The organism is Pseudomonas sp. DCB_AW, assembly GCF_026240895.1.
Taxonomy (GTDB): domain Bacteria; phylum Pseudomonadota; class Gammaproteobacteria; order Pseudomonadales; family Pseudomonadaceae; genus Aquipseudomonas; species Aquipseudomonas kermanshahensis.
Map to the genome: position 1 here is coordinate 1 of NZ_JAPFCE010000018.1, position 56,706 is coordinate 56,706.

At 62.1% G+C, this 56,706-nt stretch carries 52 protein-coding genes and 4 tRNA genes (1 of these 56 only partly in view); 18 read left to right on the forward strand and 38 right to left on the reverse strand.

The genetic code is table 11. The features are described from left to right. Positions 1-79 precede the first annotated feature (79 nt). Positions 80-559, reverse strand: coding sequence for a DUF1289 domain-containing protein (locus OO306_RS12705; protein WP_177323889.1), 480 nt, complete (start codon positions 557-559; stop codon positions 80-82). A 404-nt stretch (positions 560-963) separates the two neighbouring features. Here OO306_RS12705 and acnB point away from each other — a divergent pair, with 404 nt between their 5' ends. Continuing rightward, positions 964-3,573: a bifunctional aconitate hydratase 2/2-methylisocitrate dehydratase gene (gene acnB, locus OO306_RS12710; RefSeq protein WP_099429920.1), complete on the forward strand. Its 2,610-nt coding sequence runs from the start codon at positions 964-966 to the stop codon at positions 3,571-3,573. A gap of 208 nt (positions 3,574-3,781) precedes the next feature. On the opposite strand, the gene prpD is transcribed toward acnB, so the two are convergent. From prpD to OO306_RS12740, 6 genes are all read right to left on the reverse strand, one after another. Then, positions 3,782-5,266, reverse strand: coding sequence for a 2-methylcitrate dehydratase (gene prpD, locus OO306_RS12715; RefSeq protein ID WP_265968912.1), 1,485 nt, complete (start codon positions 5,264-5,266; stop codon positions 3,782-3,784). 140 nt (positions 5,267-5,406) lie between these two features. After that, a complete protein-coding gene (gene prpF, locus OO306_RS12720) occupies positions 5,407-6,597 on the reverse strand; it encodes a 2-methylaconitate cis-trans isomerase PrpF (protein ID WP_252827308.1) in 1,191 nt (396 codons plus the stop codon). 163 nt (positions 6,598-6,760) lie between these two features. After that, the gene (acnD, locus tag OO306_RS12725; RefSeq protein ID WP_265968937.1) at positions 6,761-9,349 is read right to left on the reverse strand and encodes a Fe/S-dependent 2-methylisocitrate dehydratase AcnD; all 2,589 of its coding nucleotides are present in this window, start codon (positions 9,347-9,349) and stop codon (positions 6,761-6,763) included. A gap of 161 nt (positions 9,350-9,510) precedes the next feature. After that, on the reverse strand, positions 9,511-10,638 hold the full coding sequence (gene prpC, locus OO306_RS12730; protein ID WP_265968913.1) for a 2-methylcitrate synthase: 1,128 nt from the start codon (positions 10,636-10,638) through the stop codon (positions 9,511-9,513). A gap of 173 nt (positions 10,639-10,811) precedes the next feature. After that, positions 10,812-11,702 carry a methylisocitrate lyase gene (gene prpB / locus OO306_RS12735; protein WP_027593921.1) on the reverse strand — a complete coding sequence of 297 codons (891 nt, stop codon included), beginning with the start codon at positions 11,700-11,702 and terminating at the stop codon, positions 10,812-10,814. Beyond that, positions 11,699-12,415 carry a GntR family transcriptional regulator gene (locus tag OO306_RS12740; protein ID WP_027593922.1) on the reverse strand — a complete coding sequence of 239 codons (717 nt, stop codon included), beginning with the start codon at positions 12,413-12,415 and terminating at the stop codon, positions 11,699-11,701. The genes prpB and OO306_RS12740 overlap by 4 nt, the downstream gene beginning before the upstream one ends. Before the next feature lie 293 nt (positions 12,416-12,708). Between OO306_RS12740 and OO306_RS12745 the strand changes: the two genes are divergently transcribed. The 5 genes from OO306_RS12745 (at position 12,709) to OO306_RS12765 (ending at position 18,142) form a co-directional block, all read left to right on the forward strand. Beyond that, positions 12,709-13,245: an ATP-dependent zinc protease gene (locus OO306_RS12745; RefSeq protein WP_027593923.1), complete on the forward strand. Its 537-nt coding sequence runs from the start codon at positions 12,709-12,711 to the stop codon at positions 13,243-13,245. Between the two features lie 5 nt (positions 13,246-13,250). Then, positions 13,251-14,786 (forward strand): inactive transglutaminase family protein, encoded by a 1,536-nt coding sequence (locus OO306_RS12750; protein WP_027593924.1) that lies wholly within the window; start codon positions 13,251-13,253, stop codon positions 14,784-14,786. Then, on the forward strand, positions 14,786-15,766 hold the full coding sequence (locus OO306_RS12755) for an alpha-L-glutamate ligase-like protein (protein WP_027593925.1): 981 nt from the start codon (positions 14,786-14,788) through the stop codon (positions 15,764-15,766). The genes OO306_RS12750 and OO306_RS12755 overlap by 1 nt, the downstream gene beginning before the upstream one ends. A gap of 193 nt (positions 15,767-15,959) precedes the next feature. Beyond that, positions 15,960-17,303: an aminodeoxychorismate synthase component I gene (gene pabB, locus OO306_RS12760; protein ID WP_265968914.1), complete on the forward strand. Its 1,344-nt coding sequence runs from the start codon at positions 15,960-15,962 to the stop codon at positions 17,301-17,303. Positions 17,304-17,407: 104 nt separating this feature from the next. Next, positions 17,408-18,142, forward strand: coding sequence for a phosphoadenylyl-sulfate reductase (locus tag OO306_RS12765; protein WP_238210614.1), 735 nt, complete (start codon positions 17,408-17,410; stop codon positions 18,140-18,142). 55 nt (positions 18,143-18,197) lie between these two features. Here OO306_RS12765 and cysB read toward each other — a convergent pair whose 3' ends face one another. The 3 genes from cysB to OO306_RS12780 form a co-directional block, all read right to left on the reverse strand. After that, positions 18,198-19,172, reverse strand: coding sequence for an HTH-type transcriptional regulator CysB (gene cysB / locus OO306_RS12770; RefSeq protein ID WP_027593928.1), 975 nt, complete (start codon positions 19,170-19,172; stop codon positions 18,198-18,200). 129 nt (positions 19,173-19,301) lie between these two features. Beyond that, positions 19,302-19,799 carry a universal stress protein gene (locus OO306_RS12775; protein ID WP_265968915.1) on the reverse strand — a complete coding sequence of 166 codons (498 nt, stop codon included), beginning with the start codon at positions 19,797-19,799 and terminating at the stop codon, positions 19,302-19,304. Positions 19,800-19,904: 105 nt separating this feature from the next. Next, on the reverse strand, positions 19,905-20,852 hold the full coding sequence (locus OO306_RS12780; protein WP_265968916.1) for a putative 2-dehydropantoate 2-reductase: 948 nt from the start codon (positions 20,850-20,852) through the stop codon (positions 19,905-19,907). Between the two features lie 233 nt (positions 20,853-21,085). Here OO306_RS12780 and OO306_RS12785 point away from each other — a divergent pair, with 233 nt between their 5' ends. After that, positions 21,086-22,162: a 3-deoxy-7-phosphoheptulonate synthase gene (locus OO306_RS12785; RefSeq protein ID WP_099429929.1), complete on the forward strand. Its 1,077-nt coding sequence runs from the start codon at positions 21,086-21,088 to the stop codon at positions 22,160-22,162. Positions 22,163-22,202: 40 nt separating this feature from the next. Here the strand turns inward: OO306_RS12785 and OO306_RS12790 are convergent, their stop codons facing one another. After that, positions 22,203-22,484, reverse strand: a complete 282-nt coding sequence (locus tag OO306_RS12790) for a GNAT family N-acetyltransferase (RefSeq protein WP_025338432.1) — start codon at positions 22,482-22,484, stop codon at positions 22,203-22,205. Positions 22,485-22,990: 506 nt separating this feature from the next. Between OO306_RS12790 and oprI the strand changes: the two genes are divergently transcribed. Continuing rightward, entirely contained in the window at positions 22,991-23,242 is a 252-nt protein-coding gene (gene oprI, locus OO306_RS12795; RefSeq protein WP_003259780.1) for an outer membrane lipoprotei OprI, read from the forward strand. Positions 23,243-23,365: 123 nt separating this feature from the next. On the opposite strand, the gene OO306_RS12800 is transcribed toward oprI, so the two are convergent. The 3 genes from OO306_RS12800 to OO306_RS12810 form a co-directional block, all read right to left on the reverse strand. After that, entirely contained in the window at positions 23,366-24,343 is a 978-nt protein-coding gene (locus OO306_RS12800) for a L,D-transpeptidase family protein (RefSeq protein ID WP_085273233.1), read from the reverse strand. A 119-nt stretch (positions 24,344-24,462) separates the two neighbouring features. Beyond that, the gene (locus tag OO306_RS12805; RefSeq protein WP_099453482.1) at positions 24,463-24,744 is read right to left on the reverse strand and encodes a hypothetical protein; all 282 of its coding nucleotides are present in this window, start codon (positions 24,742-24,744) and stop codon (positions 24,463-24,465) included. 58 nt (positions 24,745-24,802) lie between these two features. Next, positions 24,803-25,408, reverse strand: a complete 606-nt coding sequence (locus OO306_RS12810) for an arylesterase (RefSeq protein WP_027593934.1) — start codon at positions 25,406-25,408, stop codon at positions 24,803-24,805. Positions 25,409-25,418: 10 nt separating this feature from the next. On the opposite strand from OO306_RS12810, the gene OO306_RS12815 reads away from it, so the two are divergent. Further along, positions 25,419-26,102: an ABC transporter ATP-binding protein gene (locus tag OO306_RS12815; protein ID WP_027593935.1), complete on the forward strand. Its 684-nt coding sequence runs from the start codon at positions 25,419-25,421 to the stop codon at positions 26,100-26,102. A gap of 4 nt (positions 26,103-26,106) precedes the next feature. Continuing rightward, positions 26,107-28,614 carry an ABC transporter permease gene (locus OO306_RS12820; RefSeq protein ID WP_099429930.1) on the forward strand — a complete coding sequence of 836 codons (2,508 nt, stop codon included), beginning with the start codon at positions 26,107-26,109 and terminating at the stop codon, positions 28,612-28,614. Positions 28,615-28,729: 115 nt separating this feature from the next. Here OO306_RS12820 and greB read toward each other — a convergent pair whose 3' ends face one another. The 4 genes from greB to OO306_RS12840 all read right to left on the reverse strand — a co-directional run bounded on the left by greB (position 28,730) and on the right by OO306_RS12840 (position 31,694). After that, a complete protein-coding gene (gene greB, locus OO306_RS12825; protein WP_099429931.1) occupies positions 28,730-29,200 on the reverse strand; it encodes a transcription elongation factor GreB in 471 nt (156 codons plus the stop codon). A gap of 11 nt (positions 29,201-29,211) precedes the next feature. Then, positions 29,212-29,529, reverse strand: coding sequence for a hypothetical protein (locus OO306_RS12830; protein WP_027593938.1), 318 nt, complete (start codon positions 29,527-29,529; stop codon positions 29,212-29,214). A 208-nt stretch (positions 29,530-29,737) separates the two neighbouring features. Further along, positions 29,738-30,175, reverse strand: a complete 438-nt coding sequence (locus OO306_RS12835; RefSeq protein WP_085273231.1) for a DoxX family protein — start codon at positions 30,173-30,175, stop codon at positions 29,738-29,740. A gap of 112 nt (positions 30,176-30,287) precedes the next feature. Further along, the gene (locus OO306_RS12840) at positions 30,288-31,694 is read right to left on the reverse strand and encodes a transglycosylase SLT domain-containing protein (RefSeq protein ID WP_265968917.1); all 1,407 of its coding nucleotides are present in this window, start codon (positions 31,692-31,694) and stop codon (positions 30,288-30,290) included. 158 nt (positions 31,695-31,852) lie between these two features. Between OO306_RS12840 and OO306_RS12845 the strand changes: the two genes are divergently transcribed. From OO306_RS12845 to OO306_RS12855, 3 genes are all read left to right on the forward strand, one after another. After that, positions 31,853-32,650 (forward strand): TatD family hydrolase, encoded by a 798-nt coding sequence (locus tag OO306_RS12845; protein WP_265968918.1) that lies wholly within the window; start codon positions 31,853-31,855, stop codon positions 32,648-32,650. A gap of 115 nt (positions 32,651-32,765) precedes the next feature. Then, positions 32,766-34,244: a methyl-accepting chemotaxis protein gene (locus OO306_RS12850; RefSeq protein ID WP_265968919.1), complete on the forward strand. Its 1,479-nt coding sequence runs from the start codon at positions 32,766-32,768 to the stop codon at positions 34,242-34,244. Between the two features lie 88 nt (positions 34,245-34,332). Beyond that, complete coding sequence (locus OO306_RS12855; protein WP_099453475.1) at positions 34,333-34,701, forward strand: Mpo1-like protein; 369 nt, start codon at positions 34,333-34,335, stop codon at positions 34,699-34,701. Between the two features lie 16 nt (positions 34,702-34,717). On the opposite strand, the gene OO306_RS12860 is transcribed toward OO306_RS12855, so the two are convergent. From OO306_RS12860 to OO306_RS12870, 3 genes are all read right to left on the reverse strand, one after another. After that, positions 34,718-35,515, reverse strand: coding sequence for an acyl-CoA thioesterase II (locus OO306_RS12860; RefSeq protein WP_238210589.1), 798 nt, complete (start codon positions 35,513-35,515; stop codon positions 34,718-34,720). Between the two features lie 117 nt (positions 35,516-35,632). Continuing rightward, positions 35,633-36,400, reverse strand: coding sequence for a CHAD domain-containing protein (locus tag OO306_RS12865; RefSeq protein WP_265968920.1), 768 nt, complete (start codon positions 36,398-36,400; stop codon positions 35,633-35,635). Positions 36,401-36,414: 14 nt separating this feature from the next. After that, complete coding sequence (locus OO306_RS12870; RefSeq protein WP_027593946.1) at positions 36,415-36,693, reverse strand: hypothetical protein; 279 nt, start codon at positions 36,691-36,693, stop codon at positions 36,415-36,417. A 162-nt stretch (positions 36,694-36,855) separates the two neighbouring features. Between OO306_RS12870 and OO306_RS12875 the strand changes: the two genes are divergently transcribed. Continuing rightward, positions 36,856-37,896, forward strand: a complete 1,041-nt coding sequence (locus OO306_RS12875; protein ID WP_027593947.1) for a patatin-like phospholipase family protein — start codon at positions 36,856-36,858, stop codon at positions 37,894-37,896. A 73-nt stretch (positions 37,897-37,969) separates the two neighbouring features. Here OO306_RS12875 and OO306_RS12880 read toward each other — a convergent pair whose 3' ends face one another. From OO306_RS12880 to OO306_RS12910, 7 genes are all read right to left on the reverse strand, one after another. Then, a complete protein-coding gene (locus tag OO306_RS12880; RefSeq protein ID WP_186679025.1) occupies positions 37,970-39,841 on the reverse strand; it encodes a SurA N-terminal domain-containing protein in 1,872 nt (623 codons plus the stop codon). Positions 39,842-40,023: 182 nt separating this feature from the next. After that, complete coding sequence (locus tag OO306_RS12885; protein ID WP_027593949.1) at positions 40,024-40,296, reverse strand: HU family DNA-binding protein; 273 nt, start codon at positions 40,294-40,296, stop codon at positions 40,024-40,026. 152 nt (positions 40,297-40,448) lie between these two features. Then, positions 40,449-42,845 carry an endopeptidase La gene (lon, locus tag OO306_RS12890; RefSeq protein ID WP_027593950.1) on the reverse strand — a complete coding sequence of 799 codons (2,397 nt, stop codon included), beginning with the start codon at positions 42,843-42,845 and terminating at the stop codon, positions 40,449-40,451. Positions 42,846-43,011: 166 nt separating this feature from the next. Beyond that, entirely contained in the window at positions 43,012-44,295 is a 1,284-nt protein-coding gene (clpX, locus tag OO306_RS12895; RefSeq protein WP_033699106.1) for an ATP-dependent Clp protease ATP-binding subunit ClpX, read from the reverse strand. A 108-nt stretch (positions 44,296-44,403) separates the two neighbouring features. Further along, complete coding sequence (gene clpP / locus OO306_RS12900; protein WP_027593952.1) at positions 44,404-45,045, reverse strand: ATP-dependent Clp endopeptidase proteolytic subunit ClpP; 642 nt, start codon at positions 45,043-45,045, stop codon at positions 44,404-44,406. 91 nt (positions 45,046-45,136) lie between these two features. After that, the gene (gene tig / locus OO306_RS12905; protein ID WP_085273229.1) at positions 45,137-46,450 is read right to left on the reverse strand and encodes a trigger factor; all 1,314 of its coding nucleotides are present in this window, start codon (positions 46,448-46,450) and stop codon (positions 45,137-45,139) included. Positions 46,451-46,697: 247 nt separating this feature from the next. Next, positions 46,698-46,997 (reverse strand): DUF6388 family protein, encoded by a 300-nt coding sequence (locus OO306_RS12910; RefSeq protein ID WP_099453469.1) that lies wholly within the window; start codon positions 46,995-46,997, stop codon positions 46,698-46,700. Between the two features lie 215 nt (positions 46,998-47,212). On the opposite strand from OO306_RS12910, the gene OO306_RS12915 reads away from it, so the two are divergent. Both OO306_RS12915 and OO306_RS12920 read left to right on the forward strand, forming a co-directional pair. After that, positions 47,213-47,569, forward strand: coding sequence for a type II toxin-antitoxin system RelE/ParE family toxin (locus OO306_RS12915; RefSeq protein ID WP_265968923.1), 357 nt, complete (start codon positions 47,213-47,215; stop codon positions 47,567-47,569). Next, on the forward strand, positions 47,566-47,868 hold the full coding sequence (locus OO306_RS12920; protein ID WP_027593956.1) for an XRE family transcriptional regulator: 303 nt from the start codon (positions 47,566-47,568) through the stop codon (positions 47,866-47,868). Before OO306_RS12915 ends, OO306_RS12920 begins: the two co-directional genes overlap by 4 nt. Before the next feature lie 148 nt (positions 47,869-48,016). On the opposite strand, the gene OO306_RS12925 is transcribed toward OO306_RS12920, so the two are convergent. The 4 genes from OO306_RS12925 to OO306_RS12940 all read right to left on the reverse strand — a co-directional run bounded on the left by OO306_RS12925 (position 48,017) and on the right by OO306_RS12940 (position 48,458). Continuing rightward, a tRNA-His gene (locus OO306_RS12925) sits at positions 48,017-48,092 on the reverse strand. Positions 48,093-48,128: 36 nt separating this feature from the next. Next, positions 48,129-48,213 (reverse strand) — tRNA-Leu (locus OO306_RS12930). A gap of 52 nt (positions 48,214-48,265) precedes the next feature. Continuing rightward, positions 48,266-48,341, reverse strand: a tRNA-His gene (locus OO306_RS12935). A 40-nt stretch (positions 48,342-48,381) separates the two neighbouring features. Beyond that, positions 48,382-48,458, reverse strand: a tRNA-Arg gene (locus tag OO306_RS12940). Between the two features lie 270 nt (positions 48,459-48,728). On the opposite strand from OO306_RS12940, the gene folD reads away from it, so the two are divergent. Next, on the forward strand, positions 48,729-49,583 hold the full coding sequence (gene folD / locus OO306_RS12945) for a bifunctional methylenetetrahydrofolate dehydrogenase/methenyltetrahydrofolate cyclohydrolase FolD (protein ID WP_027593957.1): 855 nt from the start codon (positions 48,729-48,731) through the stop codon (positions 49,581-49,583). 180 nt (positions 49,584-49,763) lie between these two features. On the opposite strand, the gene OO306_RS12950 is transcribed toward folD, so the two are convergent. Genes OO306_RS12950 through OO306_RS12975 form a run of 6 tightly spaced genes read right to left on the reverse strand, consistent with a single transcriptional unit; the run spans position 49,764 to position 55,681 of the window. Then, positions 49,764-51,503, reverse strand: a complete 1,740-nt coding sequence (locus OO306_RS12950; protein WP_027593958.1) for an ABC transporter substrate-binding protein — start codon at positions 51,501-51,503, stop codon at positions 49,764-49,766. 37 nt (positions 51,504-51,540) lie between these two features. Continuing rightward, positions 51,541-51,813, reverse strand: coding sequence for a DUF2160 domain-containing protein (locus tag OO306_RS12955; RefSeq protein ID WP_027593959.1), 273 nt, complete (start codon positions 51,811-51,813; stop codon positions 51,541-51,543). 12 nt (positions 51,814-51,825) lie between these two features. Beyond that, a complete protein-coding gene (locus OO306_RS12960) occupies positions 51,826-52,626 on the reverse strand; it encodes a carbohydrate ABC transporter permease (RefSeq protein ID WP_027593960.1) in 801 nt (266 codons plus the stop codon). Between the two features lie 3 nt (positions 52,627-52,629). Next, positions 52,630-53,493, reverse strand: a complete 864-nt coding sequence (locus OO306_RS12965; protein WP_027593961.1) for a carbohydrate ABC transporter permease — start codon at positions 53,491-53,493, stop codon at positions 52,630-52,632. Next, a complete protein-coding gene (locus tag OO306_RS12970; RefSeq protein ID WP_265968924.1) occupies positions 53,490-54,587 on the reverse strand; it encodes an ABC transporter ATP-binding protein in 1,098 nt (365 codons plus the stop codon). Before OO306_RS12970 ends, OO306_RS12965 begins: the two co-directional genes overlap by 4 nt. Further along, positions 54,587-55,681, reverse strand: a complete 1,095-nt coding sequence (locus tag OO306_RS12975) for an ABC transporter ATP-binding protein (protein ID WP_027593963.1) — start codon at positions 55,679-55,681, stop codon at positions 54,587-54,589. The genes OO306_RS12970 and OO306_RS12975 overlap by 1 nt, the downstream gene beginning before the upstream one ends. Before the next feature lie 223 nt (positions 55,682-55,904). On the opposite strand from OO306_RS12975, the gene OO306_RS12980 reads away from it, so the two are divergent. Then, positions 55,905-56,706 carry the 5' end (the start) of a sigma-54-dependent Fis family transcriptional regulator gene (locus OO306_RS12980; protein ID WP_265968925.1) on the forward strand. Its footprint extends 986 nt past the window's final position, so only the first 802 of its 1,788 coding nucleotides appear in the window; it begins with the start codon at positions 55,905-55,907; its stop codon lies beyond the right edge, outside the window.

Genomic DNA, 56,706 nt, shown 5'->3' on the forward strand with positions numbered 1-56,706 from the left:
CCACACGTGCCCCGCAAATTCTGAATAGTGTGGGGCACTTGTGGGAGCGGGCTTGCCCCGCGAAGAGGCCAGTGAAATTTCAGCCCTGCCCATTCTCCAGGGCATCGCGCAAGAAGCTCGGGGCGATATAGCGCTGGTAATGCGCCTCGGACAGCAGAAAGAACTCGCGGTCGATGGCGTCGCGCAACTGCGGCAGTTCCCAGCCTCGAAACTCCGGCAGCAATACCATGCCGTAAGCCTCCAGATCACGGATCATCCGGGCCCCACGGGCGATCAACTGGTAGGCCCAGCAATATTCCGACTGTTGGTCCACAAAGCGGATGGAGCGCTGCTCCAACTGCAGGCGCAGCAGGCTTTTGTCGAAGACTTCCAGCTTGGCCATCATCACCTGCACCAGCAACTGCTCCAGACGCAGCCACACGGCGCGCTTCTGCGCGTCGTCGTAGCCGTTCCAGTTGATCACTTCATGGTGAAAACGCTTGCAGCCACGGCATACCGTGTCTCCGTACACCGTGGAGCACAGGCCGACGCAAGGGGTCTTGATGGACTTGTTGGACATGAAAAACAACGGCTTGGCGGTGGAACACGGGCCCATGTTAGCCCTTTGTCTAACCGGGGTCACTCGTTAAAGTCATCTTCGCCGCCTTACCTTCAGGCTTTTTTTGCCGTAGAATCATCCGGCCTTTTCAAGGCAACAATGTCCGTTGGAAGCTGTTTTCAAAGCGTCACGAGCACAGTTAATCCGGTAGAACGGCGTTGGCCCGGGCCATGCACCCTCGCATGCCCGTGCCAGCCCTCATCAGCTCCCCGTTCTGCAGGCGTAAAACTTTGAAAGCAGCTTCTGTAAGGATTCTCTGCGACCCTGGCTGGGCGGCCCAAGAAGCCGTCATTGCGCATGGGTGCAGGGAATGCTGGATGAGCGTCCCGGACTCCCTTTAGGGACCACTGATGAGGGTAATAACTGTGCTTGAAGCCTACCGCAAACACATCGAAGAGCGTGCCGCCCTGGGTATCGTGCCCCAGCCGCTGAACGCCGAACAAACTGCAGGCCTGGTCGAGCTGCTGAAAAACCCGCCGGCCGGCGAAGAAGCCTTCCTCGTAGACCTGATCACCAACCGTGTACCGCCAGGGGTCGACGAAGCTGCCTATGTCAAGGCTGCCTTCCTGTCCGCCGTGGCCAAGGGCGAAACCAAATCCCCGCTGATCGACCGCAAGCTCGCCACTGAGCTGCTGGGCACCATGCAGGGCGGCTACAACATCGAAACGCTGGTCGCGCTGCTGGATGACGCCGAATTGGGCGCCGTCGCGGCCGAAAAGCTCAAGCACACCCTGCTGATGTTCGATGCCTTCCACGACGTGGCCGAAAAAGCCAAGGCGGGCAACGTCCACGCCAAGGCCGTGCTCGAGTCTTGGGCTGCCGGCGAGTGGTTCACCTCGCGTCCGGCCATCGCCGACAAGTACACCCTGACCGTGTTCAAGGTGCCTGGCGAAACCAACACCGACGACCTGTCCCCTGCCCCGGACGCCTGGTCGCGCCCTGACATCCCACTGCACGCCCTGGCCATGCTGAAAATGGCCCGTGACGGCATCGAGCCACAGCAGCCAGGTTCGGTCGGCCCTCTGGCCCAGATCGAAGCGGTCAAGGCCAAAGGCTTCCCAGTTGCCTACGTGGGTGACGTGGTCGGTACCGGTTCGTCGCGTAAATCCGCCACCAACTCGGTGCTGTGGTTCTTCGGTGACGACATTCCGTACGTGCCGAACAAGCGCGCCGGTGGCTTCTGCTTCGGCACCAAGATCGCCCCGATCTTCTACAACACCATGGAAGACGCCGGCGCCCTGCCAATCGAGTTCGACTGCACCAACCTGGCCATGGGCGACGTCATCGACGTCTACCCGTTCAAAGGTGAAGTGCGCCGTCACGGCAGCGACGAACTGGTCACCAACTTCGAGCTGAAAACCGAAGTGCTGCTGGACGAAGTCCGCGCAGGTGGTCGTATCCCGCTGATCGTTGGCCGTGGCCTGACCGATAAAGCCCGCGCCGAGCTGGGCCTGGGCCCTGTCGACCTGTTCAAGAAACCGGAGCAGCCTGCCGCTTCGACCAAGGGCTTCACCCTGGCGCAGAAGATGGTCGGCCGTGCGTGCGGCCTGCCAGAAGGCCAGGGCGTGCGCCCAGGTGCCTACTGCGAGCCGAAGATGACCACCGTCGGTTCCCAGGACACCACTGGCCCGATGACCCGCGACGAACTGAAAGACCTGGCGTGCCTGGGCTTCTCCGCTGACCTGGTCATGCAGTCGTTCTGCCACACTGCCGCCTATCCGAAGCCGATCGACGTCACCACCCACCACACCCTGCCAGACTTCATCCGCACCCGTGGCGGCGTGTCGCTGCGCCCAGGCGACGGCATCATCCACAGCTGGCTGAACCGCATGCTGATGCCTGACACCGTCGGCACCGGTGGCGACTCGCACACCCGCTTCCCGATCGGCATCTCGTTCCCGGCCGGTTCCGGCCTGGTGGCCTTCGCTGCCGCCACCGGCGTCATGCCGCTGGACATGCCAGAGTCGATCCTGGTGCGTTTCAAGGGCAAGCTGCAACCTGGCATCACCCTGCGTGACCTGGTTCATGCCATCCCTTACTACGCCATCCAGAAGGGCCTGCTGACCGTCGAGAAGAAGGGCAAGAAAAACGCCTTCTCCGGCCGCATCCTGGAAATCGAAGGCCTGGACGAACTGACCGTCGAGCAAGCGTTCGAACTGTCCGACGCCTCGGCTGAACGTTCGGCTGCCGGTTGCACCATCAAGCTGCCAGAAAAGGCCATCGCCGAGTACCTGACTTCCAACATCACCCTGCTGCGCTGGATGATCGGCGAAGGCTACGGCGATGCCCGCACCCTGGAGCGTCGCGCCCAGGCCATGGAAGCCTGGCTGGCCAAGCCTGAGCTGCTGTCGGCCGACGCCGATGCCGAATACGCCGAAATCATCGAAATCGACCTGGCCGACGTCAAAGAGCCTGTCCTCTGCGCGCCGAACGACCCGGACGATGCCCGCCTGCTGTCTTCGGTACAGGGCGAGAAGATCGACGAAGTGTTCATCGGTTCGTGCATGACCAACATCGGTCACTTCCGCGCTGCCGGCAAGCTGCTGGAGAAGGTCAAGGGTGGCATTCCGACCCGTCTGTGGCTGGCTCCGCCAACCAAGATGGACGCTCACCAGCTGACCGAAGAAGGCTACTACGGCATCTACGGCAAGGCCGGTGCGCGCATGGAAATGCCAGGCTGCTCGCTGTGCATGGGTAACCAGGCACGTGTGCAGACCGGTTCGACCGTGGTTTCCACCTCGACCCGTAACTTCCCGAACCGTCTGGGCGACGCGACCAACGTGTACCTGGCATCGGCCGAGCTGGCTGCTGTCGCTTCGATCATCGGCAAACTGCCGACTGTCGAAGAGTACATGCAGTACGCGCAGGACATCGACAGCATGGCTGCCGACGTCTACCGCTACCTGAGCTTCGACCAGATCGCCGAATTCCGCGAGGCTGCGGCCAACGCCAAGATCCCGGTTGTTCAGGCGTAATCAGCAGTAAGCTGTAAGAAAAAACCCCGGCAGAAATGCCGGGGTTTTTTATTGCCCTCTCGGGCCTCTTCGCGGGGCAAGCCCGCTCCCACGGGTTTGGACTGTCCCCAAGAAGTTGGACACCCATCCAATTTTCTGGGGGCAGTCAAGGTTTGCTCGGCTCCTGTGGGAGCGGGCTTGCCCCGCGAAGAGGAGCGCACTGGCAACCTCACATCACGAACAGATCCACAAACCTGTGCACCGCCGTCGCCTCCAGCTTTTGCTGATCCTCGCACAGCTCGAAAATCGCCTCACACCGTTGCCGCGCAAACCGCGTCGCCAGGTTCTCCCTGAACTTCGCCTCCAGCAAGGGTATGCCCTCCCCGCGCCGACGCCTGTGCCCGACCGGGTACTCCACCACCACCTGCTCGGTGCTGCTGCCATCCTTGAAAAACACCTGCAAGCCGTTGGCGATCGAGCGCTTGTCAGCCTCCAGGTATTCACGGGTGAAGCGCGGGTCCTCGACCACCTCCATCTTGTCGCGCAAGCGGTCGATACTCGGGTGGGCAGCGTGAAAGACATCCTCGTAATGCTCGGCCACCAGATGGCCAAAAATCAGCGGCACCGCCACCATGTACTGCAGGCAGTGATCACGGTCAGCGGCATTGGCCAGTGGGCCGACCTTGGAGATGATGCGAATTGCCGACTCCTGCGTGGTAATGACAATACGGTCCACCTCATGCAGGCGATTGCGCACCTGCGGGTGCAGCAGGACGGCGGCTTCACAGGCCGTCTGGGCGTGGAACTCGGCCGGGAAACTGACTTTGAACAGTACGTTCTCCATCACATAGCTGGCCAAGGGCTGCGGCAGGCGCAACTCCTGCTGGGCAGAGGGTTTGAGCGCCAGGTCCTTGTTGGTATGACTGAATGACACATCATAGAAGCCCCATTGCGGCGCCGTGAGCACGCCAGGCACCCCCATCTCGCCACGCAGCGCGATATCGGCCAGGCGCACACCCCGGCTGGACGCATCGCCAGCAGCCCAGGACTTGCGCGAGCCTGCGTTGGGTGCATGGCGGTAGGTGCGCAGCGCCTGGCCATCGACAAAGGCATGCGACAACGCCGACAGCAGTTGCTCGCGGCTGGCCCCCATCAGCTTGGCGCACACGGCCGTGGAGGCCACCTTGACCAGGATCACGTGGTCCAGGCCCACGCGATTGAACGAATTCTCCAGCGCCAACACGCCCTGGATCTCGTGCGCCATGACCATGGCTTCGAGCACTTCGCGCATCAGCAGTGGGCGTTCACCCTTTGCTACGTGTTTTTGCGACAGGTGATCGGCCACGGCCAGAATGCCGCCGAGGTTGTCTGAAGGGTGCGCCCACTCGGCGGCCAGCCAGGTGTCGTTGTAGTCCAGCCAGCGCACGATGCAGCCAATGTCCCAGGCGGCTTTGACCGGATCGAGGCGGTAGGCGGTGCCGGGCACGCGGGCACCATTCGGCACCACCGTGCCTTCCACCAACGGGCCGAGGTGTTTGGTGCATTCGGGGAAGCGCAGGGCCAGCAGGCCGCAGCCCAGGGTGTCCATCAGGCAGTTGCGCGCGGTGTCCAGCGCCTCTGGGGATTCGACCCGGTAGGTGAGGACGTAGTCGGCGAGGGTTTGCAGCACCCGGTCGTAGTCCGGGCGCTGGTTAAGGTCCACGTTGGCGCTCATTTGCAGCTCCTGTGATTGTGGGGCTGCCTGGCAGCCCATCGCCGGCAAGCCAGCTCCCACAGGTTCGGTGTGGGAGCCGGCTTGCCGGCGATGGGCCGCGAAGCGGCCCCAGTCATCGAACGCCGAGCGCCTGTGGTGCGTCAGAAGCTATCGCCAGGCACCCTCACCCAGCCTTCCATCAGCACGCGAGCACTGCGGCTCATGATTGCCTTGGTCACCGTCCATTCGCCCTTCACCTGACGCGCTTCGGCGCCAACCCGCAGGGTACCGGAAGGGTGACCGAACCGTACGGCACTGCGCTCGCGCCCGCCGGCGGCGAGGTTGACCAGCGTGCCTGGGATGGCGGCAGCGGTACCGATGGCGACCGCGGCAGTGCCCATCATCGCGTGGTGCAGCTTGCCCATGGACAACGCACGCACCAACAGGTCGATGTCAGCCGCCGCAACCACCTTGCCACTGGACGCAGTGTAGGTGCTCGGTGGCGCGACGAAGGCCACTTTCGGCGTGTGCTGACGCCCGGCCGCCTGGTCGACATGCTCGATCAGGCCCATGCGCACGGCGCCATAGGCACGGATTGTCTCGAAGCGCAGCAGCGCTTGCGGGTCACCGTTGATCGCGTCCTGCAGCTCGGCGCCGGTGTAGCCGATATCGCTGGCATTGACGAAGATGGTCGGGATACCCGCATTGATCAGGGTTGCCTTGAACGTGCCAACCCCTGGCACTTCCAGGTCATCTACCAGGTTGCCGGTAGGGAACATCGACCCACCTGCGCCCTCTTCGTCGGCAGCTGGGTCCAGGAATTCCAGCTGAACCTCGGCCGCCGGGAAGGTCACGCCATCGAGTTCGAAATCACCGGTTTCCTGCACTTCACCTTCGGTGATCGGTACGTGGGCGATGATGGTCTTGCCGATGTTGGCCTGCCAGATGCGCACGGTGGCGATGCCGTTGCGCGGCACCCGCGCCGGGTCGACCAGGCCGCTGCTGATGGCGAAGGAACCGACCGCGGCAGACAGGTTGCCGCAGTTACCGCTCCAGTCGACGAAGGCCTTGTCGATACTGACCTGGCCAAACAGATAGTCGACGTCGTGTTCGGGCTTGATGCTGCGCGAGAGGATCACCGTTTTACTGGTGCTCGAGGTGGCGCCGCCCATGCCATCGATCTGCTTGCCGTAGGGGTCGGGGCTGCCGATCACCCGCAACAGCAGCGCATCGCGGGCTGGGCCTGGGATCTGCGCCGGCTCGGGGAGGTCGTCCAGGCGGAAGAATACGCCTTTGCTGGTACCGCCACGGATGTAGGTGGCGGGGATCTTGATTTGTGGTGCGTGTGCCATTGCTTAAGTGTCCTGTTTGAATATGCAATAACCCTAGGGCCGCTACGCGACCCATTCGCGGGGCTAGCCCGCTCCCACAGGTACAGTGCAAACCGGCAGCGCCACACCTACCCTGTGGGAGCGGGCTTGCCCCGCGAATGGGCTGCAAAGCAGCCCCAAAAACTCAAGCAGAAGCTTCGAGGAAGTCTTGGGCAAAGCGCTGCAGCACCCCGCCCGCCTCGTAGATCGACACTTCCTCGGCGGTATCCAGGCGGCACGTTACCGGCACCTCGACCCGCTCGCCATTGCGACGGGTAACCACCAGCGTCAGCGTTGCACGCGGCTTGCGCTCACCGAGCACATCATAGGTCTCACTGCCATCCAGACCCAGGGTGTTGCGGTCCGTACCCGGCTTGAACTCCAGCGGCAGCACGCCCATGCCGACCAGGTTGGTGCGGTGAATGCGTTCAAAGCCTTCGGCCACGATCGCCTCGACACCCGCCAGGCGCACCCCCTTGGCCGCCCAGTCACGGGACGAGCCCTGGCCGTAGTCGGCACCGGCGACGATGATCAGCGGCTGCTTGCGCTCCATGTAGGTCTCGATTGCCTCCCACATGCGGGTAACCTTGCCTTCCGGCTCGATGCGCGCCAACGAGCCCTGCTTCACGCTGCCGTCATCCTTGCGCACCATTTCGTTGAACAGCTTGGGGTTGGCGAAGGTGGCGCGCTGGGCGGTCAGGTGGTCGCCACGGTGGGTGGCGTAGGAGTTGAAGTCCTCCTCCGGCAGGCCCATTTTCGCCAAGTACTCACCCGCCGCGCTGTCCATCATGATGGCGTTGGACGGTGACAGGTGATCGGTGGTGATGTTGTCCGGCAGCACCGCCAGCGGGCGCATGCCACGCAGGGTGCGCTCACCGGCCAGGGCACCTTCCCAGTACGGTGGACGGCGGATATAGGTGCTCATCGGGCGCCACGCGTACAGCGGCGCCACCTTCGGCCCACGGTCTTCCTCGATGGCGAACATCGGAATGTAAACCTTGCGGAACTGCTCCGGCTTGACCGAGGCACGCACCACGGCGTCGATTTCTTCATCGCTCGGCCAGATATCCTTGAGGCGGATTTCCTTGCCGTCGACCACGCCCAGCACGTCTTTCTCGATGTCGAACCGGATGGTCCCGGCGATGGCGTAGGCCACCACCAGCGGCGGCGAGGCCAGGAACGCCTGCTTGGCGTAAGGGTGGATGCGCCCGTCGAAGTTGCGGTTACCCGACAACACCGCAGTGGCATACAGGTCACGCTCGACGATCTCTTGCTGGATCACCGGGTCCAGCGCACCGGACATGCCGTTGCAGGTGGTGCAGGCGAAAGCGACGATGCCAAAGCCCAGGTCCTCCAGCTCTTTCTCAAGCCCTGCTTCCTCCAGGTACAGCTGCACAGCTTTTGAGCCTGGCGCCAGCGAAGATTTGACCCAGGGTTTGCGCGCCAGGCCCAGTTTGTTGGCATTGCGTGCCAAAAGGCCCGCTGCGATCACGTTGCGCGGGTTGCTGGTGTTGGTGCAGCTGGTGATGGCGGCGATGATGACCGCGCCGTCCGGCATTTGCCCCGGGACATCTTCCCAGGCCCCGGCGATGCCCTTGGCCGCGAGGTCGCTGGTGGCCACGCGGGCATGCGGGTTGGACGGGCCGGCCATGTTGCGCACCACGCTCGACAGGTCGAAGCTCAGGGTACGCTCGTAGACGGCGCCGGCCAGGCTGTCGGCCCACAGGCCGGTGGCCTTGGCGAAGGTTTCCACCAGCTTGACCTGCTGCTCTTCGCGACCGGTCAGCTTGAGGTAGTCGATGGTCTGCTGGTCGATGGCGAACATCGCTGCAGTGGCGCCGTATTCAGGGGCCATGTTGGAGATGGTCGCGCGGTCGCCCAGGGTCAGGGCACGGGCACCCTCGCCGTGGAACTCGAGGTAGGCGCCGACGACTTTCTGTTTACGCAGGAACTCGGTCAGGGCCAGCACCAGGTCGGTGGCGGTGATGTTCGGTGCCAGCTTGCCGGTCAGCTCGACGCCGACGATTTCCGGCAGGCGCATCCACGAGGCGCGGCCGAGCATCACGTTCTCGGCTTCCAGCCCGCCGACACCAATGGCGATCACGCCCAGGGCGTCGACATGCGGGGTGTGGCTGTCGGTGCCAACGCAGGTGTCCGGGTAGGCCACGCCGCGGTCGCTGTGGATCACCGGTGACATCTTCTCCAGGTTGATCTGGTGCATGATGCCGTTGCCCGGCTGGATCACGTCGACGTTCTTGAACGCCTTCTTGGTCCAGTTGATGAAGTGGAAACGGTCTTCGTTACGGCGGTCTTCGATGGCACGGTTTTTCTCGAACGCCTGCGGGTCGAAACCACCGCACTCGACCGCCAGGGAGTGGTCGACGATCAACTGCACCGGCACCACCGGGTTGACCTGGGCCGGGTCGCCGCCCTTGTCGGCAATGGCGTCACGCAGGCCGGCCAGGTCGACCAGAGCGGTTTGGCCGAGGATATCGTGGCACACCACGCGCGCCGGGAACCACGGGAAGTCGAGGTCGCGCTTGCGCTCGATCAGTTGGCTGAGCGAGGCGTCGAGGGTGGCGGGGTCGCAGCGGCGCACCAGGTTTTCGGCGAGCACGCGCGAGGTGTAGGGCAACCCGTCGTAGGCGCCGGGCTTGATAGCCTCGACTGCCGCGCGGGCATCGAAGTAGTCCAGGTCGGTGCCTGGCAGGTGCTTGCGGAATGCGGTGTTCATCATGGAATCAGGCTCGGTCACAGGATTCGGAAGGTTGCTCCGTCCCTGTGGGAGCGGGCTTGCCCGCGAAGGCGTCAGCAGGTGCACATCGATTGCCCAGTCGGACGCCTTCGCGGGCAAGCCCGCTCCCACAAGGGAACGGGTTGCCTCTCTAGATCTATTCAGCGCTGCTCGATCGGCACGAACTGGCGCTGTTCGACGCCGACATACTCGGCGCTCGGGCGGATGATGCGGTTGTTGGCACGCTGTTCGAACACGTGCGCCGCCCAGCCGGTCAGGCGCGAGCAGACGAAGATCGGGGTGAACAGCTTGGTCGGAATGCCCATGAAGTGGTACGCCGACGCATGGTAGAAGTCGGCGTTAGGGAACAGGCGTTTCTGCTCCCACATGGTCTTGTCGATGGCTTCGGACACTGGGTACAGGACCTTGTCACCGACCTCGTCAGCCAGTTGCTTCGACCAGCCCTTGATCACCTCGTTGCGCGGGTCGGACTCTTTGTAGATGGCATGGCCAAAGCCCATGATCTTGTCCTTGCGCTCCAGCATCTTGAGCAGCTCGGCCGTGGCGTCCTGCGGGCTCTGGAAGCGTTCGATCAGTTCCATCGCCGCTTCGTTGGCACCGCCGTGCAGCGGGCCACGCAGCGAGCCGATGGCGGCGGTGACGCAGGAGTATAGGTCGGACAGGGTCGAAGCGCAGACGCGTGCGGTGAAGGTCGAGGCGTTGAATTCGTGCTCCGCGTAGAGGATCAGCGACACGTTCATCACCTTGACATGCAACTCGCTCGGCTTCTTGCCGTGCAGCAGGTGCAGGAAATGCCCGCCGAGGGTGTCTTCATCGCTGGTGCAGTCGATGCGCACGCCATGGTGGGTGAAGCGGTACCAGTAGCACATCACGGCCGGGAACAGCGCCAGCAGGCGATCGGTCTTGTCATGCTGGGCTTCGAAGGTGAGTTCGGGCTCTAGGGTGCCCAGCACCGAGCAGCCGGTGCGCATCACGTCCATCGGGTGGGCGTCACGTGGAATGCGCTCGAGCACTTCCTTGAGGGCTTGCGGCAGGTCACGCAGGCCTTTGAGCTTGTGCTTGTATTCGGCCAGCTGTGCTTTGCTTGGCAACTCGCCGTACAACAGCAGGTAGGCCACTTCTTCGAATTCAGCACCCGCCGCCAGGTCACGGACGTCGTAGCCACGGTAGGTCAGGCCAGCACCGGCCTGGCCAACGGTCGACAGTGCGGTCTGGCCGGCCACCTGGCCACGCAGGCCTGCGCCACTGAGTACTTTTGCTTCGGCCATGGTGTTTCTCCTTTCTTGAATTTGTTATGGATTTCTTGCTGGCTAATTCGGTTTGCCTGTACTGGCCTCTTCGCGGGCAAGCCCGCTCCTACAGGTACAGCGCCATACCTTGGACCTGGGCCACCCCTGTGGGAGCGGGCTTGTCCCGCGAAAAGGCCAGCACAGGCAGTCACTTATCCTTTCTTCTGGGCAAACAACGCATCGAGGCTCTGCTCGAAGGCGTGGTAACCAATGGCATCGTAGAGCTCCATGCGGGTCTGCATGGTGTCGACCACGTTCTTCTGGGTGCCGTCACGACGCAGCGCCGTGTAGACATTCTCGGCCGCCTTGTTCATGGCGCGGAACGCCGACAGCGGGTACAGCACCAGCGACACGTCGACCGACGCCAACTCTTCGGTGGTGTACAGCGGGGTGGCGCCGAATTCCGTGATGTTGGCCAGAATCGGCGCTTGCACGCGGTCAGCGAAGGTCTTGTACATCGAAAGCTCGGTAATGGCCTCCGGGAAGATCATGTCGGCGCCGGCCTCAACGCACGCTGCGGCACGGTCCAGCGCAGCATTCAGGCCTTCGACGGCCAGGGCATCGGTGCGCGCCATGATCACGAAGCTGTCATCGGTACGGGCATCGACGGCGGCCTTGATACGGTCGACCATTTCCTGCTGGGTGACGATTTCCTTGTTCGGGCGGTGGCCACAACGCTTGGCGCCAACCTGGTCTTCGATGTGGATCGCAGCTGCGCCGAACTTGCTCATCGAGCGCACGGTACGCGCCACGTTGAACGCCGAGGCACCGAAACCGGTGTCGACATCCACCAGCAGCGGCACGTCGCAGACGTCGGTGATGCGGCGCACATCGGTGAGCACATCGTCCAGGCCGCTGATACCCAGGTCCGGCAGGCCCAGGGAGCCTGCGGCCACGCCGCCACCGGACAGGTAGATGGCCTTGAAGCCGGCGCGCTTGGCCAGCAGGGCATGGTTGGCGTTGATGGCGCCGACTACCTGCAAGGGATGTTCGGCGGCAACCGCGTCGCGGAAACGTTGGCCGGGCGTGCTCTTCACAGTCATGAATCACCTCGTGGGCTATTGTCGTTGGCGTCCAGGTAGTGACGCTCGATGTTGCGTTTGGACGCGCCGATGTGGCGGCGCATCAGGAGTTCGGCCAGCTCACCGTCACGGTCGGCGATGGCATCGAGAATCCGGTGGTGTTCGGCAAACGCCTGGCGTGGCCGATTGGGCGTGGCGGAGAACTGGATGCGGTACATGCGCACCAGCTGGTACAGCTCGCCACACAGCATCTTGACCAGGGTCTGGTTGCCGCTGCCCTGGATGATCCGGTAGTGGAAGTCGTAGTCACCTTCCTGCTGGTAGTAGCCGACACCCGCCTGGAACGCCGCATCGCGCTCATGGGTATCGAGCACCCGGCGCAGTTCGTCGATATCGGCCTGGCTCATGCGCTCGGCGGCCAGGCGGCAGGCCATGCCTTCGAGCGATTCGCGGATTTCGTACAGCTCGATCAGCTCGGCATGGTTGAGCGACACCACCCGCGCCCCGACATGCGGCACGCGCACCAGCAGGCGCTGGCCTTCGAGGCGGTGGATGGCCTCGCGCAACGGCCCGCGGCTGATGCCGTAGGTGCGCGCCAGCTCCGGCTCGGAGATCTTGCTGCCCGGGGCGATGTCGCCCTTGACGATGGCCGCTTGGATGCGCCGAAAGACGTTTTCGGACAAGGTTTCCGTTTCGTCCGCCAACGCTGGGCTGGGAGTGGATAGGTCCAGCATATTGTCGACACCCTGATAATCACATGGCCAGAAATTAGCTAATTAAGCGCGATCAGTCAAAGACAAAATGAACATTGTCGACAATCGTCTAATAACGAACTAACCCTGCCCCGCCGCTGTCAGATCGCGACGCGCTGGCGTCAAGACGTCGGCGTGATAGAATGCCGCGCCTCCGACGGAGTATGGATAGCGTGTCTGTCATCTATTCATGTTGTTGACAGATGAACGAGGAAGCTTGCGCAGTCGTTGCCAGTCGCCTTGCCCCGAACCCTGCACAGTACCGCGCCAGGATTATGAGACTTACACCCGTTTTATTGCTGCTATGCCTCACCCTGCTGCCGGCCATCGGCCAAGCGGCGGGCAAGACCGTGTACGGTCTCAACGAATACGCAAAGCTGGGCGACCTGGACCTGGAAGTGGCCGCCAAGCTCGACACCGGTGCCAAGACCGCCTCGCTCAGCGCCCGCGACATCAAGCGCTTCAAGCGTAACGGCGAGAGCTGGGTGCGTTTCTACCTGGCCATCGATGCCGCCCATTCGCACCCGATCGAACGCCCCCTCGCGCGCGTCAGCAAGATCAAGCGACGGGCAGGCGACTACGATGCCGAATCGGGCAAGGCCTACACCGCGCGCCCGGTCATCGAACTCGAAATCTGCATGGGCCAGGCCCTGCGCACCATCGAAGTCAACCTCACCGACCGCAGCGCGTTCCAGTTCCCGCTGCTGATCGGCTCCGAGGCGCTCAAGCACTTCGACGCGCTGGTCGACCCAAGCCTTAAATACGCGGCCGGCAAACCTGCCTGTGCCACCGACGCTCCTAAAGCAGAGTAATCCCGATGCGCTCTCTTACCCTCCATCTGAAAGTCCTGATCACCGTCCTGGTGCTGCTGGGCGTGGCGGTCACCGCTTATCAGATCTTCTTCCTCGGCATCCCGGTGACCGAAGACGAAACCGACGACCTGTGGAATATCGACGCCAAGGTCGAGTTCGTGGCCAGCACCAAGGACCCGGTCAAGGTGCAGATGTTCGTGCCGCCACTGAACCGCGACTACGTCAGCCTCAACGAGAGCTTCATCTCCAACAACTATGGGGTGAGCGTCAACCGTGCCGACGGCAACCGCAAGGTGACCTGGTCGGCACGCCGCGCCAGCGGCAACCAGACGCTTTACTACCGCCTGGTGCTGACCAAGCGCTACAGCAACGAAAAGACCACCATCAAGGGCCCGACCTTCCGTGACAGCCTGGCAGTCGACGGCCCCGAGAAGATCGCCGCCGAAGCCCTGATGGCGCCTATCCGCCAGCATTCGGCCGACGTTGAGACCTTCGTCAGCGAAACCATCAAGCGGGTCAACAACCTCAACGACGACAACGTCAAGCTGCTGCTGGCCGGCGACACCTCGGCCATGAAGAAGGCCCAGGTCATCGACCTGCTGTTGTCCATCGCCCACGTGCCGATGGAAAAGGTCCACACCATCCGCCTGGTCGCCGACACCCCGCAGACCCCAGAGCTGTGGCTGCGCAGCTTCAACGGCAACGACTGGCTGTACTTCAACCCGGACACCGGCGAGCAAGGCCTGCCCAACGACCGCCTGCTGTGGTGGACCGGTGATGACAACCTGATCACCGTCGATGGCGGCAAGAAAGCCAACGTCACCTTCAGCATGAACAACAGCGAGATGAACGCCATCCGCCTGGCCAAGCTGACCGACGAGAACACCGACGCCGACTTCCTCGAGTACTCGCTGTACGGCCTGCCGCTGCAGACCCAGCAGACCTTCATGATCATGGTGATGATCCCGATCGGTGTGCTGGTGATCCTGGTGCTGCGCAACCTGATCGGCCTGCAGACCCTGGGTACTTTCACCCCGGTACTGATCGCACTGGCCTTCCGCGAGACCCAACTGGGCTTCGGGATCGTGTTGTTCACGGTGATCACGGCGCTGGGCCTGTCACTGCGCTCGTACCTCGAACACCTCAAGCTGCAGATGCTGCCACGCCTGTCGGTGGTGCTGACCTTCGTGGTGGTGCTGATCGCCGCCATCAGCCTGTTCAGCCACAAGCTGGGCCTGGAGCGCGGGTTGTCGGTGGCGCTGTTCCCGATGGTGATCCTGACCATGACCATCGAACGCCTGTCGATCACCTGGGAAGAGCGCGGCGGTGGCCATGCCATGAAAGTGGCCATCGGCACCCTGTTCGCAGCGTCCGTCGCGCACCTGCTGATGATGGTGCCGGAGCTGGTGTACTTCGTCTTCACCTTCCCGGCGGTGCTGCTGATTCTGGTGGGCTTCATGCTGGCGATGGGTCGCTACCGCGGCTACCGCCTGACCGAGCTCGTTCGCTTCAAGGCGTTCCTGAAGAAGGCTGATGCCTGATGTTCGGACTGATCAAGACCTGGAAAGCCCTGGAGGCCCGGGGCATCATGGGTATCAACCGGCGCAATGCGGACTATGTCCTGAAGTACAACAAGCGCCACCTGTACCCGATCGTCGACGACAAGATCATCACCAAAGAGCGTGCGCTCGCGGCCGGCATTCATGTGCCGGAAATGTACGGCGTCATCGAGACCGAGAAAGAGATCGAGAAGCTCGATGAAATCATCGGCGGGCGCAGTGACTTCGTCATCAAACCGGCGCAAGGCGCCGGCGGTGACGGCATCCTGGTGATCGCCGACCGCTTCGAGGACCGCTACCGCACGGTGTCGGGCAAGATCATCAGCCACGAGGAAATCGAGCACCAGATCTCGAGCATCCTTACCGGCCTGTACTCGCTGGGTGGTCACCGCGACCGGGCGCTGATCGAGTACCGGGTCACGCCCGACCAGATCTTCAAGAGCATCAGCTACGAAGGCGTGCCGGACATCCGCATCATCGTGTTGATGGGCTACCCGGTCATGGCCATGCTGCGCCTGCCGACCCGCCAGTCCGGCGGCAAGGCCAACCTGCACCAGGGCGCCATCGGCGTGGGTGTCGACCTGGCCACGGGGGTGACCCTGCGCGGCACCTGGCTGAACAACATCATCAGCAAGCACCCGGACACCACCAACGCCGTGGACGGCGTGCAACTGCCGAACTGGGACGGCTTCATGAAGCTTGCGGCCGGCTGCTACGAGCTGTGCGGCCTGGGCTACATCGGTGTGGACATGGTGCTGGACCAGGAAAAGGGCCCGCTGATTCTGGAACTCAACGCCCGCCCAGGCCTGAACATCCAGATTGCCAACGACTGCGGGCTGACCCAGCGCACCCACGCCATCGAGGCGCACATCGAGGCGCTGGCCAAGGACGGTGTGACCGAGGATGCCGAACAGCGCGTTCGTGTCTCGCAAGGGCTGTTCGGGCACGTGCATCCGCGCTGAAATTGCCGGGGCTGCTTTGCAGCCATTCGCAGCACAAGGCTGCTCCTACAGGTACCGCGCAGCCCTTCCCTGTAGGAGCAGCCTTGTGCTGCGAATGGGCAAAACACAATGTTGAATGTCGCGCTAACGCTAGGCGCATTTCCTACACAGGTCTACAATCGCCCTCCTCGCTTTTACATCGCCGTCCACACTGATGCCGACCTGTACGCTCCACCCCCTGCCCTACCAGCCTGACCCTGCCGCCTATTTCGCCCGCCTGCGCCAGGCGCCCGGCGCGATTCTGCTCGACAGTGCCCGCCCCGGCGCTGAACGCGGCCGCTTCGACTTGCTCAGCGCCTGGCCCGTGCAACACCTACAAGCCCACGAAGACGAGGACGGCCGCGCCTTCCTGCAACGGCTGCGCGCAGGGCTGGCGCAACTGGGCCACGCCGACTTGCCGGTTGGGGTGGAACTGCCGTTTGCCGGCGGCCTGATCGGCTACCTCAGCTACGACTTCGGCCGGCGCCTGGAAAACCTGCCCAGCCTGGCCCTCGATGACCTCGGCCTGCCCGATGCACAACTTGGCCTTTACCGCTGGGCATTGGTGACCGACCATACGCTGGCAACCAGCCAGCTGGTGTTCCACCCAAGCCTGGCAAGCGCTGAGCGCGAGCGCCTGATTGCCCTGTTCGAAGCCCCCGATTGTGCTGCAACTGGCGATTTCCACCTGCTGGCCAACATGACCGGCGACTTGAAGCCCGAGCACTACCAAGCAGCGTTCGACCAGGTGCAACGCTACATTCAGGCCGGCGATTGCTACCAGATCAACCTGACACAACGCTTCCGCGCACCGTGCCAGGGCGACCCGTGGCGCGCCTATCAGGCGCTGCGCAAAGCGTGCCCGACGCCATTCTCCGGCTACCAGCAACTGGCCGATGGCAGCGCACTGCTGAGCTTCTCGCCGGAGCGGTTCATTCGCGTCAGCCAAGGGCTGGTCGAGACTCGCCCGATCAAGGGTACCCGGCCACGCTCAAGCAACCCCGACCAGGATGCCCGCAACGCCGAAGAGCTGCTGCACAGCCCCAAGGACCGCTCGGAAAACTTGATGATCGTCGACCTGCTGCGCAACGACCTGGGCCGTACCTGCCAGATCGGCTCGGTCAAGGTGCCCGAGTTGTTCAGCCTGGAAAGCTACCCCAACGTTCACCACTTGGTCAGCAGCATCACCGGGCAATTGGCCACCGACAAGGACCCACTCGACCTGATCGGCGACAGCTTCCCCGGCGGCTCAATCACCGGGGCGCCGAAGATCCGCGCCATGCAGATCATCGACGAACTGGAGCCCAGCCGCCGTGCACTGTATTGCGGCTCGTTGCTGTACGTGGATGTGCGCGGCGAGATGGACAGCTCCATCGCCATTCGCAGCTTGCTGGTGAAGGATGGCCAGGTCAGCTGCTGGGGCGGCGGCGCAGTGGTGGCGGACTCCGACTGGGCGTCGGAATACGAAGAATCGATTGCCAAGGTGCGGGTGCTGATGGAGACCTTGCAACAGCTCTGATTCGGCGCCACAAGGCCTTTATGCCAGGCGTCTAACCCAGCATTTTTTGTTACCATCACCTCATTACGAGCGCACAGCGCCACAGCCAAGATGGAAACCGCCTGATGAGCCAACCCTTCGACGTCGCCGCCCTCGCCGCGACCTATGCCAACAAGTCCCCGCAAGACATCCTGAAACTCGCCTTCGAGCATTTCGGCGACGACTTGTGGATCTCCTTCAGCGGCGCCGAGGATGTGGTGCTGGTCGACATGGCCTGGAAGCTGAACAAACAGGTCAAGGTCTTCAGCCTCGACACCGGCCGCCTGCACCCGGAGACCTACCGCTTCATCGACCAGGTCCGCGAGCAGTACAACCTGCCGATCGAGATCCTCAGCCCGGATCGCAGCAAACTCGACCCGTTCGTCAAGGAAAAGGGCCTGTTCAGCTTCTACAAGGACGGCCACGGCGAGTGCTGCGGCATCCGCAAGATCGAACCCCTGCGCCGCAAACTGGCCACGGTAAGCGCCTGGGCCACCGGCCAGCGTCGCGACCAGAGCCCAGGCACGCGTAGCCAGGTGGCGGCACTGGAAATCGACAGCGCCTTCTCTACGCCCGAGCGCACCCTGTACAAGTTCAACCCGCTGGCACAGATGAGCAGCGAAGAAGTGTGGGGCTACATCCGCATGCTCGAGCTGCCCTATAACAGCCTGCACGAGCGCGGCTTCATCAGCATTGGCTGCGAACCGTGCACACGCCCGGTGCTGCCGAACCAGCACGAGCGCGAAGGCCGCTGGTGGTGGGAAGAGTCGACCCAGAAGGAATGCGGCCTGCACGCCGGCAACCTGATCAGCAAGGGCTGATCGACAGGTAAAGAAAAACCGGCCCACTGGGCCGGTTTTTTCATGCTCGAATGGCTTAGTGCACCGGCAGCTCGACGCCTTCGAACAGCTCTTCAAGCTCTTGCTTGTTATGGCACTGGATGGCTTTGGCCATCACTTCGCGGGTCAGGTGCGGGGCGAACTTCTCGATGAAGTCGCACATGAAGCCGCGCAGGAAGGTGCCACGGCGGAAGCCGATCTTGGTGATGCTGGCCTCGAACAGTTCGCTGGCATCCAGGGCCACCAGGTCGCTGTCGAGCTTGGTGTCGACGGCCATCTTGGCCACGATGCCCACACCCAGACCCAGGCGCACGTAAGTCTTGATCACGTCGGCGTCGGCGGCGGTGAACACCACTTTCGGCGTCAGGCCGCGATGGTTGAAGGCTTCGTCCAGCTTGGAACGGCCGGTAAAACCGAACACGTAAGTGACGATCGGGTATTCGGCAACGGCTTCCAGGGTCAGCTTCGGCAGCTTGGTCAACGGGTGCCCCTGCGGAACCACCACGCAGCGGTTCCACTTGTAGCACGGCATCATGATCAGGTCGCCGAACAACTCCAGCGCCTCGGTGGCGATGGCGAAGTCGACAGTGCCATCAGCGGCCATCTCGGCAATTTGCATCGGCGAGCCCTGGTGCATGTGCAGGGCCACTTCCGGGTACTGCTTGATGAAGCTGCTGATCACCGGCGGCAGCGCGTAGCGGGCCTGGGTGTGCGTGGTGGCGATGGACAGGGTGCCCTTCTTCTCGTTGGAGAATTCCTGGGCGATCTGCTTGATGCTCTCGACCTTGCGCAGGATTTCGCCAGCGGTATTGATGATGCGCTCACCTGCCGGCGTGACGCGGGTCAGGTGCTTGCCGCTGCGGGCAAAGACTTCAACGCCCAGCTCATCTTCGAGCAAACGGATCTGCTTGCTGATACCTGGCTGGGAGGTATACAGGCTCTGCGCCGTCGCGGAGACGTTGAGGTCGTGGTGCGCCACTTCCCAGATGTAGCGCAGTTGTTGAAGCTTCATAGGTTTCCCTCGGTTCAGCGGTGAGTCAGCGGCAGCAGGCAGCGACGATATATAACTATATTAGTGGTTCTGGAAATAAATCTAGAACTATTTTGTTACACGCGCCCCAGTAATAGCCCACGGCCAGCTTCACGTTTTCCTACGTCCCAGGTGCTGTGCAAGCGGCACCATATACACCGGCACAGGCGACAACTGCAGCAACCGCACCGCCGTTCGCCCCAGCGGCACATCAGCGCCCGCGCCGGCACTGTGGCTTCCGAAAATCAGCAAATCGACGCTCAAGCGCTGCGCCTGGTCGAGTATGACCTGGGCAGGGTCACCCTGGCGCACACGCACCGCCTTGATGACCGCAAGGTCCGCCTCCTCGCCCAGTTCATCGCGAAAATTTTCCAGCACGCGCTGTTCGATATTGGCCATGACCGTGTTGACGCCCTGGCTGTGCAACTGGTCAAGCGTCTGCTCATCGAGATAGCTTTGCAGCAGCGACTCGGCGAACTGGCCCATGGGCTCCACGGCGTGAATCACATACAACTCGGCATTGAACGTGCGCGCCAATGCCAGGGCGTGCTGCATGACAAAAGGGGCGTAGACACCGAGGTCGGTGGCGTACAGCATGGAGCGGATCATTCGACCTCCTCGACTGCCGCTGCGGCAGAGCAAGCTTCAGCTTAGCAGCGCGCCGCACGCACGCTTTGCCGTCCGGCGTGCTGCTGGCGCGGGCCGCAGGAGGCGTCAGATGGGGCGTGTATCGCGGCTGATGAACGACAGCGCCTGGTACAGCATCTGCATGCGCGGCAAGCTGCAGCCCGCCGCCCGTGCGCGCGCCAGCGGCTCGCCATAAATGGCCTGAAGCTCCAGCGGGCGCTGTTGGGCATGGTCGTGGTACATGCTTGGCCAGTAGTCGGGCATCCGTTCGGTGACCTGGAACAGATGCTCGGCATACCCCTCGGGCAGCACATGGCCACACGCTGCAGCGCCTTGCACCACCTCGTCCATCAACGCCTGGATCAGCGCCCGGCTATGCGGGGCGGCCATCAGCGGCGCGGTGCTGGCGCCGAGCAACACCGAAAGCCCGTTATACGGCACGTTCCACACCAGCTTCTGCCAACGGGCCTGGCTCAGGTTGTCCATGGCCTGCGAATCGATACCCGCCGCCTGGAACAGCCCTGCCCCCTCCTTGACCAGCGCAGCACCACCCTCGCTTGCCGGCCCACTGTGATAGCCCAGGTTGACCGCACCCAGTGCCTGATGGCGGATCACCCCCGGGGCCTGGCGATTGACGCAAATGAAGCACAGGCCGCCGAGCAGGTGCATGTCGTCGCGCAATGCCGGGCGCAGTTGCTCCTCCACGCCCAGGCCATTCTGCAGTAGCACCACGCGTGCGTCAGGTGCAGCGGCCTGCACGATCAGCGGCGCCAGCTGGTCGTTGCTGGTGGCCTTGGCGCCCACCAGCAACCAGTCGCATTTTGGCATGTCGACAACATTGGCATACGCCTGAACCTGCATCTGCAACGGGCCATGCACGGCACTTTCAAGCACCAGCCCCTGGTCGCGCACCACCTCGTATTCGCTGCGCAGCAGGAAGTGCACGTCGAAACCGGCCCGCGCCAGCATCAACCCATAAAAGCCGCCGATGGCACCACTGCCGATGATCCCGATACGTGGTTTGCGCGGATGCATGCCGATCTCCAGGTAAATGTCAGAGCGCTTTTTTACACCGGTTGCAGCCCGCTGGGCACCCCAATCGCGCAACGGCGCCGCCAGCACGGGAAAATCCCTGCCCTGACGGGCCAAAGCCCATTGTCGCGCCACCTGTAACGCGCTAAGGTTCGGCTCCCCGCTGCGAACATTCTTGCTGCTGGGCCGCACGGGGATTGCTGGCGGCCGGCACCCGTGACCTGACGAGTAACACGATGGCTGATTTACCGATCGACGACTTAAACGTTGCCTCCAACGAGACCCTGATCACGCCCGATCAGCTCAAGAAGGAAATCCCCCTCAGCGCCACGGCCCTGCAGACCGTGACTGCCGGCCGCCAAGTGGTGCGCGATATTCTCGACGGCAAGGACCATCGCCTGTTCGTCGTGGTCGGCCCCTGCTCCATCCACGACATCAAGGCTGCCCACGAGTACGCCGAACGCCTGAAGGTATTGGCTGCGGAAGTGTCCGACACCCTCTATCTGGTCATGCGCGTGTACTTCGAGAAGCCGCGCACCACCGTAGGCTGGAAAGGCCTGATCAACGATCCGTACCTGGATGACTCGTTCAAGATCCAGGACGGCCTGCACATCGGCCGCCAACTGCTGCTGGACCTGGCTGAAATGGGCCTGCCGACCGCTACCGAAGCGCTCGACCCGATCTCCCCGCAGTACCTGCAGGACCTGATCAGTTGGTCGGCCATCGGCGCCCGCACCACCGAATCCCAGACCCACCGCGAAATGGCCTCGGGCCTGTCTTCGGCGGTCGGCTTCAAGAACGGCACCGATGGCGGCCTGACCGTTGCGATTAACGCCCTGCAGTCGGTGTCCAAACCGCACCGCTTCCTTGGCATCAACCAGGAAGGCGGCGTCTCCATCGTCACCACCAAGGGCAACCCTTACGGTCACGTAGTGCTGCGCGGCGGCAATGGCAAGCCGAATTATGATTCGGTCAGCGTCGCCTTGTGCGAACAGGACCTGGCCAAGGCCAAGATCAAGGCCAACATCATGGTCGACTGCAGCCACGCCAACTCCAACAAGGACCCGGCCCTGCAGCCACTGGTGATGGAGAACGTCGCCAACCAAATCCTCGAAGGTAACCAGTCGATCATCGGCCTGATGGTCGAGAGCCACCTGAACTGGGGCTGCCAGTCGATTCCGAAAGACCTGAACGAACTGCAATATGGTGTTTCGGTGACCGACGCCTGTATTGACTGGTCTGCGACTGAGAAGACCTTGCGCAGCATGCACGCCAAGCTCAAGGATGTACTGCCGCAGCGCCAGCGCGGCTGACAAAAAAAAGGGCCGCTAAGCGGCCCTTTTTTTTACAGGTTCAGACTTTGCTCGAATGACGCTGCTGGCGTTCCATGTAGCGTTCTACATAAGAGCACGACGGAATCACCGTGTACCCCATCTGCTCGGCATACTCCAGGGCCCGCTCGGTCAGCGCTGCGGCAATGCCACGCCCGCGCAGGGCGTTAGGCACGAAGGTGCGATAGATGTCCAGCGTCTGCTTGCCCAGATCCATGTACGTCAGATAGGCACGATGACCGTCCACGTTGGTCTCGAACTGATGACCGGCCTGGTCATGGTGGATGGTCAGCGCTTCGCTCATCACTACTCCTCGCAGGTCTTCTCGGCAGACCCATACCTTAACCGATGGTGGTTTATCCGGCACAGAATCCTCTACGCCACCTGTTGCCCCTTGGACCACAGGACGATTGCAATCGTTCTACCGTCGGGCATTCACAAGATAGTAGGCGCGGCAAGCAGGATTGCTCAAGGTGGCAACGGTTAAAAAACGGCAAAAAACGTCGCTAATGGACTCTTCCCATTACGCCAACAGCCGCCGGATGTTGTAGGGCTTAAGACGCTGAACGACAGACAAAGTCACCGTTAGTTCAACAAAAAAGTTCCCGTAGTACAGACGGTTGCGCCCCCTGTACGTTTTTTTCACAAACGCGTCGCAAATCTTGTCGGCGTGACCTGGAGCAACATTTTTTTTGCAGTTCTTGCGCTCTGTCAGTTTACTTACTACAAGTAATGGGTACTATGTACGCCGGCCAGTTTCTCTTTTCCGAGAGATGGCTCTTTAATAGAAAGTCCTTGAAGGGGAACACGATGAACAACGTTCTGAAATTCTCTGCTCTGGCTCTGGCCGCAGTTCTGGCTACCGGTTGCAGCAGCGTATCCAAAGAAACCGAAGCTCGTCTGACTGCGACTGAAGACGCAGCAGCTCGCGCTCAAGCTCGTGCAGACGAAGCCTACCGTAAGGCTGACGACGCACTGGCAGCCGCTCAGAAGGCTCAGCAAACCGCTGACGAAGCCAATGAGCGCGCTCTGCGTATGCTGGACAAAGCCAGCCGCAAGTAATAGTCCTCACGGATTGTTATGAAGCCGACCCACTTGTGGGTCGGCTTTTTTATTGCCCCGCAACACGCAGTGCACAAACGAAAAGGCCTGCACTAAGGCAGGCCCTGGGCAGCTCGCGAACGCTTACTGCAGTTCAGGCGGGATGCTCGAAACCATCGGCGCCGTACCCTGATTATCGACTGGGACGGCAATTTCGACGGGCATGCCATCTTCAGCGGCGACCACGTCACGCACCATGTCCCAGTTCATGCGCAGGTTGTTCGCCAGGTCTTCACGCTTGAGCAATGCATTGATAACCGCAGTGTGCTTATCCACCACCGACGGATTACCTTGATCGTCCAACGGCGTGTGCGCTTCGAGGTAGACCTTGCCAGCACTGATACCGAACTTGTAAGGCTCGTTGATGATGCGCACTGGGGTACCTACCGGCACCATCTTCGACAGCTCGACCACGTTGTTGTTGAGCATGCGGAAGCAACCGTGACTGGTGCGCATGCCGATGCCAAACTTCTTGTTTGAACCATGAATCAGGTAACCCGGTACACCCAGGGTGAACTTGAACGGGCCCAGCGGATTGTCCGGCCCGGCAGGCACCACGGTCGGCAGGATGTCGCCGTCGGCGGCGTGCTCGGCGCGAATCGAAGCGGGCGGGGTCCAGGTCGGGTTCGGGGTTTTGGCGGTGATCTTGGTATTGGCGATTGGCGAACCCCAACCTTCACGACCAATGCCCAGCGGGAAGGTGTACACCACGCTCTGCCCTTTCGGGTAGTAGTAAAGCCGGTACTCGGCCAGGTTGATGACCACGCCTTCGCGCGGCCCCGGCGGCAGCACATAGCGGGTCGGCAGGATGATTTCGGTACCGGCACCCGGCAACCAAGGGTCAACGCCCGGGTTGGCGGCGATCATTTCCAGGTAGCCAAGGTCGTTGGCAGTGCCGATATCGGCGAAGGTGTCTTCGTACTTTGCCTTGATCACCTGCACCTGGCCGACAATGTCTTCACCGGGGGGTGGCAATGGCAGCTCCAGCGCAGCAGCGGGGCCCGCTACCAGCAGGGCGGCCAGGGACAGGCTACGGGTGACGGCAGGAAAGCGCGGCAACATCCGGTAAATCCTTCGAAAGGTGGGTCAAGAGGATCGATTGTACACCCGCACCGATGCAAGCGGGAGGCATTGGCGTCACGCAAGCGTTTCAGATGATGAAAGGTGTGTCAGGTTTGGCATCAAAGCTGCGGCCACACCGGGCGCATGCCGCGCCGCTGGGCGTCGAGAATGGCGCGGCAGAGCGCGCACAGGCGGTCGTCGCGGTAGATCGACCGTTGCACCCCGGACCAGCGCGGCTGCGCGGGCAGCAAACCGCCGCACAAGGTACGGTCAACCGGCACGCCCAGCTCAAGCTGGCGGGCCGCCAGGTGGACGCGAATTTCCTGGCAGGCAAACAGGTCGAGCTGTTCGTCAGGCTCGATCAGTTGGTAGGCATAAAGGGACCAGGCAGGGCGCGGCATCGGGGGCTCTCGAAACGGGGGGCGCAACCTTAGCCGAAAGCCGGCCCCGTTTAAAGCGTCACAGCAAGGGTTTTATCGCCGGCCAGGCATTTTCCAGCAGGCGCTGCTGGGCACCTTGCGCAGGATGGATGCCATCAGCTTGCATCAGCGCCGGCACACCGCCCACACCCTCCAGGAAAAACGGCACCAACGGCACCTGTTTTTCCGCAGCCAACTGTTCATACACCTGGGCAAACGCCGTGGTGTAACGCACACCATAGTTGGGCGGCAGGCGCATCCCCAGCAGCAGCACCTTGGCACCCGCTTGCCGAGCGCTCTCGATCATCGAAGCAAGATTTTGTTGCAATTGCTGCGGCGGCTGCCCGCGCAGCCCGTCATTGCCGCCCAGCTCCAGCACCACCACCGCCGGCTTGTGCGCTGCAAGCAGCGCCGGCAGCCGCGCCTGGCCTCCTGCACTGGTGTCGCCGCTGATCGACGCGTTGACCACCTGATCATCGAAACCTTCGTCCTTGAGCCGGGTCTGCAACAAAGAGACCCACCCCTGGCGGCTATCCAGGCCAAAACCGGCGCTGATACTATCGCCAACCACCAGCACCGTTCCCGCCGTGGCGCTCTGGGCCAGGCAACACAAGGCCAGACCGGCACTCAACCACCACATTCGCATTGGATTCTCCATGGGCCCCAGCATTCTCGTTGCGCAGAACCTTAGCAAAGTGGTCCCCAGCGCGGAAGGCGATCTGACCATCCTCCACGCCCTCTCCCTCGATCTCGCCCAAGGCGACAGCCTGGCCATCGTCGGTGCTTCGGGCTCCGGCAAGTCGACGTTGCTCGGCCTGCTCGCCGGCCTCGATCAGCCCAGCGCCGGCAAGGTCATCCTCGCCGGGCATGACCTGGGCCCACTGGACGAAGACCAGCGCGCCCGTGTGCGCGCCGAGCATGTCGGCTTCGTATTCCAGTCATTCCAGTTGCTGGACAGCCTCAACGCCTTGGAGAACGTCATGCTGCCTCTGGAGCTGGACGGCCGCCGTGATGCCCGCGAACACGCCCGCACCTTGCTCGAACGGGTTGGCCTTGGCAAGCGCCTGAGCCACACGCCACGCCAGCTGTCCGGTGGCGAACAACAACGGGTGGCGATTGCCCGCGCGTTCGCGGCACAACCTGCCGTGCTGTTCGCCGACGAGCCCACCGGCAACCTCGACAGCCACACGGGCGAGCGCATCAGCGACCTGCTGTTCGAATTGAACAAGGAGCGCGGCACCACCTTGGTACTGGTCACCCATGACGAACGCCTGGCCAGACGCTGTCGGCGCCTTATCCGCCTGGACGCCGGCCGCCTGGTGGCCCCGGTGGAGGTCTGAGCCCATGACCAGCATGCCCTTCTCCCGATTGTGCGGCCTGGCGTTGCGCCAGTTGCTACGCGACATCCGCGCCAGCGAAGTGCGCGTGCTGTTCTTTGCCCTGCTGGTGGCCGTTGCGGCCAGTACGGCGATTGGTTACTTCGGTGCCCGCCTCAACGGCGCCATGCAATTACGTGCCAGCGAATTCCTCGGTGCCGACCTGGTGCTGCAAGGCAGCGCACCTGCCCGGGACGAACAGATCAGCGCAGGCAAGGCCCTCGGCTTGCGCCACGCCCAAGTGGTCGAATTCACCAGCGTGGTGGGCGGTGACAGCGGCATCCAGCTGTCCAGCGTCAAGGCCGCCGACGGCGCCTACCCCCTGCGCGGGCAAGTCCGCAGTGCCGCCGCCCCCTATGCCCAGGAAACCCCCGGGGGTGGCCCGGCGCCCGGGGAGGCCTGGGTCGAACCAAGGCTGCTGGCCGCGCTGGGGCTAGCGATCGGTGACAGCATCGACGTGGGCATGAAAACCCTGCGCATGAGCCGCGTACTGACCTACGAGCCGGACCGCGCCAACAACTTCTATAGCCTGACCCCGCGGGTAATGATGAACCTGGCGGACCTGGCGGCGACCGGGGTGATCCAGCCGGGCAGCCGGGTGTCCTACCGCGACCTGTGGCGCGGCGACGTCGAAGCGCTGGCCCAGTATCGCCAGGCCGTGGAGAAAAACCTCGCGGCCAACCAGCGCCTGCTCGACACCCGCGATGGCAACCGCCAGATCGGGGGCGCCCTGAGCAAAGCCGAGCGCTACCTGAACATGGCAAGCCTGGTGGCGGTATTGCTGGCCGGCGTCGCCGTGGCCATGTCGGCCAGCCGCTACGCCGCCAGGCGCCTGGATGCCAGTGCGCTGCTTCGCTGCCTGGGCCTTTCCCGTCGGCAGGCCCTGGGTCTGTACTGTGTACAGCTGGCCATGCTTGGCCTGGTGGCTGCCGTGGCAGGCGCCCTGCTCGGCTGGTTGGCGCAACTGGGCCTGTTCCGGCTGCTGCACGGCCTGCTGCCGAGCGTGGTTCCGCCAGGCGGTGTCGTACCCGCGTTGGCCGGCATCGGCACCGGGCTGGTCGCCCTGGCTGGCTTCGCCCTGCCGCCCATTGCCGCCCTCGGCCAGGTACCCCCGCTGCGCGTGCTGCGCCGTGACCTGCTGCCAGTGCCACCCAGCAGTTGGCTGGTGTATGGCGCCGCCTTGTTGGCCCTGGGCCTGATCATGTGGCGCCTGAGCCTAGACCTGCTGCTGACCTTCGCACTGCTGGGCGGTGGCCTGGTCGCGGCGGTGGTGCTCGGCGGCCTGCTGCTACTGGGCCTGCGCAGCTTGCGCCAACTGTTGGTCGGTGCCCCGCTTGCCTGGCGCCTTGGGCTCGGGCAATTGTTGCGCCATCCGTTGGCTGCCGCTGGCCAGGCCCTGGCTTTTGGCCTGATTCTGCTGGCCATGGCGCTGGTCGCATTGCTGCGTGCCGAGCTGCTCGACACCTGGCAGGCACAATTGCCCAAGGATGCCCCCAACCACTTTGCCCTGAACATCCTGCCGGATGATCGCGAGCCCTTCGCTCAGCACCTGCAGCAGGTCAATGCGGCCTCGGCACCGCTGTACCCGGTAACGCCCGGCCGCCTGATCCAGATCAACCAGCAACCGGTGCAGCAGATCGTCAGCAAGGACTCCGCCGGCGAGCGCGCCGTGCAACGCGACCTCAGCCTGACCTGGGCCGCCGAACTGCCCAATGGCAATGCACTGACGGCAGGCGAATGGTGGCAGGCACTGCCGTCGGGCGACGAGATACCGGGCGTTTCGGTGGAGGCCGAACTGGCCACGAGCCTGAAGCTGCAACTGGGTGACCTGCTGACCTTCGACATCGGTGGCCAGCAGCGCCAGGCCCGGGTCAGCAGCCTGCGCAGCGTGCACTGGGACAGCTTCCAGCCGAACTTCTACATGATCTTCCAGCCTGGCACGCTGCAGGGGTTGCCCACGACTTACCTCACCAGCTTCTATCTGGCCCCAGGCCATGACCTGGATGTGGTCGCGCTGTCACGGGCTTTCCCGGCGGTGACCATCCTGCAGGTTGACGCGTTGCTGGATCAGCTGCGCAGCATCCTTGCTCAGGTCACCCTGGCGGTCGAGTACGTACTACTGTTCGTCTTGGCGGCAGGCTTGGCGGTGCTGTTCGCCGGCTTGCAGGCAACACTGGACGAACGCATTCGCCAAGGCGCCCTGCTGCGGGCACTGGGCGCGGCACGGCCATTGCTGGTCAAGGCAAGACGTATCGAGTTTGGCCTACTGGGCGCAGCCAGCGGGTTGCTGGCTGCACTGGGTTGCGAGTTGATCACGCTGGTGCTGTACCGCTATGCCTTCGACCTGCAATGGAACCCGCACCCGTGGCTGCTTGTGCTACCGCTGGCAGGGGCGGTGCTGGTGGGGGGGGCTGGGGTGCTCGGCACGCGGCGGGCGCTCAATGCCAGCCCGTTGACGGTGTTGCGGGAGGGGTGAAAAAACTGCTACAGGAGCGTGATGCTGTTCACTTAAGAATGCTGGGGCCGCTCTGCGGCCCATCGCGGCACAAGGCCGCTCCCACATCGACCGCGTTATACCCCTAGGGCCGTTCCTACACGTAGCTGATGCTGTTGACGTACCAGGCCGCGTCGCCGGTCGGGGTCTGCACCACCACCTCGTCGCCCTCCTCCTTTTTGAGCAAGGCACGGGCCATGGGTGAGTCGATCGAGATGTAGTCGTTACGCCCATAGATCTCGTCATACCCGACAATGCGAAACTTCTTGGTCTCGCCCTCGTCGTTCTCGATCTCGACCCAGGCACCGAAAAACACCTTCCCTTCCTGCTCTGGCGAATACGCCACGACCTTTACATCCTCAAGGCGCTTGCGCAGGTACCGGACCCGACGGTCGATCTCGCGCAACAGCTTCTTGTTGTATTGGTAATCGGCATTCTCGCTGCGATCACCCAGCGATGCCGCCCAGGTCACCTTCTGGGTGATCTCGGGGCGGTAGACACGCCACAGGTGATCCAGCTCTTTTTTCAGGGCCTCATGGCCTTCGGTGGTGATGATGTTGGTGCTCAACTGCGTTCTCCTCAACGGCGGGTGATCAGGCCTTGACGAGCGATGCGGGTGAGATGGCCAATGACTTCGGCAGCCTCGGCAGAGGCCGGGGCCTGAATGACCGCCAAATCGAAACGGTCGTTGCCGTACTGCGCGAGATGGCAGCAGGTTTCGGTGAACTGGATTAGAAAGGCACGCGCCTGGCCCTTGCGACGTGAAAGGCCTTCGAGATGACGCAAAAGGGTAGGCTGATGCTGGCCACCGAGCAGGATGCGCGGTGTGCGGGAGGCCTCGTTTGCAGGCAACGGGCTCAAACAGACGCTAGTACGTGGGCTACGTGGGCAACTCATGGTGCTTCTCTCCGCCTCGCGAATCCCGCTGGGCAGCGGTGGGAGGCGTCACCGAACCAGCGCTTTAGCGGTATTTCGGATGACCCGGAGGGGGCCTCTCCTGCGCCCCGCAAGTAGCTGTTTAAATCGGCGCAGGCGGTATGCTAGAGCTACAAGCGCAAAGATTCAAGCCTCAAGCTGCACGATGCAGCTTGAGGCCCGGGGCCTGTCAGCGGGCGATCAGGCGGTCGAGGGAGAAGCGACCTGCACCTTCGATCATCACCGCCAGGGTGCCGGCCAGCAGCGCCAGGGCAAATTCATAACCGTTGTTGGCCATGAACAGGCCGTTGCCGATGTGCACCGAAAAGATCGCCACCACCAGGGTGACCGTCAGCGCCAGGGCCGCTGGGCGTGCCAGCAGGCCGATCACCAGGGCCAGGCCGCCGAAGAACTCGGCGCTGCCAGACAGCAAGGCCATCAGGTAACCCGGTGCCAGCCCGATGCTTTCCATCCACTGGCCGGTGCCCTCCAGGCCATAGCCGCCAAACAGGCCGAACAGCTTCTGCGCGCCATGCGCCATGAAGATGATGCCGACCAGGATACGGATCACGCTGAGGCCAGCGCCTGCACGGGTTGCGATCACTGCGTTGAGGGAGGTGGTGTTCATGATGTGGCGTCCTTGAATCCGGGAAGTTGTGTTGGAATGGCGCCATCATAATCAATTCAATGAATATGAAAATCGCAAAAACCCCAACATAACAATCAACAAAATCGATTTGTCAGCGCTTGGCTACTCGCTCCAGAACAGCACGCTCACGGTTGAACGCCAGGAAGTACTTGTTGACACTGTTGACGAAGTTGACTGGCCCCATGCCCACCTGCTCCATCGCAATACGCTCGGTCTGGAAGAACCACTGGTTGCCGTTGAGCCCCCGACGGCGGGCTTCGGCACGCATCGCCTGGACCCGTTCAGGCCCCAGGTTATAGGCCGCCAGCACAAACGCCATGCGCTCTCGCTCGTTGATCTGGGCACTGGCAAAGAACTTGCGCCGGATCAGCGCCAGGTAGCGGGCACTGGCTTGGACGTTGCCATCGACCGTGGCGGTATTGCTCACCCCGACCCGTTGCGCGGCCGACGGGGTAATCTGCATCAGGCCATGGGCGCCGCCCGTGCCGCGGGCCGATGGGTTGAGTGTCGATTCCTTGAAGGCGAGCGCGGCCAGGTTGAGCCAGTCGATCTGCTGCGCCTCGCCATGCTTCTGCAGCACCGCACGCACTGCGCTCAGCCGCTGCCGATCCTTGCTCGCCAAGGGGTTGTGTACGCGGTACTGGCGACGGTAGATGCGCTCGAACGCGGCATCCTGGTTATCCGGTGCGCGGTAACCCTGCAGAAAGCGATCGACGCTGGCCAGCAGTTGCGGGGCGTCGCGCCCCACGTACCAGCGCATGGCTTGCGGCGCCCCCAGGTGCACACGGCTGTCCAGGCGCAGACGCGGCATCACCCTGGCCCAACGCAGGGCAATCGGGCGCTCGACCACTGTCAGGTGATAGATACCGGCCTGGACCATTTCCAGCACGTCTTCCACCGCCAGGGTCGAGTCGACCCACTCCACCTTGATCGGCGCACGCTTGCGCAAGGCCAATTGCTGGTTCACCTGCTGGATCAAAGGCCCGGCGGCACTGGCACTGGTCAAGGCGACCGTACGCCCCGACAACTGCTCGACATGGCTGAAGCCGCGCTCGCCTTTGCGCCCGACCAGCATCAGCGGCACCTGGTCGAGCACCGGCGCGCTACTGCTGACGCCCCGCACCACCACCGGGTCGAGCAGTTCACCCGGGGCAGCCAAGTCCCCTTCGCCGCGCTGCAGGGCACCCAGCAACTGCTCTTTGGCGCGGGGGATGAGTTTCAACTGAATCTGCTGCCCATCGCCAGCCCGAGCATTCAGGTAATGCTCAAGCGCGCGCAGGCGATAGTATTCGATGCCGACCGGCTCGCCCTTGACCTCGCCAGAGCTGTTGCGGCTTTGATTGACCAACACCCGCAGCACCTTGCTGCTACGGATCTGCTGCAGGTCACGCAGCTTGCTGGGCGGGATATTTTGCTGCGGCCCTGGCAGGCGTGCGTGGGCAGCACCGGCAGTGGTCAGCCCAAGCATCAGCAGGAAGGTCAGCAAGTATCGCAGCATGCGAGAGCGTGTCCGAGGTCGGTGGGCGGCGTTCATGTGGCATCGCCGCTTCGTGATAAATGACGGCAGAAGACCACGGCAACAGCATGAAGTTCTTGGTTTTTTCCGAAAAACGCGGATTTTGCTATGCTGGCCGCCCCGCGGCACGAGATAGCACCATGCAACTGATCGATATCGGCGTCAACCTGACCAACAGCAGTTTCCACGACCAACAGGCGGCCATCGTCGAGCGCGCCATCGAAGCTGGCGTGGCGCAGATGGTCCTGACGGGCACCAGCCTGGCGGTCAGCGAGCAGGCGCTGGAGCTGTGCCAGCAGCTGGATGCAAGCGCTGAACACCTGTTCGCCACCGCTGGCGTGCACCCTCACGATGCCAAATCCTGGGATGCCAACAGCGAGCGTCAGCTGCGCCAATTGCTGAATGAGCAGCGGGTACGGGCAGTCGGCGAATGCGGCCTTGACTTCAACCGCGACTTCTCCCCTCGCCCGCTGCAGGAAAAGGCCTTGGAAGCTCAACTGGCGCTCGCTGCCGAACTGGGCTTGCCGGTGTTTCTGCACGAACGTGATGCCAGCGAGCGCTTACTGGCCATCCTCAAGGGCTACCGCGACCACCTGAGCGGTGCCGTGGTGCACTGTTTTACCGGCGAGCGTGAAGCATTGTTCGCCTATTTGGACATGGACCTGCACATCGGCATAACCGGCTGGATCTGCGATGAACGCCGCGGAACGCACCTGCATCCCCTGGTCGGCAACATCCCGGAAGGCCGCCTGATGCTCGAGAGCGATGCGCCCTACCTGCTGCCGCGCAGCCTGAGGCCCAAGCCTAAAAACGGCCGTAACGAACCGGCGTTTCTGCCGGAGGTGCTGAGGGAAGTAGCGTTGCACCGGGGCGAGCCCGTGGAGCACACGGCAGCCCATACGACGGCGGCTGCACGGGCATTCTTTCGACTAGTCTGAGCTGGCCCCTGCCCTGTTTTTTCTTGATACATATCAAGAATGCCTCTGTCGGGTGCAGGCACAATGATGGCACCTTGCCGATATTGTTTCCGCTCAACTCAGAGAAGACCTGCCCATGGGTGCCTGGCTTAGCAATGTTTCCCTGAAGTACAAGTTCTGGGCCGTCAACGCGGTGGCCTTTGTCACGACCTTGCTGCTGGTGCTCTACGCCGTGCACCTGGAGCAACGCGCCCGCGCCGACGCGGCCCAGGCGCAAGCTGCGGCACAAGCCCAGCTGCTGTCCGCCTGGCCTGCCGGGCAAGCGCTGCCCCGGCAAGCCAATGTCATCAGCTGGTTGCCGGGCCAGACGCCAAGTTTTGCTGGCGAACCGATCGAAGCCCTGCGCAATGCCCAGGGCTGGGTCGACCTGCCCGCCGCGTGGCTGCTGGGCGACAACCCGCTGCGCGGCGCCCAGGTGCTGCAACACGGCGACCAGCAGGTTGCCGTAGTGGCCCAGTCACCAAGCGTGCGCCAGGTGTTCTTCGAACGCTTCACCAACTACGCCGTGTGCGTACTGATCCTGATGCTGGCCATGCTCGGAGCTTCGCAGTTGCTGATCCGCTTCCTGCTCAGCCAGCTCAACACCCTCAAGGACGTCATGCTGCACGTGGAGAAGACCGGCGACCTGTCGGCGCGGGTGCCGTTGGCATGTGGCGACGAAGTCGGCCAGATGGCCGGGGCCTTCAATGCCATGCAGTCGACCTACCACCGTGTGGTCAGCACCGTGGCCCTCACCGCCGCGCAACTCGACGCCGGCGCAGCGCGCCTGGCGTCTAGCATGAACGACGTGCGCCACGGCATGCTCGGCCAGCAAAGCGAAACCGACCAGGCCGCCACGGCCATCAACGAGATGTCGGCCACGGTGCACCACATTGCCCAGCATGCCGGCGCTACCCGCGACCTGTCGCAGACGGCCGATACGCTCGCCGGCAGCGGCCAGGAAGTGGTCAGCCGCGTACAAGATTCGATCGCAGGGCTGTCCAGCGGCGTGCAGCAGACCGCCGAGATGATCCGCCAACTGGCCGAGGACAGCCAGAAGATCAACGGCGTGGTGGGGGTGATCCACAGCATTGCCGAGCAAACCAACCTGCTGGCACTGAACGCCGCCATCGAAGCAGCACGCGCGGGCGACTTGGGCCGCGGCTTCGCGGTGGTCGCCGATGAAGTACGCAACCTGGCCAAACGCGTGCAGACCTCGACCGACGAGATCACCACCATGGTCTCCGCGCTTCAGTCCGGCACCCGCGATGCAGTGGAGTTCATGCAGGAAAGCTCGTACAAGGCCGACGATTGCGTTAAACAGGCCCAGGCAGCCGGTGAGGCGCTGGCCGAGATTACCGGTGCAGTGGCGCAGATGCGCGAAAGCAATACCCAAATCGCCGTAGCTGCCGAAGAGCAAAGCCAGGTGGCCGAAGAAATGAACCGGGCGGTGGTGAGCATCCGTGATGTCACCGAACACACCGTGCAACAGACCGTCGGCTCGGCCACCACCAGCAACGAATTAGCGACCCTTGCTGGCGAACTGAACAAGGCCATAGGCCAGCTCAAGCTATAGTCACTTTAGCGTGTCACGATAGCCAGGCTCGATTGGCCCCCTCCCCGGGGCCGCACTAAGCTTTGGGCATGACCGAGAGGAAATGCCCATGAGCAAACGCCTGCCCAATCTGCCCGCCTGGCAATGGCGTGGCTATCACCATAACCATCGCCACCCGACCAACCTGGCGCTGCACCTGATTGCCGTACCTCTGTTCATTCTCGGTGTGCTGCTGGTGCTGTCCGGCCTGTTTGCCCTGGACCTGGGTCAGATTGCCGTTGGCATCATTTCTCTAATCGCTGGCCTGGGCCTGCAACGACACGGGCATCGACTGGAAGCGCAACAACCCGAGCCGTTTGCCAACCGCAAGGACGCCGTACAGCGCCTGCTGACCGAACAGTTCATCACCTTTCCACGCTTTGTATTGAGCGGTGCCTGGTGGCGGGCCTGGCGCGAACGGCACAAGCATCGCCACTGAAGGCTGTAGAGGACATCTAGGCGAAAACTGTAACCGTTTGGCGGCTTAGCGCCAGTAACTCGCCCTTTTCCGACCAGAGCGCGGCGGCGGCATGCCCATAACCATCACGCGCGTACTCGGTCTCGACGCAATAGCGGCACCAGTCCAGTGTCGACAGCTTTGGTGTGGGCTGGATGAATTCGATGGTCCAGGTCAGCGTACTGCCGGCTGCCGGCTGTTTCAGGTGCGGCAACAGGCTCGGTGGCCAAGCATCTACCAAAGCCAGCAGGTGAGACACGTTCAACGCTTCGTCGGCGATGTCGCGCAAGCGTACCCAGCCGCCCATCTGCCGTGAATCGTTGCCACTGAACGGCAGCCCACCCACCGCCCAGCGCAGGGCTACATGGCGCATGAATTCCGGGGTCACGCCTTTGATGTAAGGCAGCTCTGGGGCAGCTTGCTCCAGCGGCTTCATGGCAAACGCCGGTTGCGCCTGGATGTTGACCACCGAGGGGCGGCCTGCACCGAAATTGCCCTGTACCAGCGTCACCACCTGCCCTTCCTGCACCGCTCGGCCAAGCAAGGTACTGACAGCCTTGCCCTCACGCAGCACGTCGACCTCGAAACAAATCGGTACATCCGCCGCCGCAGGCGCCACGAAGCTGATGGCCAAGGAGCGCACAGGGCGGTCATCGGTCAACTTCAGGCGCATTGCCTCATAGACCATGGCAGCCATCAACCCGCCGAAGGCCGCGCGGCCCTGGGCCCATGTCGGGGGGACGGTTACCGATTCAGCATTCGCTCGCACGGCGTCGAGCAGTTCAGTGAAGTTCATCGCACGTAGGCTCCTGCAGCGTATCGATCTGGGGGCACGTAGTGCACGCGCCCTGCATCGAAACATACTAACCAGCCCGCCTACACCGATCAGGCCCTAAATCGGTCATATGCCGGGCTATCGCTGCTTCAACGCCACCTGCAAAGCCTCCAGCGTGAGGTCGGATTGACGCTCCGCCTCATGCAGCTCTTGCTCCCAGTCGATCTTGCACGGCGCCAGGTCGGCGTGCTCGCGCGCTTGCAGCAACCATTGCAGGCGGTCATGCCAAGTGCCCAGGTCGCCCTGGGCCTTTTTCAGCAGGCGTTGCAGTTTTTTTCCGGCATGCTCAAGCTGCGGATACGCCTCATCACCGTAGCGTGCACGCTTGATCAACAGCCGCAGCCGATGCCGATCGTGGGCCGGATCGGCCAGTGCCTTGCGCAGCTTGCGCCATTGCTGAACCAGGCGTTTGTCGATGCGTTTTTCCAGCGCACCCGCCAGGCCCTCGCGATCCGCCGCACGCAGGAACAACGGAAACACATCCACGATCGCCAGCAGACGGGTCAGTTGCGGGCTACCAGCGACACTGGCAAAGGCCTTGCCCCGCCCTGCCAGCCGCCGCTGCCCGGCCTCGACCAAGCCCCGCTCGACCAACTCGGCCGCCAGCACCTCCCGGTCACGCAACGGCGTCGTCAATGTGCCCAGGGACTTGGCAGCGCCCTCCAGCTGTTCGACACCCGGCAACCCCCGCAGCGGCCGCAGCAGGCTGCGCAAGCGCCGTACAGCGATGCGCAGGTCGTGCAGTGCCTCGCTGTCGGTATCCGCGGCAAGCCGCTCGCGGCAGGCCAGCAGGCGCACTTGCAAGGCCAGGATTTGTGACACGACATGATCGAGCATGGCAGACATGGGACGCTCCTCGGTCAGCGGCCAGCGCGCGACTCACGAATGTAGAAACGGGCCTTCTCGGCCTTCTTGGTACACCCTTCAAAACCTTCGAACTGCTGCTGGGTCTTGGCCCCCGTCAGCAGCGACAACGCCTTCGAATAACTGACAGTACCGGCAAACCCTTCGGCCTTGGCCAGGTCGAGCTCCTTCCAGGCGGCATCCAGCTGGGTCGCGCAGCTGTCACGGTAGGCCGTCTTGCCCGCACAGCCAGCAAGGGCCAGGGCAATCAGTGGAAGGCAGATCCAGGCTTTCATCGGTAATTCCTCAAAGTCAAAAGAGTGGCTGTTCGACGCATGGGCAAGCAAAAAGTGCCCGCGTGTGGGCTTTGCTTAGCGTAGATCAGCGCGGTCTACATTGAAGCACAGGCAGCAATGGGTGCATTGTTAAACCATGGTTGCACAGGCTGAGGGAAAATCATGAGTAAACGCGTGGCGCTGGTGTTGGGGTCGGGGGGTGCACGAGGGTATGCACATATCGGGGTGATCGAAGAAATAGAGCGGCGCGGCTACGACATTGCCTGCATTGCCGGCTGCTCCATGGGGGCAGTGATTGGCGGCATCTACGCCGCCGGCAAACTCGACGAGTATCGCAACTGGATCGAAAGCCTCGACTATCTGGATGTACTGCGCCTGGTCGACGTCAGCTTTCGCCTCGGTGCGATCCGCGGTGACAAGGTTTTCGGACAGATCCGCAAAATCGTCGGCGACATCAACATCGAACAGTTGCGCATTCCCTACACCGCCGTAGCCACCGACCTCACCCACCAGCAGGAAATCTGGTTTCAGGAAGGTTGCCTGCACCAGGCCATGCGCGCTTCGGCGGCGATCCCTAGCCTGTTCACCCCAGTGATGCAGGGCAACCGCATGCTGGTCGATGGCGGCATTCTCAACCCGCTGCCGATCGTGCCGGTGGTGTCCAGCCACTGCGACCTGATCATCGCGGTCAACCTCAACGCCACCAACCAGAAGCAGTACCAGTTGCCGGTGATCGAACGCCCGGCAGCCTTCAAGATGCGCTTCGATTCGCTACTTAGCTCACTGGGGTCGCGCCTGCCGTTCCGGCGCAAGCCGGCGGAAGAACTGATACGTATCGAACAGGAAATCGTTGCCGAAGGCCTGGCCCCACCCAGCCCATGGCTGGCGGACGTCGCCGACCCGGAAGGCCAGCAGCCCGCGGCCGCGCCCGAGCGCGAAGGCGCACCCAAGTCGGCCACCGGCTCGTTCATCATCGACAACGTGGGGCCGGCTTCGCTGCTGGACCTGATCAACCAGAGCTTCGAGGTGATGCAGACGTCGTTGGCGCAGTACAAGATCGCCGGTTACCCGCCAGATGTGTTGATCAACGTACCGAAGCGGGTGTGCCGGTTCTTCGAGTTCTACAAGGCCCCCGAGCTGATCGCCTTGGGGCGGGAGATTGCGCGGGACACGCTGGACAACTACGAAGGGGTGAAGCGCTAGGAGACCGCTCGTACAAAAGGCCAGAAACAAGACAGGCCGCATTATGCGGCCTGTCTTGTCATGCAGTGATCACTCAGTAACGGGTGATATCGGCATTGGCTTCCAGCTGCTTGCGGTAAGCCGCAAAGTCTTGCTGGCCGGCACGCGACGCGAGGTAGCGGCGAATCTGCTGCTTCTCTTCGTCGGTGGCGGCGGCGCCTTCGTTGACACCTTTGAGCTGCAAGACAACCAGGCTGCCATCGCCCAGGACCACGCTGCTGTACACCGGCTTGTCCTTGGCTTGCGGCTTGCCCAGGCGGAACACGGCCTGCAGTTCGGCCGGGTCGATACCCTCCTCACCGCGGGTCACCGCCTCGTAGGCTTTCCAGCCCTGCCCTTCATGGACGCTGCCAGCGGCAACAGAACCATCACGCAGGCCGGCAATCAGCTTGTCCGCCTTGGTCTTGAGCTCGGCAGTCGCCTTCTCCTTGGCCAGGTGTTCGCTGATGTTCTTGGCCACGGCTTCCAGCGGCAGTTGTTCTGGCTTGCGGTGCTCCTTGACGCGCAGCACCACGGTGGTTTCCGGATCGAGCTCGATGGCGGTGCTGTTGGCACCCTCTTCCAGCACTTCTTCCGAGAACGCCGCCTGGACCACTGCACGGTTGGCGGTGATACCTTCGCCACCCTCACGGCCGAAGGCTGCGGAGGTGTGCACCTTCAGGTTCAGGTCCTGTGCCGGCTGAGCCAGGTCAGACGCCTCGTACGCGGCATCCTGCAACTGCTTGCTGGCGTCGACGTAGCGCTGTTCCACCAGCGGGATCTTCAGGTCACGGGTGAGCTTGTCTTTCAGGCTGGCAAAGCTCGGTACTTCCGGCGCCTCGACACCCAGCAGCTTGATCAGGTGGTAACCGAACTCGGTGCGAACCGGGGCCGATACCTGGCCATCCTTCAGCTTGTACAAAGCATCTTCGAAGGCTGGGTCGTACACGCCCGGGCCGGCGAAGCCAAGGTCACCACCGCTGTTGGCCGAACCTGGGTCCTGGGAGAACTCCTTGGCCAGTGCGGCGAAGTTTTCACCCTTGGCCAGGCGCTGCTCGATCTCTTCGGCACGGGCCTTGGCCTGGGCGTCGGTGACCTTGTCGTTGACCTCGATGAGAATGTGCGCGGCATGGCGCTGCTCGGCGAGGTTGGCGATTTCTTTCTCGTACTGGGCCTTGAGTTCGTCGTCGCTGACCTTGACCTGGTCGAAGAACACCGACTTTTTCAGCTCGATGTAATCGATGACCACCTGGTCGGGCGACATGAATTCCTTGGCATGCTTCTCGTAGTGCGCCTTGACCTCTTCTTCGCTGACCTTGACCGCGGCCGGGTCGGCCTTGAAGGTCAGGGAGGCGAAATCACGGGTCTGCTTCTCAAGGCGTGCAAACGCCTCGACCTGCTTGTCAGTGACGAAGCTGCTGCCGGCAAGGCCGGTACGCAATTGGCCAATGAGCATTTCTTCGGCGAGCATGTCGCGGAATTGCAGGCGGCCGTAGCCCATCTGGCGAATGACCTGGTCGAAACGATCGGCGTTGAACTTGCCGTCAACCTGGAATTCCGGGGTTTGCAGGATCACTTGATCCAGCGCGGCCTCGGAGAAGGCGAACTTGGCATCTTCAGCACCTTGCAACAACAGCTTGCGGGTGATCAGGCCTTTGAGCGCCTCATCACGCAGCAGCTTGTCATCCAGCAGTGCAGGGTCGAAATCCTTGCCCAGCTGTTGCATCAGCTGGCGGCGCTGCATGTCGGCCGCTTGGCTCAGCTCGTTCTGGCTGATGGTCTGGCCGTTCACCTTGGCGGCGTCCTGGCTATGGCTGGCAGCCTGGAAAATGGCCTCGAAGCCGGTCAACGCCATCAACACGACGATTAGGCCGATGATGGTCTTGGCAATCCAACCTTGTGAATTGTCCCTGATATTTTGCAGCATGCGTCCCCCAGAAACGGCTGTACCACTGCGTCGACAACCGCGGAGCGTGGGTAGAATCCTGATAAAAGAAAGGCGCATCCGAGGATGCGCCTTTTCTTAGCAAACGTGTCAGGCGGGAACGTTTGCGACCCGCCTTAACGTGCTCGGACCTGGCGAAGCCGGGCCCGGCTGAAAGAGACGACTTAGTTGACGGCGTCTTTCAGGCCTTTGCCAGCCTTGAAACCTGGAACCTTGGCAGCAGCGATTTTGATGGCGTTGCCGGTTTGCGGGTTGCGGCCGGTGCGCTCGGCGCGCTCCTTGACCGAGAAGGTGCCGAAGCCAACCAGAACGACGTCGTCGCCTGCTTTCAGGGCACCCGTTACGGAGTCGATCACAGCGTCCAGAGCCTTACCTGCGGTAGCTTTGGAAATGTCAGCCGATGCAGCGATAGCGTCAATCAGTTCCGACTTGTTCACTCTAAGTCCCCTTATTTCTCTATTGAGTTTGTTTCTAAGTATGTAATGAAAAGCGTATCAAACGAGTGCTGGGTGGCCTGATAACAATAGCGTGCCGCTTTATAGCAAGGCCCCGAAAAAACTGTCAAGGAAAGCCCCCCAGCCAAAAACTACTAATGCGTGCTGATTCTTTCCTTCGCGTCGCTGTCGCGCTTCTCTTCCTTCGCGACAATCTCCGGAGCCACATCTGGCAAGGGCTCCGGGGCGTATTGCAGCGCAATTTGCAGGACTTCGTCAATCCATTTGACCGGTTTGATCTGAAGATCCTGTTTGATATTTTCCGGAATCTCCTTCAGATCGCGAACATTCTCCTCGGGAATGATCACCGTCTTGATACCACCACGGTGTGCCGCCAGCAGTTTTTCCTTCAGCCCACCAATGGCCAGCACCTGGCCACGCAGGGTGATCTCGCCGGTCATGGCCACATCGGCACGCACCGGAATCTGCGTCAACGCCGACACCAGTGCGGTGCACATGCCAACACCGGCACTCGGGCCATCCTTCGGCGTAGCACCTTCAGGCATGTGGATGTGCACATCGTGCTTCTCGTGGAAGTCGGCTGCGATGCCCAGGCTGCGGGCGCGGCTGCGTACCACGGTCTGCGCGGCAGTGATCGACTCGACCATGACATCGCCCAGGGAACCGGTCTTGATCAGCTGGCCCTTGCCAGGGATGACCACGGCCTCGATGGTCAGCAACTCGCCGCCCACTTGGGTCCATGCCAGGCCGGTTACCTGGCCGATCTGATCCTGCTGCTCGGCGAGGCCGTAGCGGAACTTGCGCACGCCCAGCAGGTGCTCGAGCTGCTCGCTGGACACCTTGACCTTGACCTGCTTCTGGCCGGTATGTTCCTTGACCACCTTGCGGCAGACCTTGGCAATTTGCCGCTCCAGACCCCGCACTCCGGCTTCGCGGGTGTAGTAGCGGATAATGTCGCGGATCGCCGAGATATCGACCTCGAGCTCTTCCTTCTTCAAGCCGTTGGCTTTGACCTGCTTGGGCACCAGGTACTTGACTGCGATGTTGATCTTCTCGTCTTCGGTGTAGCCCGGCAGACGGATGACCTCCATCCGGTCCAGCAGCGCTGGCGGGATGTTCATCGAGTTGGAGGTGCACAGGAACATCACGTCCGAGAGGTCGTAGTCGACTTCCAGGTAGTGGTCATTGAAGTTGTGGTTCTGCTCAGGGTCGAGCACTTCGAGCAGCGCCGAGGCAGGGTCGCCACGCATGTCACTGCCCATCTTGTCGATTTCGTCGAGCAGGAACAGCGGGTTACGCACGCCGACCTTGGTCATCTTCTGGATCAGACGACCTGGCATAGAGCCAATGTAGGTGCGGCGGTGGCCACGGATCTCGGCCTCGTCACGCACACCGCCGAGGGCCATGCGCACGAACTTGCGGTTGGTGGCAGCGGCAATCGACTCGGCCAGCGAGGTTTTACCGACGCCAGGCGGGCCGACCAGGCACAAGACCGGGCCGCGGATTTTCTTGACGCGCTTTTGCACGGCAAGGTATTCGAGAATGCGTTCCTTGACCTCTTCCAGGCCATAGTGGTCGGCATCGAGGATTTCCTCGGCCTTGGTCAGGTCCAGGCGCACCTTGCTCTGGGCCTTCCACGGCACCTGCACGAGCCAGTCGAGGTAGGAGCGAACCACCGTAGCCTCGGCCGACATCGGCGACATCTGCTTGAGCTTGTTCAGCTCGGCCTGGGCCTTGGTCAGGGCATCTTTGGGCAGGCCAGCGGCTTCGATGCGCTTTTTCAGCTCTTCGACTTCGTTGTGGCCTTCGTCGCCATCGCCGAGCTCTTTCTGAATGGCCTTCATCTGCTCATTCAGGTAGTACTCGCGCTGGCTGCGCTCCATCTGCTTCTTGACCCGACCACGGATGCGCTTCTCGACCTGCAACAGGTCGATTTCGGCATCCAGCAACGCCAACACGTGCTCGACGCGTGTCGCCAGGTCGACAATCTCGAGGATTTCCTGCTTCTGCTCGATTTTCAGCGCCATGTGCGCGGCCATGGTATCGACCAGGCGCCCAGGCTCTTCGATGCTGTTCAACGAGGACAGTACTTCGGCAGGGACTTTTTTGCCCAGCTGCACGTACTGTTCGAACTGCGACAGCAACGTGCGCACGAAGACCTCCGACTCGCGCTCGGCGGCGTCGACTTCGTCGATCAGGGAGACTTCGGCACGGATGTGCCCTTCCACTTCCGTGAAGCGCTCTACCGCGCCACGCTGCTCGCCCTCTACCAGCACCTTGACGGTGCCATCAGGCAGTTTCAGCAATTGCAGTACGGTGGCAACGGTGCCGACGCGGTACAAGGCATCTTCGCCTGGATCGTCATCGGCTGGGTTTTTCTGGGCCAGCAGCAAAATCTGCTTCTCGCCCGTCATCGCGGCCTCTAGGGCTTCAATGGATTTTTCGCGCCCCACAAACAGCGGGATGACCATGTGCGGGTAAACAACGACATCGCGCAATGGCAAAAGAGGCAAGTCGAGGGTGGTCTTCATGATTTCGCCTCTAACAGCGGCCTTGATGGCCGGAAACCGGTGGAAATGATGCTTGGACCTAATGTGGGGGCACGCTTGGGAAATTACAAGCGCTTGCGCAGGAAAAGCAGAAAGGGGCCCGTAGGCCCCTTTCTTGCTTGCAACCATCACCCAAGCATCACCTGAATCAGGCGTCGGGTGCGGCCTTGGCTTGCGGCTCGCTGTTCTCGTAGATCATCAGCGGCTGCGACGTCCCTTCGATGACGCTCTCATCGATCACCACCTTGCTGACATCCTTCTGCGAAGGAATCTCGTACATGGTGTCGAGCAGCACGCCTTCGAGGATGGAACGCAGACCACGGGCGCCAGTCTTGCGCTCCAGAGCCTTGCGAGCAACGGCCTTGAGCGCATCGCTGCGGAACTCGAGGTCGACGCTTTCCATCTCGAACAGCTTGGCATACTGCTTGGTCAGTGCATTTTTCGGCTCGGTGAGGATCTGCATCAACGCAGCCTCGTCCAGCTCATCGAGCGTCGCCAGTACTGGCAAACGGCCGACGAACTCTGGGATCAGGCCAAACTTGACCAGATCGTCCGGCTCAACTTCACGCAAGGACTCGCCAACTTTCTTGCCTTCTTCCTTGCTACGTACTTCTGCACTGAAGCCGATGCCACCCTTGGTGGAGCGGTTCTGGATGACCTTTTCCAGGCCAGAGAACGCGCCACCGCAAATGAACAGGATGTTGCGGGTATCAACCTGCAGGAATTCCTGTTGCGGGTGCTTGCGCCCACCTTGCGGTGGAACCGAAGCAACGGTGCCTTCGATCAGCTTCAACAGCGCCTGCTGCACGCCTTCGCCCGAGACGTCACGGGTGATGGACGGGTTGTCCGACTTGCGCGAAATCTTGTCGATTTCGTCGATGTAGACAATGCCCATTTGGGCCTTTTCCACGTCGTAGTCGCACTTCTGCAGCAGTTTCTGAATGATGTTCTCGACGTCCTCACCCACATAACCGGCTTCGGTCAGGGTGGTGGCATCGGCAATGGTGAACGGTACGTTCAACAGGCGTGCAAGGGTTTCGGCGAGCAGGGTCTTGCCCGAGCCAGTAGGCCCGATGAGCAGGATGTTACTCTTGCCGAGTTCGACTTCGTCGCCCTTCTTGTCACGCTGGTTAAGGCGCTTGTAGTGGTTGTATACCGCTACGGCCAGCACCTTCTTGGCGCGCTCCTGACCAATCACGTACTGGTCCAGGATGCCGCTGATTTCTTTCGGCGAAGGCAATTTGTGCGCGCTGCTCTCGGCCTGGGCTTCCTGCACCTCCTCACGGATGATGTCGTTGCACAGGTCGACGCACTCGTCGCAGATAAATACCGAGGGCCCGGCAATCAATTTGCGCACTTCGTGCTGGCTTTTGCCGCAGAAGGAGCAATAGAGCAATTTGCCGCTGTCCTCGCCGTTACGGGTGTCAGTCATTCGATCGATCCAATCCGGTAGGCTTGCAACACAAGATGAAGGCAATTGCGGGCTTTTTCAAGTCCGCAGGTAGGCGCTTTCGGCACCCACCTGCTCTGGCCCCTGGGATCAGGAGGCCAGTTGCCGCTTGTCGTATACCGAGTCGATCAGGCCGTACTCGGCCGCGCGCGAGGCGCTCATGAAGTTGTCACGCTCGGTGTCGCGCTTGATGGTCTCCAGATCCTGGCCAGTGTGGTAGGCCAGCAGCTCGTTCAGACGCGCCTTGATATTGAGGATTTCCTGGGCATGGATCTCGATATCGGTAGCCTGGCCCTGGAAGCCGCCCAGCGGCTGGTGAATCATCACGCGCGAGTTCGGCAGGCAGTGACGCTTGCCTTTGGCACCGGCAGTCAGCAGGAACGCGCCCATGCTGCAGGCCTGGCCGATGCAGATGGTCGAAACGTCCGGCTTGATGAACTGCATGGTGTCGTAGATCGACATGCCAGCGGTGACCGAGCCACCCGGCGAGTTGATGTACAGATGGATATCCTTGTCCGGGTTTTCCGCTTCGAGGAACAGCATCTGCGCTACGACGAGGTTGGCCATGTAATCCTCTACCGGGCCAACCAGGAAAATCACACGCTCCTTCAACAGGCGCGAGTAGATGTCGTAAGCGCGTTCGCCACGGGCGGACTGCTCGATAACCATCGGGACCAGGCCGCCTGCGGCCTGGATGTCAGAGCTCTGCTGAATATAAGAATTGCGGGACATGTCCTGCGCTCACTCCCAAATAGTCATGGCTTGAATACGCACAAGCCAGCGCGAAGGCTGGCTTGTGGGGGTTTCCTACGAGAGTAGCGTATTACTCGGCTTCGGCAGGTGCCTGGGCTGGTTTTACGGCTTCTTCGTACGAGACCGACTTGTCGGTCACAGTCGCTTTCTGCAGAACAGTATCTACAACTTGTTCTTCCAGCACAACCGAACGGACTTCGTTCAGTTGCTGGTCGTTCTTGTAGTACCAGGAGATGACCTGCTCAGGCTCTTGGTAAGCCGAAGCCATTTCTTCGATCATTTCGCGAACCTTGCCTTCGTCTGGCTTCAGTTCGAACTGCTTGACCACTTCAGCGACGATCAGGCCCAGGACCACACGGCGCTTGGCTTGCTCTTCGAACAGCTCAGCTGGCAGTTGCTCAGGCTTGATGTTGCCACCGAACTGCTGAACAGCCTGCACGCGCAGACGGTTGACTTCGTTTTCCAGCAGGGCTTTTGGCACTTCGATCGGGTTGGCAGCCAGCAGACCGTCCATGACCTGGTTCTTGACCTTGGCCTTGATTGCCTGACGCAGCTCACGCTCCATGTTCTTGCGAACTTCGGCGCGGAAGCCTTCCAGGGTCGATTCCTTGATGCCGAACTGAGCGAAGAAGGCTTCGTTCAGCTCAGGCAGCGCAGGGGCCGAAACGCTGTTGACGGTGATGGTGAACTCGGCGGCCTTGCCGGCCAGGTCCAGGTTCTGATAGTCCTCTGGGAAGGTCACGTTGACAACGCGCTCTTCGCCAGCCTTGGCGCCGACCAGGCCTTCTTCGAAGCCTGGGATCATGCGGCCGGAGCCCAGAACCAGTTGGGTGCCCTTGGCCGAACCGCCAGCGAACACTTCACCGTCGACCTTGCCGACGAAGTCGATGTTGACCTGGTCGTCGTTCTGCGCGGCGCGATCAACTTCTTCGAAGCGGGTGTTCTGCTTGCGCAGGACTTCCAGCATGTTGTCCAGGTCGGCGTCAGCCACTTCGGCGCTCAGGCGCTCGACGTTGATCGACTCCAGGCCAGCAACGGTGAACTCTGGGAACACTTCGAAGATTGCGACGAATTCCAGGTCCTTGCCCTTTTCGAAGGACTTCGGCTCGACGGCTGGAGCGCCGGCCGGGTTCAGCTTCTGCTCGACCACGGCTTCGTAGAACGAAGACTGGACCAGATCACCGAACACTTCCTGACGGGCGTCAGCTTCGAAACGCTGACGGATCACGCTCATCGGTACCTTGCCAGGACGGAAGCCTGCAACCTTGGCACGACGGGCAGTCTGTTGCAGACGCTTGTTGACTTCGGTCTCGACGCGCTCGGCCGGGACGGCGATGGTCATGCGGCGCTCGAGAGCGGAAGTGTTTTCAACAGAAACTTGCATGGATATTCCTCGTTGCACAGACGTTAGCCGGCGTTAGCCCGACTCCAGAATCAAGGGCAAGCATTCTAGTGAGTCGCGCAGCAGAAGTCACCCCACTCGGGACGACGGGAAACCACGCCGGTCGATTAACTTGCAAGGCCCGCACGGCTTACCGCCGAGCCCCTTTCAATTGAGGCTGCGCAACGCCTTTGGCGACGCGCAGCCGTAATAACTTGTCAAACAACTGCAGCCTACGAAATCGCTTCCTTTATTGAGGGTCGATCTCGTTGAACTGGCAGTACTCTTCCCACGCCATGCCCAGCGCCTCAGCGACCTCGCGATGGGTCTCCAGGCGCATGGCCTGCAGTTGCTCGGGGCTTTCGGCGATCAGTTGCAGCGCCAGCTCCCAAGGCTCGATGCCCTGCTCCTGCGCCGCATCTTCGAACGCCCACTCGATCTGCTGAGCTTGCTCACGCGCATCCAACTCGCGGATTTCTTCGAGCAGTTGCGGATTGGCTTCGGCGAAGCGCTGCAGCGCCAGGGCCTGACGGGCTTCTTTTGCAATCATGGGGTTATCCTCTGCCGACCGCGGGGCCGGTGTTTCAACCGGCTGAAATCTATCAGCTTTTATTGGGGTGTCACCAGAGGATTGCAAGGGGGTGCATGTAGATCCCACCCAAAAACCCCCACGTCAGAGACTGCGCCTACCAGGCCGTAGGAATACGCCTATACCGCGAGAGGGCTTCTGCAGGTTGAATGGAGTACCTTTTTTGGTACTATTCCATGAACAAGAAAACCATGCCACTGGAGGCTCACTTCTATCGCACCGAAGCAGGTAACGAGCCGGTACGCGATTGGCTGACCTCATTGCCCCGCACTTACAAGCACTTGATCGGCACCGAGATCAAAACAGTCCAAATCGGATGGCCAATCGGCATGCCACTCGTAAGAAAGCTTGAGAAAGACCTCTGGGAGATCAGGGTGAATCTCGTCGACACCATTGCCCGCGTGCTTTTCACCACAACAGGAAAGACGATGATCCTGCTCCACGGCTTCATCAAAAAAAGCCGAAAAACACCCACGATCGACCTGGAAACTGCCAGGCAGCGTAAAGCTGCACTAAAGAGGGATAACAGATGAACCCACACATCGGCTCCAACTTCGAAGACTTCCTGGCAGAGCAGGACCTTGCAGAAGAGGTTTCCGCAACCGCACTCAAACGCGTCATTGCCTGGCAGATAGCCGAGGCCATGAAAGCCAAAAAGATGAGCAAGAAGGCGCTGGCTGAACGCATGCACACCAGCAGAACAGCGATTGACAGAGCATTGGACCAGAACGACCCAGGTATGACACTGGCCACCCTGGCCAGTGCAGCCAGAGCCCTTGGGCAGCGTGTGGAGGTGCGACTGGTGCCAGACAAGGAACACACCCCGGCGTGAGCACGACCTGCCCCTGACCTGCCAGGCAAAAAACACGACGAAGAGGCCGCTGCAGGCAGCCCCTTCACAAAAAGACGCCCCACCCGCCAACATGAAACGCAAAAAACAAAGGCGCCCGATCTTACGATCAAGGCGCCTTCGAAAAATATGGGGTGGACGATGGGAATCGAACCCACGACAACCGGAATCACAATCCGGCGCTCTACCAACTGAGCTACGCCCACCATATTGCGGTGTTGCGGTACAACCTTACAGAAGCATGGTGCGGACGAAGAGACTCGAACTCTTACAGCTTGCGCCGCTGGAACCTAAATCCAGTGTGTCTACCAATTTCACCACGTCCGCGTAACGCTTAAAACAAAGGCGCCAGATACTATCAAGGCGCCTCTGTAAAATATGGGGTGGACGATGGGAATCGAACCCACGACAACCGGAATCACAATCCGGCGCTCTACCAACTGAGCTACGCCCACCATATTGCGGTACATCTACTTGCTTGCCTAAGCTGCCTGATGGCGCACCCGGCAGGACTCGAACCTGCGACCATCCGCTTAGAAGGCGGATGCTCTATCCAGCTGAGCTACGGGCGCATAAGCGATCAGCCTAACCGAACGATGCTTTAGCAGAGAACCGCTAAACCATTCATTCTGCCCGACTTTGCCAACCAGTGCTAGGCAGTGCCCGACAAGTGCGGCGAATGTTATAGTCGAGGCGCAGGGTCGTCAACATCTTTCTCAAAAAAATTTAAATTATTTAAGGGGTTAGGGGATTTGCCCGACCACCCGCCTTTGCCCTCGGGCCGTGTCGTGCGAGAATGTGCCCTCTTTATTGTTTCCTTCTCGATGGTTAATCACGCGTCTATGACTGCACACCTAATCGATGGCAAGGCGATCGCCGCCAGCCTGCGCCAGCAGATCGCTCAACGTGTCGTGGAGCGTCGCCAGCAAGGCCTGCGCACCCCAGGCCTGGCTGTGATCCTGGTCGGCACCGACCCCGCCTCCCAAGTCTATGTTTCGCACAAGCGCAAGGACTGTGAAGAGGTCGGCTTCATTTCCCAGGCGTTCGACCTGCCCAGCGAAACCACGCAGCAAACCCTGACCGACCTGATCGACCGCCTCAATGATGACCCGGCTGTCGACGGTATCCTGCTGCAGCTGCCGCTGCCCGCGCACCTGGACGCCTCGCTGCTGCTCGAGCGTATTCGTCCGGACAAGGATGTCGATGGCTTCCACCCTTACAACATCGGTCGCTTGGCCCAGCGCATCCCGCTGCTGCGCCCGTGCACGCCCAAAGGCATCATGACCCTGCTCGAAAGCACCGGTCAGGACCTGTACGGCATGAATGCGGTGATCGTCGGCGCGTCCAACATCGTGGGCCGCCCCATGGCCATGGAACTGCTGCTGGCCGGCTGCACCGTCACTGTCTGCCACCGCTTCACCAAGGACCTCGCCGGCCACGTCGGCCGTGCCGACCTGGTGGTTGTGGCCGCCGGCAAGCCGGGGCTGGTCAAGGGTGAGTGGGTCAAGGAAGGCGCCATCGTCATCGACGTGGGCATCAACCGCCAGGAAGACGGCAAGCTGGTCGGCGATGTGGTCTACGAGACCGCCCTGCCGCGCGCGGGCTGGATCACCCCGGTGCCGGGTGGTGTCGGGCCGATGACCCGCGCGTGCTTGCTGGAAAACACGCTGTATGCGGCGGAAGAGCTGCATAAGTAACAAGGCATGACATGAAAACGGCACCTGCTGCAGGTGCCGTTTTTTTGCCTGAAGGTTTTAGGCTCGCTGCACCGGCCTCTTCGCGGGTAAACCCGCTCCCACAAGTTCGGCACCTGTCTTCAAGACAGCGATGAACCTGCGGGCTTGCCCCGCGAAGAGGCCAACGCGGTCATCAGCCGATTACTTGCGCGCTGCCTCCCACGACTTCAGCAACTCGGTGTAGCTCACCGTCTCGCCCTTGGGCTTCTCGTTAGCCAGCTTCGGCTTCGGCGCACCCGGCTGGTCATACCAATACTGGGCATCCTTTTCCGGATTGAGCTTCGGTGCACAGGTCGCCTGTGCGTTGGAACGCTGCAGCCGTTCCATCATGCGGTCCTGATCGCGGGCCAGGCCATCCAGCGCCTCCTGCGGGGTCTTTTCGCCACTGGCCACTTCGGCGATATGGCTCCACCACAACTGCGCCAGCCGCGGGTAGTCAGGCACGTTGGTGCCGGTGGGCGTCCATTGCACCCGCGCCGGGCTGCGGTAGAACTCCACCAACCCACCCAGCTTGGGCGCAAGGTCCGTCATGGCCTGGGAGTTGATGTCCGACTCACGAATCGGCGTCAGGCCGACGATGGTCTTTTTCAGCGACACGGTCTTGGAGGTTACGAACTGCGCATACAACCAGGCGGCCAGGCGTTGCTTCTCCGGGGTGGATTTGAAGAAGGTCCACGACCCCGTGTCCTGATAGCCCAGCTTCATCCCCTCCTCCCAATACGGCCCTTTCGGCGACGGCGCCATGCGCCACTTCGGCGTGCCATCGGCATTGACCACCGGCAAGCCGGGTTTGGTCATGTCGGCGGTAAAAGCCGTGTACCAGAAGATCTGCTGGGCAATGTTGCCTTGGGCCGGCACTGGGCCCGCTTCGGAGAAAGTCATGCCCTGGGCTTCCTTGGGCGCGTAGGCACGCATCCAGTCCACGTACTTCTGCGTCGCATAGACCGCCGCGGGGCCGTTGGTGTCACCGCCTCGGGTAACGCTCGAGCCCACCGGGTGGCAGTCCTCGACGCGAATCCCCCACTCGTCCACTGGCAAACCATTGGGCAGGCCTTTGTCGCCACCACCGGCCATCGAGAACCAGGCATCGGTGAAGCGCCACCCCAGCGAGGGGTCTTTCTTGCCGTAGTCCATGTGGCCGTACACGCGCTTGCCGTCGATTTCCTTGACGTCTTCGGTGAAGAATTGGGCGATGTCCTCGTAGGCCGACCAGTTCACCGGCACGCCCAGTTCATAGCCGTACTTTTCCTTGAATTTGGCTTTTAGCTCAGGCCGCTCGAACCAGTCGGCACGGAACCAGTAAAGGTTGGCGAACTGCTGGTCAGGCAGTTGATAGACCTTGCCATCCGGCGCGGTGGTGAAGGAGATGCCGATGAAGTCTTTCAAGTCCAGCGTCGGCGAGGTGTAGGCCTTGCCCTCGTTGGCCATCAGGTCAGTGATCGACTCGACCTTGCCGTAACGAAAGTGCGTGCCGATCAGGTCCGAATCGTTGACCCAGCCGTCATAGATGTTCTTGTCCGACTGCATCTGTGTCTGCAGCTTCTCCACCACGTCGCCTTCCTGCAGCAGGTCGTGGGTCAGCTGGATGCCGGTGATCTCGCTGAATGCCTTGGCCAGCACCTTGGACTCGTATTCATGGGTGGTGATGGTTTCCGACACCACGTTGATCTTCATCCCACGAAACGGTTCGGCGGCCTTGATGAACCACTTGAGTTCGGCCAACTGCTGCTCTGGGGTCAGGGTCGACGGTTTGAACTCACTGCCGATCCACTTGTTCGCCGCGTCTTCGTACTGGTCGGCCCACGCCATCCCGTGCACGCTGGCCAGCACCAGCAACGCGGCCAGGGTCAAATGTCGCCGTTTATGATTGTTGTGGAACATTGTGATCTCCCGATTGAGTTATTCCCGGAGCCGTCGCTCAGCCCCAGCGCAACACCACCACGAGCCAGCCCAGCGACAGCAGCGAGGCCACCCACAAAGGCCAGTCGCTGACCCCGACTACCAGCAAGTGCAGGTAGGCGCTGGCCAGCAGGCCGATGAACAACCGGTCGCCACGGCTGGTGACGATCGGCAGGAAGCCGCGCCGCTCCACGCAGGGGCGGCGCAGTTCAAGCAGGGTCATGCACAACAGCAGCATGCCGACGGCCGCGAAGAACAGCGCCGTGGGCAAGGTCCAGGCCATCCATTCCATGTGCTCCCCTCCTCACACTCGGCCGAGGGCAAAGCCCTTGGCGACATGGTTGCGGACAAACCAGATCACCAGCATGCCGGGCAGGATGGTCAACACCCCGGCCGCCGCCAGCACGCCCCAGTCGATCCCCGAAGCGGACACGGTTCGGGTCATCACCGCTGCGATAGGTTTGGCGTTCACCGAAGTCAGGGTGCGCGCCAGCAGCAGTTCGACCCAGGAAAACATGAAGCAGAAAAACGCCGTCACACCGATGCCGGAGCCGATCAGCGGGATGAAGATCTTTACGAAGAAGCGCGGGAAGCTGTACCCGTCGATGTAGGCCGTTTCGTCGATCTCTTTCGGCACCCCCGACATGAAGCCTTCAAGAATCCACACCGCCAGCGGCACGTTGAACAGGCAGTGGGCCAGCGCCACGGCAATGTGCGTGTCGAACAGGCCAATCGAGGAATACAGCTGGAAAAACGGCAGCAGGAACACCGCCGGCGGTGCCATGCGGTTGGTCAACAACCAGAAAAACAGATGACGGTCGCCGAGGAAGCGATAGCGCGAGAAGGCATAGGCCGCCGGCAACGCCACCGCCAACGAAATGACTGTGTTCAGGCACACGTAGTACAGCGAGTTGATATAGCCGCTGTACCAGCTCGCATCGGTAAAGATCACCCGGTAGTTGTCCAGCGTGAATGCCTGCGGCCACAGGGTCAGGCCGCCAAGGATTTCGGTGTTGCTCTTGAACGACATGTTCAGCAGCCAGTAGATCGGCACCAGCAGGAAAAAGAAGTACAGCAACAGTGGCACTGCTTTGCGCGCGCTCATGGCCTAGTCCTTGTCGGCGTGCGTCATGGCGGTATAGAACAGCCACGACACCAGCAGGATGATCAGGAAGTACACCAGCGAAAACGCCGCGGCCGGCCCCAGGTCGAACTGCCCTACCGCCATGCGCGTGAGGGTCTGGCTGAGGAAGGTGGTGGCGTTGCCGGGCCCACCACCGGTCAGCACGAACGGCTCGGTGTAGATCATGAAGCTGTCCATGAAACGCAGCATCACCGCAATCAGCAGCACGTTCTTCAGCTTTGGCAGCTGGATATGGCGGAACACTGCCCAGGCCGAAGCCCGGTCGATGCGGGCAGCCTGGTAATAGACATCCGGTATGGCGCGCAGGCCCGAATAACACAGCAGCGCCACCAGCGACGTCCAGTGCCAGACGTCCATCACCAGCACCGTGAGCCAAGCATCGAACGGGTCGCCGGCATAGTTGTAGTTGACCCCAAGCTTGGCCAGCGTGGCACCGAGCAGGCCGATGTCGGCGCGGCCGAAGATCTGCCAGATGGTACCGACCACGTTCCAGGGAATGAGCAGTGGAATAGCCATCACGATCAGGCAGATCGAGGCCATGCGCCCCTTGGTCGGCATCGTCAAGGCGATGGCGATGCCCAATGGAATTTCGATCAGCAGCACGCAGCCGGAATAGATGAACTGGCGCAGCAAGGCATCGTGCAAGGCCGGGTCGCGCAACACCTGGCGGTACCAGTCGGCACCGACGAAATAGCGGTTGGACTGGTCGAAGATGTCCTGCACCGAATAGTTGACCACGGTCATCATCGGCACCACGGCGCTGAACGCCACCAGCACGAACACCGGCAGTACCAACCACCACGCCTTGTTGTTGCGCACCTTGTTCATGGCCCGGCCTCCAGCAGTACATCGTCGACATACAGCATCAGCCACTGGCTCGGCAGGGTGACCCAGGCCTGCCCCGCCGGCAGCGGGCGATCCTCGCCCAGGCGCGCCTTGAGCGTGGCGCTGCCGAGCTGGAAGGTGACGATGCGGTAGGTGCCCAGGTCTTCGATATCCAGCACCTGCACGGCAAACGCGTTGTCGAGCGGGCTGTCCCAAAGCTGCACGAACTCCGGCCGGATGCCCACTTGCAGGCGCCCGCCTGCGGTTGCCGCCAAGCGTTCGCGCAGGCCCTCGGGCAGCGTCAGGTGCAAGCCATCAAAACCGACGCCATCGGCCTCGGCACGCACGTCGATGAAGTTCATGCCGGGGCTGCCAATGAAGTAGCCGACAAAGGTGTGCCGCGGGCGCTCGAACAATTCGCGCGGGGTGCCGAACTGGACGATGCGCCCGCCGTGCATCACCGCGATCTTGTCAGCGAAGGTCGAAGCCTCCAACTGGTCGTGGGTGACGTAGATCATGGTGATGTTGAACTGCTCATGGATCTGCTTGAGCTTGCGCCGCAGCTTCCACTTCAGGTGCGGGTCGATCACCGTCAACGGCTCGTCGAAGAGGATCGCCGAGACGTCATCGCGCACCAGGCCACGGCCCATCGAAACCTTCTGCTTCTCGTCGGCGCTGAGGTTGCGCGCCTTCTTTTTCAACACAGCGGACAGGTCGAGTACCTCGGCGATCTCTTCGACCCGGGCACGCACCCTGCCCTCGTCCACGCCCTGGTTTCGCAGGGGGAAGGCCAGGTTGTCGAACACCGTCATGGTGTCGTACACCACCGGAAACTGAAACACCTGGGCGATGTTGCGCGCCTGCGGCGACAGCGCGTTCACGGGCTTGCCGTCGAACAGCACGTCGCCATGGGAGGGAGTAAGCAGCCCCGAAATGATGTTGAGCAAGGTCGACTTACCGCACCCCGAAGGCCCGAGTAAGGCATAGGCGCCGCCTTGCTCCCACACATGCTCCAGCGCGTGTAGGGCGTAGTCCGCCTCCGAGGTCGGTTGACGGCTGTAACTGTGCGCCAGCTGGCGCAGGCGGATCTCGGCCATCAGCGACTCCTCGCCTGACGCACGCCTGGAGCCTGCACCAAGGCTCCGGCAGCGTCGAAGACAAACAGCTTGTGCGTGGGGATGAACACGCGGATCGGGGTGTCCACCTGGTACTCGTGCACACCCGGCAGGTGCAGGGTCATCCGCCAGTGTTCATTGCGCACGTGGAGGAAGGTTTCCGAGCCACTGATCTCGGCCAGCTCCACCAGCACCGCCAGCTCCAGGTCATCATCATGGGTCGGCACCAGGGTGATGTGGCTGGGGCGCACGCCAAAGCGGTAGTCCCCCTCGCCCAGGCGCTGCAGGTCGGCATTGCGGGCAAAGTGCACCGCCTGCGCCAGGCTCACCTCGTTGCCGGCGATGCGCCCAGGCACCAGGTTGATCGGCGGCTCGGAAAACAGCTCGGCGGCCAGCACGCTGCTGGGCTGCTGATAGACCGCAGCGGTCGGGCCGCTCTGCACGATGCGCCCCTCATGCAGGATCGTCGTGGTGCCGCCCAGCGCCAGCGCTTCGTTGGGTTCGGTGGTGGCGTACACGGCAATGCAATTACGCGCCGCAAACAACGCCCGCAGCTCCTGGCGCAGGCCTTCACGTAGCTTGTAATCGAGGTTGACCAAGGGCTCATCGAACAGGATCAGCGAGGCGTCCTTGACCAGCGCCCGGGCCATCGCCGTGCGTTGCTGCTGGCCGCCGGACAGCTCCAGCGGCAACCGCTGCAGGTAGGCTTCGATGCGCAGCATCTCGGCGGTTTCCTGCACCCGCCGGCGAATTTCCGATTCGGCCAGGCGCGCCTGGCGCAGGGGCGAGGCGATGTTTTCGTACACGCTCAAGGTCGGGTAGTTGATGAACTGCTGATACACCATCGATACGTTACGCAGGCGCACCGGCACCCCGGTGACATCGTTGCCGTCCAGCAGCACACGGCCCAGGTCCGGGCGGTCGAGCCCGGCCATCAGGCGCATCAGGCTGGTCTTGCCGGCCAGGGTGCGGCCGAGCAAAACGTTGAACGAACCCGGCTCGAAACGCAGGGACGCATCGACGATGCAGGCCTGGTTATCGACACTGCGGCTGACCTGCTCCAGCACCAAGGACATGGCGTGGCCTTTTTAGGATTGTTGTCCGCTGGGCAGAGCGAGTTTCGTGCCAGCCCGGCCTGAACGCTCTGCCGCGCGCCCTCACCGCGCAAGGTCAGCCATGGCCTGTTCACAGCTGAACACATTCGCTGGACAACTGAACACGCCAAGGTTTGACAATGAACAACGGTGGACGACACTGAACAGCGGTCGGCTGATAACAACAATCACACAGGACAGGCCCATGGCCGCATCCGCTTCGCCGCATGCCCAACTGATCCAGGCATCCTGGGCGCGTTGTCGCGACCACGGCCTGCAACCGCAAAGCCCACCCGATTTCGATTGCCTGCCGCCGGCCGAACTGAGCGCCCTGCTGGAGCGCCGCCAGGCCCTGCTGCACCTGACGCGCGATGAGGTGTTGCCGCAATACGCACACCTGCTGGGCAACGCCAGCTACCTGGTGATGCTGGCCGACGCCGGTGGCTGCCTGCTCGACAGCTGGGGTTCGCGGCGCTTCGTCGACCCGCGCCAGCGCCACGGCTTCAGTGCCGGCGCACACTGGCACGAGCGCGGCGTCGGCACCAACGCACTCGGCACGGCGCTGGTCTGCGCCGAGGCAATTCATGTGGGCCAGGATGAACACTTCCTGCGCCAGAACCGCTACCTGTGCAGCGCTGCAGCGCCGGTGTTCGATGGCGAACGGCAGCTGGTCGGCGCGCTCGATGTGGCCAGCGACGGGTACTTGCCTGCCAGCCAGACGCTCGGCCTGGTACGGATGATGGGCCAGAGCCTGGAGAACCGTTTGATTCTGGCGCAGCATGCCGACCACCACGCCCAACTGCTGTTCAACAGCGCCTCCGACAACCTCGACAGCCCCTGGGCGGGCTTGCTGGTGTTCGATGAGCGCGGCCAGGTCATTGCGGCCAATCACCGGGCCGACAGCCTGCTCGGCGACAACCCGCTGCGGCAAAACCTCGAGCAACTGTTTCAAGTCCCGTTGCAGCAGTTGCTAGCCCAGCCGCCGCAACAGCCCTTCGCCTTGCAAG

Bases quoted from the DNA above. Each gene is read 5' to 3' on its own strand.
- OO306_RS12705 (WP_177323889.1), bottom strand. From the start codon at position 559: ATGTCCAACAAGTCCATCAAGACCCCTTGCGTCGGCCTGTGCTCCACG.
- prpD (WP_265968912.1), bottom strand. From the start codon at position 5,266: ATGAGCGCCAACGTGGACCTTAACCAGCGCCCGGACTACGACCGGGTG.
- prpF (WP_252827308.1), bottom strand. From the start codon at position 6,597: ATGGCACACGCACCACAAATCAAGATCCCCGCCACCTACATCCGTGGC.
- acnD (WP_265968937.1), bottom strand. From the start codon at position 9,349: ATGAACACCGCATTCCGCAAGCACCTGCCAGGCACCGACCTGGACTAC.
- prpC (WP_265968913.1), bottom strand. From the start codon at position 10,638: ATGGCCGAAGCAAAAGTACTCAGTGGCGCAGGCCTGCGTGGCCAGGTG.
- prpB (WP_027593921.1), bottom strand. From the start codon at position 11,702: ATGACTGTGAAGAGCACGCCCGGCCAACGTTTCCGCGACGCGGTTGCC.
- OO306_RS12740 (WP_027593922.1), bottom strand. From the start codon at position 12,415: ATGCTGGACCTATCCACTCCCAGCCCAGCGTTGGCGGACGAAACGGAA.
- OO306_RS12745 (WP_027593923.1), top strand. From the start codon at position 12,709: ATGAGACTTACACCCGTTTTATTGCTGCTATGCCTCACCCTGCTGCCG.
- OO306_RS12750 (WP_027593924.1), top strand. From the start codon at position 13,251: ATGCGCTCTCTTACCCTCCATCTGAAAGTCCTGATCACCGTCCTGGTG.
- OO306_RS12755 (WP_027593925.1), top strand. From the start codon at position 14,786: ATGTTCGGACTGATCAAGACCTGGAAAGCCCTGGAGGCCCGGGGCATC.
- pabB (WP_265968914.1), top strand. From the start codon at position 15,960: ATGCCGACCTGTACGCTCCACCCCCTGCCCTACCAGCCTGACCCTGCC.
- OO306_RS12765 (WP_238210614.1), top strand. From the start codon at position 17,408: ATGAGCCAACCCTTCGACGTCGCCGCCCTCGCCGCGACCTATGCCAAC.
- cysB (WP_027593928.1), bottom strand. From the start codon at position 19,172: ATGAAGCTTCAACAACTGCGCTACATCTGGGAAGTGGCGCACCACGAC.
- OO306_RS12775 (WP_265968915.1), bottom strand. From the start codon at position 19,799: ATGATCCGCTCCATGCTGTACGCCACCGACCTCGGTGTCTACGCCCCT.
- OO306_RS12780 (WP_265968916.1), bottom strand. From the start codon at position 20,852: ATGCATCCGCGCAAACCACGTATCGGGATCATCGGCAGTGGTGCCATC.
- OO306_RS12785 (WP_099429929.1), top strand. From the start codon at position 21,086: ATGGCTGATTTACCGATCGACGACTTAAACGTTGCCTCCAACGAGACC.
- OO306_RS12790 (WP_025338432.1), bottom strand. From the start codon at position 22,484: ATGAGCGAAGCGCTGACCATCCACCATGACCAGGCCGGTCATCAGTTC.
- oprI (WP_003259780.1), top strand. From the start codon at position 22,991: ATGAACAACGTTCTGAAATTCTCTGCTCTGGCTCTGGCCGCAGTTCTG.
- OO306_RS12800 (WP_085273233.1), bottom strand. From the start codon at position 24,343: ATGTTGCCGCGCTTTCCTGCCGTCACCCGTAGCCTGTCCCTGGCCGCC.
- OO306_RS12805 (WP_099453482.1), bottom strand. From the start codon at position 24,744: ATGCCGCGCCCTGCCTGGTCCCTTTATGCCTACCAACTGATCGAGCCT.
- OO306_RS12810 (WP_027593934.1), bottom strand. From the start codon at position 25,408: ATGCGAATGTGGTGGTTGAGTGCCGGTCTGGCCTTGTGTTGCCTGGCC.
- OO306_RS12815 (WP_027593935.1), top strand. From the start codon at position 25,419: ATGGGCCCCAGCATTCTCGTTGCGCAGAACCTTAGCAAAGTGGTCCCC.
- OO306_RS12820 (WP_099429930.1), top strand. From the start codon at position 26,107: ATGACCAGCATGCCCTTCTCCCGATTGTGCGGCCTGGCGTTGCGCCAG.
- OO306_RS12830 (WP_027593938.1), bottom strand. From the start codon at position 29,529: ATGAGTTGCCCACGTAGCCCACGTACTAGCGTCTGTTTGAGCCCGTTG.
- OO306_RS12835 (WP_085273231.1), bottom strand. From the start codon at position 30,175: ATGAACACCACCTCCCTCAACGCAGTGATCGCAACCCGTGCAGGCGCT.
- OO306_RS12840 (WP_265968917.1), bottom strand. From the start codon at position 31,694: ATGCTGCGATACTTGCTGACCTTCCTGCTGATGCTTGGGCTGACCACT.
- OO306_RS12845 (WP_265968918.1), top strand. From the start codon at position 31,853: ATGCAACTGATCGATATCGGCGTCAACCTGACCAACAGCAGTTTCCAC.
- OO306_RS12850 (WP_265968919.1), top strand. From the start codon at position 32,766: ATGGGTGCCTGGCTTAGCAATGTTTCCCTGAAGTACAAGTTCTGGGCC.
- OO306_RS12855 (WP_099453475.1), top strand. From the start codon at position 34,333: ATGAGCAAACGCCTGCCCAATCTGCCCGCCTGGCAATGGCGTGGCTAT.
- OO306_RS12860 (WP_238210589.1), bottom strand. From the start codon at position 35,515: ATGAACTTCACTGAACTGCTCGACGCCGTGCGAGCGAATGCTGAATCG.
- OO306_RS12865 (WP_265968920.1), bottom strand. From the start codon at position 36,400: ATGTCTGCCATGCTCGATCATGTCGTGTCACAAATCCTGGCCTTGCAA.
- OO306_RS12870 (WP_027593946.1), bottom strand. From the start codon at position 36,693: ATGAAAGCCTGGATCTGCCTTCCACTGATTGCCCTGGCCCTTGCTGGC.
- OO306_RS12875 (WP_027593947.1), top strand. From the start codon at position 36,856: ATGAGTAAACGCGTGGCGCTGGTGTTGGGGTCGGGGGGTGCACGAGGG.
- OO306_RS12880 (WP_186679025.1), bottom strand. From the start codon at position 39,841: ATGCTGCAAAATATCAGGGACAATTCACAAGGTTGGATTGCCAAGACC.
- lon (WP_027593950.1), bottom strand. From the start codon at position 42,845: ATGAAGACCACCCTCGACTTGCCTCTTTTGCCATTGCGCGATGTCGTT.
- clpX (WP_033699106.1), bottom strand. From the start codon at position 44,295: ATGACTGACACCCGTAACGGCGAGGACAGCGGCAAATTGCTCTATTGC.
- clpP (WP_027593952.1), bottom strand. From the start codon at position 45,045: ATGTCCCGCAATTCTTATATTCAGCAGAGCTCTGACATCCAGGCCGCA.
- tig (WP_085273229.1), bottom strand. From the start codon at position 46,450: ATGCAAGTTTCTGTTGAAAACACTTCCGCTCTCGAGCGCCGCATGACC.
- OO306_RS12910 (WP_099453469.1), bottom strand. From the start codon at position 46,997: ATGATTGCAAAAGAAGCCCGTCAGGCCCTGGCGCTGCAGCGCTTCGCC.
- OO306_RS12915 (WP_265968923.1), top strand. From the start codon at position 47,213: ATGAACAAGAAAACCATGCCACTGGAGGCTCACTTCTATCGCACCGAA.
- OO306_RS12920 (WP_027593956.1), top strand. From the start codon at position 47,566: ATGAACCCACACATCGGCTCCAACTTCGAAGACTTCCTGGCAGAGCAG.
- folD (WP_027593957.1), top strand. From the start codon at position 48,729: ATGACTGCACACCTAATCGATGGCAAGGCGATCGCCGCCAGCCTGCGC.
- OO306_RS12950 (WP_027593958.1), bottom strand. From the start codon at position 51,503: ATGTTCCACAACAATCATAAACGGCGACATTTGACCCTGGCCGCGTTG.
- OO306_RS12955 (WP_027593959.1), bottom strand. From the start codon at position 51,813: ATGGAATGGATGGCCTGGACCTTGCCCACGGCGCTGTTCTTCGCGGCC.
- OO306_RS12960 (WP_027593960.1), bottom strand. From the start codon at position 52,626: ATGAGCGCGCGCAAAGCAGTGCCACTGTTGCTGTACTTCTTTTTCCTG.
- OO306_RS12965 (WP_027593961.1), bottom strand. From the start codon at position 53,493: ATGAACAAGGTGCGCAACAACAAGGCGTGGTGGTTGGTACTGCCGGTG.
- OO306_RS12970 (WP_265968924.1), bottom strand. From the start codon at position 54,587: ATGGCCGAGATCCGCCTGCGCCAGCTGGCGCACAGTTACAGCCGTCAA.
- OO306_RS12975 (WP_027593963.1), bottom strand. From the start codon at position 55,681: ATGTCCTTGGTGCTGGAGCAGGTCAGCCGCAGTGTCGATAACCAGGCC.